45 protein-coding genes (1 of these 45 running past the window's edge) are annotated in these 57,671 nt (G+C 45.1%); 26 read left to right on the top strand and 19 right to left on the bottom strand.

The genetic code is table 11. The annotated features are described in order from the left end of the window. The 3 genes from AB6E52_RS11735 to AB6E52_RS11745 all read left to right on the top strand — a co-directional run. The coding region (locus AB6E52_RS11735; RefSeq protein ID WP_372189955.1) for a transposase at window positions 1-470 on the top strand (470 nt) is incomplete at its 5' end. Between the two features lie 561 nt (window positions 471-1,031). Further along, the gene (locus AB6E52_RS11740) at window positions 1,032-1,280 is read left to right on the top strand and encodes a type II toxin-antitoxin system Phd/YefM family antitoxin (protein ID WP_004730320.1); all 249 of its coding nucleotides are present in this window, start codon (window positions 1,032-1,034) and stop codon (window positions 1,278-1,280) included. Then, a complete protein-coding gene (locus tag AB6E52_RS11745; RefSeq protein ID WP_005377002.1) occupies window positions 1,270-1,560 on the top strand; it encodes a type II toxin-antitoxin system RelE/ParE family toxin in 291 nt (96 codons plus the stop codon). The genes AB6E52_RS11740 and AB6E52_RS11745 overlap by 11 nt, the downstream gene beginning before the upstream one ends. Before the next feature lie 135 nt (window positions 1,561-1,695). Here the strand turns inward: AB6E52_RS11745 and AB6E52_RS11750 are convergent, their stop codons facing one another. The 3 genes from AB6E52_RS11750 to AB6E52_RS11760 form a co-directional block, all read right to left on the bottom strand. Beyond that, a complete protein-coding gene (locus tag AB6E52_RS11750; RefSeq protein WP_038141683.1) occupies window positions 1,696-2,142 on the bottom strand; it encodes a hypothetical protein in 447 nt (148 codons plus the stop codon). A 149-nt stretch (window positions 2,143-2,291) separates the two neighbouring features. Further along, window positions 2,292-3,137 carry an SH3 domain-containing protein gene (locus AB6E52_RS11755; RefSeq protein WP_102319853.1) on the bottom strand — a complete coding sequence of 282 codons (846 nt, stop codon included), beginning with the start codon at window positions 3,135-3,137 and terminating at the stop codon, window positions 2,292-2,294. A gap of 340 nt (window positions 3,138-3,477) precedes the next feature. Then, the gene (locus AB6E52_RS11760; RefSeq protein ID WP_102319852.1) at window positions 3,478-6,075 is read right to left on the bottom strand and encodes a molybdopterin oxidoreductase family protein; all 2,598 of its coding nucleotides are present in this window, start codon (window positions 6,073-6,075) and stop codon (window positions 3,478-3,480) included. Window positions 6,076-6,547: 472 nt separating this feature from the next. Here AB6E52_RS11760 and nirB point away from each other — a divergent pair, with 472 nt between their 5' ends. The 4 genes from nirB to AB6E52_RS11780 all read left to right on the top strand — a co-directional run bounded on the left by nirB (window position 6,548) and on the right by AB6E52_RS11780 (window position 13,123). Next, window positions 6,548-9,130 carry a nitrite reductase large subunit NirB gene (gene nirB, locus AB6E52_RS11765; protein WP_102319850.1) on the top strand — a complete coding sequence of 861 codons (2,583 nt, stop codon included), beginning with the start codon at window positions 6,548-6,550 and terminating at the stop codon, window positions 9,128-9,130. Window positions 9,131-9,206: 76 nt separating this feature from the next. Continuing rightward, complete coding sequence (gene nirD / locus AB6E52_RS11770) at window positions 9,207-9,551, top strand: nitrite reductase small subunit NirD (protein WP_012600889.1); 345 nt, start codon at window positions 9,207-9,209, stop codon at window positions 9,549-9,551. A 143-nt stretch (window positions 9,552-9,694) separates the two neighbouring features. Beyond that, the gene (locus tag AB6E52_RS11775; RefSeq protein WP_017060867.1) at window positions 9,695-11,164 is read left to right on the top strand and encodes a NarK family nitrate/nitrite MFS transporter; all 1,470 of its coding nucleotides are present in this window, start codon (window positions 9,695-9,697) and stop codon (window positions 11,162-11,164) included. Window positions 11,165-11,332: 168 nt separating this feature from the next. Next, window positions 11,333-13,123: a bifunctional protein-serine/threonine kinase/phosphatase gene (locus AB6E52_RS11780; RefSeq protein ID WP_017067038.1), complete on the top strand. Its 1,791-nt coding sequence runs from the start codon at window positions 11,333-11,335 to the stop codon at window positions 13,121-13,123. 33 nt (window positions 13,124-13,156) lie between these two features. Here the strand turns inward: AB6E52_RS11780 and cra are convergent, their stop codons facing one another. Next, window positions 13,157-14,161: a catabolite repressor/activator gene (cra, locus tag AB6E52_RS11785; RefSeq protein WP_029222703.1), complete on the bottom strand. Its 1,005-nt coding sequence runs from the start codon at window positions 14,159-14,161 to the stop codon at window positions 13,157-13,159. Between the two features lie 385 nt (window positions 14,162-14,546). On the opposite strand from cra, the gene fruB reads away from it, so the two are divergent. From fruB to fruA, 3 genes are read left to right on the top strand one after another with little or no spacing between them, the layout of a single operon-like run. Then, a complete protein-coding gene (fruB, locus tag AB6E52_RS11790) occupies window positions 14,547-15,680 on the top strand; it encodes a fused PTS fructose transporter subunit IIA/HPr protein (RefSeq protein ID WP_102319849.1) in 1,134 nt (377 codons plus the stop codon). Between the two features lie 9 nt (window positions 15,681-15,689). Next, window positions 15,690-16,667, top strand: a complete 978-nt coding sequence (pfkB, locus tag AB6E52_RS11795) for a 1-phosphofructokinase (protein ID WP_017090852.1) — start codon at window positions 15,690-15,692, stop codon at window positions 16,665-16,667. A gap of 15 nt (window positions 16,668-16,682) precedes the next feature. After that, on the top strand, window positions 16,683-18,443 hold the full coding sequence (fruA, locus tag AB6E52_RS11800; protein ID WP_102319848.1) for a PTS fructose transporter subunit IIBC: 1,761 nt from the start codon (window positions 16,683-16,685) through the stop codon (window positions 18,441-18,443). A gap of 165 nt (window positions 18,444-18,608) precedes the next feature. Here fruA and AB6E52_RS11805 read toward each other — a convergent pair whose 3' ends face one another. The 3 genes from AB6E52_RS11805 to yghU form a co-directional block, all read right to left on the bottom strand. Beyond that, window positions 18,609-18,932, bottom strand: coding sequence for a DOPA 4,5-dioxygenase family protein (locus AB6E52_RS11805; protein ID WP_102319847.1), 324 nt, complete (start codon window positions 18,930-18,932; stop codon window positions 18,609-18,611). Window positions 18,933-19,137: 205 nt separating this feature from the next. Further along, window positions 19,138-23,571, bottom strand: a complete 4,434-nt coding sequence (locus AB6E52_RS11810) for an SslE/AcfD family lipoprotein zinc metalloprotease (protein WP_102319846.1) — start codon at window positions 23,569-23,571, stop codon at window positions 19,138-19,140. A 276-nt stretch (window positions 23,572-23,847) separates the two neighbouring features. Beyond that, window positions 23,848-24,705 (bottom strand): glutathione-dependent disulfide-bond oxidoreductase, encoded by an 858-nt coding sequence (yghU, locus tag AB6E52_RS11815; RefSeq protein WP_102319845.1) that lies wholly within the window; start codon window positions 24,703-24,705, stop codon window positions 23,848-23,850. A gap of 284 nt (window positions 24,706-24,989) precedes the next feature. On the opposite strand from yghU, the gene AB6E52_RS11820 reads away from it, so the two are divergent. After that, a complete protein-coding gene (locus tag AB6E52_RS11820) occupies window positions 24,990-25,334 on the top strand; it encodes a YajD family HNH nuclease (RefSeq protein WP_017060876.1) in 345 nt (114 codons plus the stop codon). Window positions 25,335-25,514: 180 nt separating this feature from the next. Here AB6E52_RS11820 and AB6E52_RS11825 read toward each other — a convergent pair whose 3' ends face one another. Then, a complete protein-coding gene (locus AB6E52_RS11825; RefSeq protein ID WP_017064770.1) occupies window positions 25,515-25,895 on the bottom strand; it encodes a hypothetical protein in 381 nt (126 codons plus the stop codon). Window positions 25,896-26,489: 594 nt separating this feature from the next. On the opposite strand from AB6E52_RS11825, the gene AB6E52_RS11830 reads away from it, so the two are divergent. From AB6E52_RS11830 to AB6E52_RS11840, 3 genes are all read left to right on the top strand, one after another. Beyond that, entirely contained in the window at window positions 26,490-27,728 is a 1,239-nt protein-coding gene (locus tag AB6E52_RS11830) for an OFA family MFS transporter (protein ID WP_102319844.1), read from the top strand. Window positions 27,729-27,785: 57 nt separating this feature from the next. Then, entirely contained in the window at window positions 27,786-29,450 is a 1,665-nt protein-coding gene (locus AB6E52_RS11835; RefSeq protein WP_102319843.1) for a VRR-NUC domain-containing protein, read from the top strand. Window positions 29,451-29,665: 215 nt separating this feature from the next. Further along, entirely contained in the window at window positions 29,666-32,020 is a 2,355-nt protein-coding gene (locus AB6E52_RS11840) for a fatty acid cis/trans isomerase (protein ID WP_102319842.1), read from the top strand. A gap of 121 nt (window positions 32,021-32,141) precedes the next feature. On the opposite strand, the gene AB6E52_RS11845 is transcribed toward AB6E52_RS11840, so the two are convergent. Then, the gene (locus AB6E52_RS11845; protein ID WP_102319841.1) at window positions 32,142-33,080 is read right to left on the bottom strand and encodes a LysR family transcriptional regulator; all 939 of its coding nucleotides are present in this window, start codon (window positions 33,078-33,080) and stop codon (window positions 32,142-32,144) included. 93 nt (window positions 33,081-33,173) lie between these two features. On the opposite strand from AB6E52_RS11845, the gene AB6E52_RS11850 reads away from it, so the two are divergent. Genes AB6E52_RS11850 through AB6E52_RS11860 form a run of 3 tightly spaced genes read left to right on the top strand, consistent with a single transcriptional unit; the run spans window position 33,174 to window position 37,214 of the window. Next, on the top strand, window positions 33,174-34,499 hold the full coding sequence (locus AB6E52_RS11850) for a cytosine permease (protein ID WP_017064775.1): 1,326 nt from the start codon (window positions 33,174-33,176) through the stop codon (window positions 34,497-34,499). A gap of 5 nt (window positions 34,500-34,504) precedes the next feature. After that, entirely contained in the window at window positions 34,505-35,629 is a 1,125-nt protein-coding gene (locus tag AB6E52_RS11855; protein ID WP_102319840.1) for a DUF917 domain-containing protein, read from the top strand. Between the two features lie 4 nt (window positions 35,630-35,633). Continuing rightward, window positions 35,634-37,214, top strand: a complete 1,581-nt coding sequence (locus tag AB6E52_RS11860; protein WP_017064777.1) for a hydantoinase/oxoprolinase N-terminal domain-containing protein — start codon at window positions 35,634-35,636, stop codon at window positions 37,212-37,214. Window positions 37,215-37,349: 135 nt separating this feature from the next. On the opposite strand, the gene torS is transcribed toward AB6E52_RS11860, so the two are convergent. Beyond that, window positions 37,350-40,355, bottom strand: coding sequence for a TMAO reductase system sensor histidine kinase/response regulator TorS (gene torS / locus AB6E52_RS11865; RefSeq protein WP_017060885.1), 3,006 nt, complete (start codon window positions 40,353-40,355; stop codon window positions 37,350-37,352). Window positions 40,356-40,419: 64 nt separating this feature from the next. Next, complete coding sequence (locus AB6E52_RS11870; RefSeq protein WP_240698147.1) at window positions 40,420-40,584, bottom strand: hypothetical protein; 165 nt, start codon at window positions 40,582-40,584, stop codon at window positions 40,420-40,422. Between AB6E52_RS11870 and torT the strand changes: the two genes are divergently transcribed. Both torT and AB6E52_RS11880 read left to right on the top strand, forming a co-directional pair. Next, window positions 40,529-41,476, top strand: coding sequence for a TMAO reductase system periplasmic protein TorT (gene torT, locus AB6E52_RS11875; protein WP_240698146.1), 948 nt, complete (start codon window positions 40,529-40,531; stop codon window positions 41,474-41,476). The two genes, AB6E52_RS11870 and torT, sit on opposite strands and share 56 nt — an antisense overlap. A gap of 60 nt (window positions 41,477-41,536) precedes the next feature. Next, window positions 41,537-41,992, top strand: coding sequence for a methylglyoxal synthase (locus AB6E52_RS11880; protein ID WP_017064778.1), 456 nt, complete (start codon window positions 41,537-41,539; stop codon window positions 41,990-41,992). 117 nt (window positions 41,993-42,109) lie between these two features. Here AB6E52_RS11880 and AB6E52_RS11885 read toward each other — a convergent pair whose 3' ends face one another. Continuing rightward, window positions 42,110-42,460: a VOC family protein gene (locus AB6E52_RS11885; protein ID WP_017060889.1), complete on the bottom strand. Its 351-nt coding sequence runs from the start codon at window positions 42,458-42,460 to the stop codon at window positions 42,110-42,112. Between the two features lie 87 nt (window positions 42,461-42,547). Beyond that, window positions 42,548-44,623 (bottom strand): DNA helicase IV, encoded by a 2,076-nt coding sequence (gene helD / locus AB6E52_RS11890; protein ID WP_102319838.1) that lies wholly within the window; start codon window positions 44,621-44,623, stop codon window positions 42,548-42,550. Window positions 44,624-44,800: 177 nt separating this feature from the next. On the opposite strand from helD, the gene yccS reads away from it, so the two are divergent. The 5 genes from yccS to AB6E52_RS11915 all read left to right on the top strand — a co-directional run bounded on the left by yccS (window position 44,801) and on the right by AB6E52_RS11915 (window position 50,355). Next, window positions 44,801-46,984: a YccS family putative transporter gene (gene yccS / locus AB6E52_RS11895; protein ID WP_102319837.1), complete on the top strand. Its 2,184-nt coding sequence runs from the start codon at window positions 44,801-44,803 to the stop codon at window positions 46,982-46,984. A gap of 332 nt (window positions 46,985-47,316) precedes the next feature. Further along, on the top strand, window positions 47,317-47,502 hold the full coding sequence (locus tag AB6E52_RS11900) for a hypothetical protein (protein WP_029235859.1): 186 nt from the start codon (window positions 47,317-47,319) through the stop codon (window positions 47,500-47,502). A 121-nt stretch (window positions 47,503-47,623) separates the two neighbouring features. Then, window positions 47,624-47,944, top strand: a complete 321-nt coding sequence (locus AB6E52_RS11905) for a hypothetical protein (RefSeq protein WP_017060893.1) — start codon at window positions 47,624-47,626, stop codon at window positions 47,942-47,944. Between the two features lie 161 nt (window positions 47,945-48,105). Continuing rightward, entirely contained in the window at window positions 48,106-49,368 is a 1,263-nt protein-coding gene (locus AB6E52_RS11910) for a hydroxymethylglutaryl-CoA reductase (protein ID WP_102319854.1), read from the top strand. A 75-nt stretch (window positions 49,369-49,443) separates the two neighbouring features. Next, window positions 49,444-50,355, top strand: coding sequence for a LysR family transcriptional regulator (locus AB6E52_RS11915; protein WP_102319836.1), 912 nt, complete (start codon window positions 49,444-49,446; stop codon window positions 50,353-50,355). 75 nt (window positions 50,356-50,430) lie between these two features. Here the strand turns inward: AB6E52_RS11915 and AB6E52_RS11920 are convergent, their stop codons facing one another. From AB6E52_RS11920 to AB6E52_RS11930, 3 genes are all read right to left on the bottom strand, one after another. Then, window positions 50,431-51,345 carry a YjjW family glycine radical enzyme activase gene (locus AB6E52_RS11920; RefSeq protein WP_102319835.1) on the bottom strand — a complete coding sequence of 305 codons (915 nt, stop codon included), beginning with the start codon at window positions 51,343-51,345 and terminating at the stop codon, window positions 50,431-50,433. 56 nt (window positions 51,346-51,401) lie between these two features. After that, window positions 51,402-52,967: a YjjI family glycine radical enzyme gene (locus AB6E52_RS11925; RefSeq protein ID WP_102319834.1), complete on the bottom strand. Its 1,566-nt coding sequence runs from the start codon at window positions 52,965-52,967 to the stop codon at window positions 51,402-51,404. A 322-nt stretch (window positions 52,968-53,289) separates the two neighbouring features. Further along, window positions 53,290-53,889: a class I SAM-dependent methyltransferase gene (locus AB6E52_RS11930; RefSeq protein ID WP_017064785.1), complete on the bottom strand. Its 600-nt coding sequence runs from the start codon at window positions 53,887-53,889 to the stop codon at window positions 53,290-53,292. Window positions 53,890-54,050: 161 nt separating this feature from the next. Here AB6E52_RS11930 and AB6E52_RS11935 point away from each other — a divergent pair, with 161 nt between their 5' ends. Beyond that, on the top strand, window positions 54,051-54,929 hold the full coding sequence (locus AB6E52_RS11935) for a LysR family transcriptional regulator (RefSeq protein ID WP_016797108.1): 879 nt from the start codon (window positions 54,051-54,053) through the stop codon (window positions 54,927-54,929). 34 nt (window positions 54,930-54,963) lie between these two features. Here AB6E52_RS11935 and AB6E52_RS11940 read toward each other — a convergent pair whose 3' ends face one another. Next, window positions 54,964-55,314: a hypothetical protein gene (locus AB6E52_RS11940; RefSeq protein ID WP_052880051.1), complete on the bottom strand. Its 351-nt coding sequence runs from the start codon at window positions 55,312-55,314 to the stop codon at window positions 54,964-54,966. Between the two features lie 288 nt (window positions 55,315-55,602). Between AB6E52_RS11940 and AB6E52_RS11945 the strand changes: the two genes are divergently transcribed. After that, window positions 55,603-56,499, top strand: a complete 897-nt coding sequence (locus AB6E52_RS11945; RefSeq protein ID WP_017064786.1) for a cation diffusion facilitator family transporter — start codon at window positions 55,603-55,605, stop codon at window positions 56,497-56,499. Window positions 56,500-56,546: 47 nt separating this feature from the next. On the opposite strand, the gene yddG is transcribed toward AB6E52_RS11945, so the two are convergent. Both yddG and yjjG read right to left on the bottom strand, forming a co-directional pair. Next, window positions 56,547-57,479, bottom strand: a complete 933-nt coding sequence (gene yddG / locus AB6E52_RS11950) for an aromatic amino acid DMT transporter YddG (protein WP_102319833.1) — start codon at window positions 57,477-57,479, stop codon at window positions 56,547-56,549. Between the two features lie 159 nt (window positions 57,480-57,638). After that, a protein-coding gene (gene yjjG, locus AB6E52_RS11955) for a pyrimidine 5'-nucleotidase (protein ID WP_065584585.1) crosses the window boundary here: on the bottom strand, window positions 57,639-57,671 show its 3' portion. 642 nt of this gene lie beyond the right edge of the window; the window shows 33 of its 675 coding nt (coding positions 643-675); the start codon falls outside the window, past its right edge; it ends in the stop codon at window positions 57,639-57,641.

Consider the following 57,671-nt stretch of genomic DNA (forward strand, 5'->3'; position numbering starts at 1 on the left):
TGCAACGAACGTTGATGCGAGAGCAGTGCTTCAATCAAGCTCTGGTTCTTCACTCAGATAATGGTGCGCCGATGAAGTCGTTGACGTTCAAAGAAAAAATGGAAGAGTTAGGTATTACTTCATCGTATAGTCGCCCAAGAGTCAGTGATGATAACCCGTATGTTGAGTCATTGTTCCGCACGGTAAAGTACATGCCAAGCTGGCCAACAAAGGGCTTTGAAACAATCGACAGTAGTCGAAGTTGGGTTGAAGCCTTCGTACGCTGGTACAACACCGAGCACAAGCACAGTAAGCTGAATTATGTCACGCCTTCAGAGCGTCACAATGGAAAAGATAAAGAGATCTTGAAGCGTCGTGTAGAGGTATTGCTCGCTGCAAAACAGCGAAAGCCTGAGCGGTGGTCTGGTGATATCAGGAACTGTGCGCCTGTTGGTGACGTTCACCTAAATCCAGAAAGAGAAGCTGCTTAATAAGTAAGCAAATGATGACAACTACCTTGAAAAACACCGATAACGATCTAGAACCAAATCCAAGAGCAAGAGCATGTGCATAACAAACAAAACATTTAGTACTGGAAGTACCCAGTAAAACCAACTATCTACAGGAAAGCTAAATAGTTGAACAAAGGTAAGGTGAGCCAATATAGAAAACAAAATACTTTTCCAACCATTCGAACTACTTTGTACTCTAATGCGGTATGTTCGTCGGGCGACAGAAGCAAGTGGCTTGACTGAAGAAACCCAAATAGCCAACCAAACTATAAGTAATACCATGGTTCAAGAGCCTCTAAATTAAGGTTTACGCAGCTATTCTGAATTAGGTATCTAGAACTATTATCCCAAGATATCGACACTTTACGCCTTGCTAAGGTGTGAGCAAACCAATACCTTAGCCTCCGCATAATACCTTAAACACATAAACCAACGCATAGTAAAAATGCCACGTGTTGAGAATCACTCTTAAGCAACTTGTTATACCGCTTGATTGAGGCTAAAATGACCAAAATAAAGACCACTTAAGAGACCTATTAAATGACCACTAGAATTTTAGCCGATGTTGCTGCAAGCATTACTGAGTTGAAAGCTAACCCTATGAAAGTTGCAACTAGTGCTTACGGTGAACCTGTTGCTGTACTGAACCGAAATGAGCCAGCATTTTATTGCGTACCAGCCGAAGCGTACGAAATGATGATGGACAGACTCGAAGATCTTGAACTACTAACTATTGCGAAAGAGCGTGAATCTGAAGAGAGTATTTCGGTAAATATTGATGACCTATAAACTCGACTTTAAAAAGAGTGCACTCAAAGAGTGGAAAAAGCTTGGCTCAACGCTTCAACAACAATTTAAGAAAAAGCTAATCGAGCGTTTAGATAACCCGCATGTTCCGGCTTCAAAACTCTCTGGAGCTGACAACATGTATAAGATTAAGCTGCGCCAATCGGGCTACCGTCTCGTCTACAAAGTTGAAGACGATGTCATCATTGTAACCGTCTTAGCAGTCGGAAAACGCGAACGTAGCGATGTTTACCGTAAAGCTATGAAAAGGTTAGATGATTGATTGCGGTATCAACGCCGCATTAAGTGGTGAACAACGCGACCACCCAACCTAAAACCTTGCCACATTTAGCACTAAAGCTGACCTAAACTGAAATTGCCAAGCGTACAGAATCCGTCTTAAATGCTTGTTATACATTTATATCAACGCATTAAGTAACCTAATTGTGCTGTTGAGTAAATCTGCACTCTTCAGAAAAGTAGAAACTCGACTATCTTCATTTTCTTTCGACTCTTCAGTTGAATTAACCGGAAGTTGAACGACATTGTTGGTTGAGTTTTCAAGCTCTAACTTGATTTCCGGACTATGGCTTGCTGTTGAGATTAACTTGCTCTTCAGTTGCTCTGCTTCTTTCTGAAGAACTTCAAAACGTTGCTCAACTATAGACTCAAACTGTGTGAAAGAATCTCTTTGTTGAGATAGTTGAAGCTCAAGAATGCGAACTTCCTTTTTGTGCAATAGCCCCAATATGAGCCAACAAAGCGCAGCAACCGAACACAACAAACCGACAAAACCACTTAATAGGTACTTCCAATTCTCGATGACGAATGTGCCTACAACTAATACTATCTCTTGATTATCCATATGTTCCGTAAGCCAAAATAAATGTAGCCCAATTAAGGGGTGAACAACGCCTCCACCCAAACCTGAAGCATTGTGCCATAAACACTAAAACTGAAGTAGAAGCAAAAGCGCCAAGCGTTGTGAATCCCTCTTAAATTGCTTGTTCGATTTTAGAGTTCGAACTTAGCTAAATACCTAGCGAAGACCCAACCAACCCTTTCATCGCCGGTGTCTGGGCACAAATACTCAACTTTGACCCATCGTTTAGATTTACTAATGAACCTTATAACTCTGCCGTTTGATAAACTATCTAAAACCTCTGAATTAATGCTTGCAGATGCACGAACATGAAGAGATGTAGCTATTACAAAGCGATAGTCTTCCAAATACTGCAAGTCAAATTCTTTGTTTGCCTCTCTTACGACTGATTTAACAGCAGTTCTTGAGTTTTCTTGCTGAAAGATATATCCCCAATCTTCGTATAGAGGCATTGATAAATTTACAAGTACGCTAAGCCAATAGTTAAGGACTAGCGTGATCAAAAGCTGAATTGACGGTTTTTTAGAATCGTACCATGCAAGAAATGAAGCCTCATCGGAGGTTGAAGACACTTGCTTCAACTCAACAAGTGACTCTTCAACTTCAACATCATTTAATTCAATCGTAACATCTGCTGAAGTTAGCTCAGATTCTTGGCCGGTTAAAACATGACATAAGGCATCATCTGAATACTGCTGAATTAAACGCGATTGCAGCAGATTCGATATTTCACTGTACTTCGAAATGACATTTTGCTGTTGACGCATAAACTCAACGTTGCGAGAGTTCATTTTAAGGATGGTTTGAAGACGCTTTTGATTAGCTATGACCTTTTCCATCTTACGCAGGGGGGCCATTTGTCTTTCAAATACTTTGGTAACTCGATTAATTTTATTCAACTGTTCAGAGAGTTGCCTCTGTTTTTGAAGCATCCGATTCATGCGGGCATTCACTTCCATCACTTTTTGTATACTCATTTTACCTCTGAAGTCGGATTAAAATCTAACAGCTATATTAGACAGAATAATTCTGCATTTTGTCCCTGAAACAATTCTGTCTAGTTTCCAAGACTCGCTGCACTTAGTCTAATAACTCATTTAATAACATCATCTTACCTACTTATCTTTGTATCAAACATGACGAAAAGCAGAAATTTTCCATATAGTTCCGGCAAAATGCAGAAAACTCCCCAATATGTGAGTAAACCGCAGTTCAGGCTATGAAGGTTGTATCTTGGAAGTTGTATTCTCAAACAAAAAAAGCGCCGACATGATTGTCGGCGTTTTTGCTATAGGTATGATGAGCGGGAGGTAGTAACTACTTCGCCATGGTGCTCAAAAACTCGGCTTCGAACTCTTCATCGGCTTCTCTTGTTAGGCACTCCACCAGCCAGTCGATGCTTTGATGGTCTAGCTTACTGTTCACCACGAAGGCTTGCTTTACACCAGATTGACCCAGCTTGGCAGAGCCGTAGTTCTTGAATGATTTATTGCCGTGGTAATGGAGTGATTTAATCGCTTCTGCGTCAGGTTCTGGCAAGGCATCGAGGGTATTAGCAAGCTGAATAACCAGCTCCATAGGGTTCTTAGATGATGAGATGCGATACAGAAAACCGCCCTCCACTCTTTGGCGAACCCAGTAATCAAAGCCACTGCAGTCCATCACTTTGTCGCTGACTAGTGCGGCTTCACTGCGATAACCACATGGTTCAACCACTACTGGGGTATGCTTGAATTCAGGTTGACCAGAAGCTGCATCGGTATGAGGCAAGATCAAGTCACATGGTTTGCTGTCTTTGGCGGTCGGTGCGTTCCAATGGATAGGCATGAAGACTTGTTCACGGCGCATCTCTTTGGTCACCACTAAGCGGGCTTGGCACTCCCCTTGTGCGCTGCGCACTTTCACCACTGGGTTAATAGTGGCGTGGTTGAAAGCATCTAGCCCAAACTCATCCAAGTTCAGTTCTGAAACGGTATCTGGGTGCATCGCAACAAAAGGCTCAGGGGTATGCTCACCTAAACCTGCCGCCAAACCTGTGCGGCTCATGGTGTGCCATTGGTCTCTGATTCGACCTGTGTTCATGATAAGCGGGAATTCAAGGCTGGTATCGGCAATCGGTTTGTCGTGCTCAACTGCAATAAACTGCGCTTTGCCTGATTCAGTAAAGAACTCGCCATTGGTGAACATGCGTTGCTCAATGATCTCTGGTTGATACTCTAACACTGGCCATTGCTGTGGAGTGAGTTCGCCATAGCCTTTTTCATCCAGTTTGGTTAATCCAATTAAGCACAAATCACGCGCTTTGCCCGTTTCATTGCCGAGCGCTGTCATCTCGCAATACTCTTTGAAGATCTCACCTTCGTGACGGAACTCAAATTGCTCTTTGAATCCCATTTTTTGTGCGACTTCTTTTAATATCCACCAATCGGGTTTGGCTTCCCCTGGGCTTGGTAACACGCGGCGTTGACGTGAGATTCGGCGTTCAGAGTTGGTCACAGTGCCCGATTTCTCACTCCACCCTTGTGCGGGTAGCACTACATCGGCCAAGCGTGTGGTTTCTGTATCAGCAATGCAGTCCGACACCACCACAAACGGGCACTTCTCTAATGCCGCTTTGATCTTTTCGCTATCAGGCAGGCTCACAACAGGGTTGGTTGCCATGATCCACACCGCTTTGATTTTGCCTTCATTCATGGCATCAAACAGGTCAATCGCTTTTAAACCCGCATGTGTTGCTAGGTTGTCGGTCTGCCAAAATTCACTCACGGTTTGGTGTGATTGCGGGTCACCAAATTCAAAGTGCGCCGCTAAGGTATTGGCTAAACCGCCCACCTCACGTCCGCCCATCGCGTTCGGCTGGCCCGTTACAGAGAATGGCCCCATGCCCGGCTTGCCAATTTTCCCGGTGGCTAAATGGCAGTTAATAATGGCGTTTACCTTATCGCACCCTTGTGTCGATTGGTTCACGCCTTGGGAGTAAATGGTCAGCACCTTCTCGTTCGATGCAAACAAACTGTAGAACTGTTTTAGCTGCTGCTCTGTTAACCCTGTAAGTTCAGGAACACTTTTGTCGCCCCAGCCTGATTCGGTATAACCTGACTCTGTATAACGGTAGTGAGTCGCAGATCGAATCGATTCAGTAAAGCCTTGAGTGTGGTTTTCTATGTAATCTGTATCTAGCTTGTCGTTATCATCGAGGTAACCCAATAAACCATTGAACAACGCGACGTCTGAGCCTGATTCCAATGCCAAGTGAATGTCTGCAATTTCACAAGTGTCGGTATAACGCGGGTCGATGACGATGACTTTCAATGCGGGGTTGGCTTGTTTCGCGGCTCTTAATCTTTGGAAAAGTACCGGGTGACACCATGCTAGGTTAGAGCCTGTAATCACGACTAGATCGGCTTGCTCGAGATCTTCATAGCACACCGGCACTGTGTCTGCGCCAAATGCTCGCTTATGCCCGACCACGGTTGAAGCCATACATAGCCTAGAATTACTGTCAATGTTGCCACTGCCGATGAAGCCTTTCATCAGTTTATTGGCAACGTAATAGTCTTCGGTAAGCAGCTGACCAGACACATAGAACGCAACCGAATCGGCCCCAAATTCTTCGATGGTTTGATTAAATTTGTCTGCGACCAACTGAGTGGCACTGTTCCAATCCAGCTGTTGTTTTTGCTCATTCTGAATATAAGCAGGCTGTGTAAGACGACCTAAAGGCGTGACGGTGTCGCCAAGCGCGATCCCTTTAGTACAAAGCTTTCCATAGTTTGATGGATGATCTTTATCACCACGCACTTCTAGTTTTCCTAGCGATGTCGGTCTCGCTTCTATTCCACACCCTACACCACAATAAGCACAGGTCGATTTTATCCAGCCGCTGTTTGAATCGGTCATCCGTTTCTCGCTCAATTATCCATAATTGTAATAAGTGAAAACAAGCAAATAACACGCCACTTAATAACAGCTGATGCATAGCAAATAATTTCATTTAAAAACAACAACTTAATAAAAACACAAATATCAGCAATGAACCAATTAGAACTTAACCAAGATAGAAACTTAATTTTTGCACCATCTTGCTGAAAGTTGCACCACAAACGCTCATTTATATAAATCTAACAAAAATTTTACATACCACTTTAGGGGTAATTGCGTGCTACCTCTATTTTTTAAACCACTGAAAATTATAAGTTAATTTTTATTTAAATGAACGAACCGTAATCTGGCATCCTCCTTGCTCCACTAAAAACCAAGACTTAGAAAAAACATTTTTGTTTTTCTTGATGATTATGAATTGAGTGGAATCTCAACCCGGTATTCATCTGCTAACGACTAGAAATTAGATGCTAGTGATGGTGACGCCGAGAATAAGGAATGGATTATGAGCAAGAAGAAAATCGTCGTTGTTGGTAACGGCATGGTTGGACACAAATTTATCGACAACATCCTGCAATCAGACAGTGATGAGTTTGATGTGATTACTTTCAGTGAAGAACCAAGGCTGGCCTACGACCGTGTTCAGCTAACGGCTTACTTTAATGGTAAAAGCGCTGATGACCTGTCATTGACCAGTGAAGAGTATTACCAAAGCAACGGCGTGAACTACTTGTTGAACCAGAAGGTTGCCAAGCTAGACACCGCCAATCAACAAGTCATCACTGAAAGTGGTCACGTTGAAAGTTACGACAAGCTAATCTTGGCGACCGGCTCATTCCCTTTTGTTCCCCCTATTCCCGGTAACGACCAAGAACACTGCCACGTTTATCGCACCATCGAAGATTTAGACGCCATTGAGCTCTCAAGTAAAGGCAGCAAATCGGGCGTGGTGATTGGTGGTGGACTGCTGGGCTTAGAAGCCGCAAACGCAGTCAAAAACCTTGGCTTAGAAACCCATGTGGTTGAATTTGCGCCTCGCCTGATGGCGGTTCAATTAGATGAGGGTGGCGGTGCCCTATTACGCAGAAAAATTGAAGACCTTGGTGTGCAAGTTCATACCGAGAAAGCGACCTCTGAAATAGTCGATGGCGAAAACGCTCGCTACCGCATGAACTTCGCCGATGGCACCCATTTAGAAACCGACATGATCGTATTCTCTGCGGGTATTCGCCCTCAAGATGAGCTAGCAAGAAGCTCTGATGTCGAAATTGGCGAGCGCGGCGGTATTGTGATCAACAACCACTGTCAAACCAATATAGAAAACGTCTACGCCATTGGTGAATGTGCCCTTTGGGATAACAAGATCTTCGGCTTAGTGGCACCCGGTTATTCGATGGCAAAAATCGCGGCTTCGCATATTGTCTCTGACGGTACTGACGACGCTGCATTCACCGGCGCTGACATGAGCACCAAGCTCAAACTGCTTGGCGTCGATGTGGCCAGTATTGGCGAAGTACACGGCAAGACAGAAGGTGCTCAATCGTATACTTATAACGATGAAATTGAACAAGTTTATAAGCGCCTGATCATCTCGGCTGACGGCACAAAGATTGTCGGTGCCGTCTTGGTCGGTGATGCAGAAGCCTACGGTTCGCTACTGCAAATCAAGCAAAACGATATGCCCCTTCCTGAAAACCCATCAGTACTGATTCTACCTAATGTCGCAGATGATTCAGGTTCGGCAATGGGTGTTGAAGCTCTGCCTGATAGCGCTGTGATCTGTTCATGTTTTGATGTGACCAAAGGCGACATTAAAGACGCGGTCTCTGCTGGCTGCACCACGATGGCGGCTTTGAAAGAAACCACCAATGCTTCGACAGGTTGTGGCGGTTGTTCTGCCCTTGCGAAACAGGTTCTCGATAGTGAACTGAGTAACCTAGGTGTGGAAGTCTCTAACGATATCTGTGAGCACTTTGCTTATTCTCGCCAAGAGCTTACCGACATCATTCGCGTCAACAAAATCAAGACCTTCGACGAGCTGTTAGATTCTCACGGCAACGGATTGGGCTGTACTGTGTGTAAACCGGCTGTCGGTTCGATTCTGGCTTCGTACTGGAACGATTACATCCTTGAAGATCAACATATCGAGCTGCAAGACACCAATGACATCTACCTTGGCAACATGCAAAAAGACGGCACTTACTCGGTAGTTCCGCGTATTGCTGGCGGTGAAATCACTCCAGATAAATTGATTGTTTTAGGCGAAGTCGCTAAAGAGTTCGACCTGTACACCAAAATCACGGGCGGTCAGCGTGTCGACTTGTTTGGCGCACAGCTTAACGAACTGCCTATCATCTGGAAAAAGCTGATTGATGCAGGTTTTGAAACGGGCCACGCCTACGGTAAATCGGTTCGTACCGTGAAATCTTGTGTCGGTAGCACTTGGTGTCGATACGGTGTCGACGACAGTGTTGGCTTAGCGATTCGACTTGAGAACCGCTACAAAGGCCTGCGTTCACCACACAAGATCAAGTTTGCGGTTTCAGGCTGTACTCGTGAATGTGCAGAAGCCCAATCGAAAGACATTGGTGTTATCGCCACTGACAAAGGTTGGAACCTCTACATCTGTGGTAACGGCGGTATGCGTCCTCGTCATGCAGACCTATTCGCCACTGATTTAGACGAAACCACACTCCTTAAATACATCGACCGCGTTTTGATGTTCTACACACGTACCGCAGACCGCTTACAGCGTACATCGGTATGGATGGAGAACCTCGAAGGCGGCATTGAATACCTCAAGCAAGTCGTGATTGAAGACAAGCTCAACGTGGCTGAAGAACTCGAAGCGGACATCGCACTCAACATCGAGAAGTACCAGTGTGAATGGAAAACCACCATTGAAAACCCTGAGAAGATGAAGCGCTTCCAGCACTACATCAACAGTGAAGAAATGGACACTAGCCTCTCTTTCATCAAAGAGCGAGAGCAGCGTTTTCCTAAGCCGAGCTTGAGTGATGCTTCGAATTCAAAACGCGATGAAAAGCTCGCAAAAGCAGACCAAATCGAAGTGACTGAGGTTTCATAAATTTCATCAGGTTCATCAGGTTCATCAGGTTCATCAATAAAAAAATAAAAACTCAATTTTAGACTAGGAGAAAGTCATGGAAAATTGGACAACCGTATGCAGCACCAGCGATCTAACCCCAAACGGGGGAATTTGCGCCAAAGTAGACGATAACCAAGTGGCTATTTTTTACTGCAAGCGCAGCGACACGCTTTATGGGCTCTCTAATTACGACCCTATCGGCAAGGCGAATGTGATGTCACGTGGTATAATTGGTTCATTAAGCGGAGAACCTTACGTGGCCTCACCCTTATACAAGCAGCATTACCACTTAGAAACTGGCGAATGTCTTGAACAGCCTGAGCTCAAGCTCGTGAAATTTGAAGTTCGCAAGCAAGGAGAACAAGTTCAAGTTCTCGCACCACTTGCTATCGCCAGTTAACTAAACCGCCGACACCATCATGCAAACGCTTATTAGCGTGCGCAATTTCGGCACATGGTTTATGCACATTAAAAGCGTTCTAAGTTCGGAAGTAACGCAGGTGCACAAACCGGGTAATTTTCCAGATTTAAAGGATTTAAACCATGGATAACACTAAATTTTCGCTGCTTTCATTTACGGGTAAGATGAAGGTATTACACCTAAGCTGGATGGCCTTTTTCATTACCTTTGTTGTGTGGTTCAACTTTGCCCCACTACTGCAAATGGTAAAAACTACGCTTGGTCTTTCTACTGAAGAGATCAAAACCCTCCTGATCCTCAACGTTGCATTGACCATTCCGGCACGTGTCGCAATAGGCATGCTAACCGATAGATACGGCCCAAGGTTGGTTTACTCTTCGCTACTCGCGGTCTGTTCTATCCCTTGTTTCATGTTTGCTCTGGCAGACTCTTTCATTCAAGCAGCAATCGCTCGTTTCCTACTGGGCTTCATTGGTGCAGGTTTCGTTGTCGGTATTCGTCTTGTGTCTGAATGGTTCCCACACAACGAACTGGGTACTGCAGAAGGTATTTACGGCGGCTGGGGTAACTTCGGTTCAGCAGCAGCAGCGTTCACACTTCCAACTCTCGCTCTAGCGTTTGGTGGTGAAGACGGCTGGCGTTATGCGGTTGGTATTACTGGCGTAATGAGCTTAGCGTTCTCGTTTATCTTCTACAAAAACGTGTCAGATACACCAAAAGGTTCAACTTACTTCAAGCCTGCTCAAGTAACAGCGATGGAAGTGACATCAAAGGGTGACTTTTTCTTCCTACTTATTATGAAGATCCCTATGTATGCCGCTTTAGCGCTACTGACTTGGAAGCTATCACCAAGCAACATCAACATGTTGTCAGACATGGCGGTTTACTCAGTGTATGCCGGTTTAGCTGCGCTTTACGTGTACGAAGTGTCGCAAGTTTGGAAAGTAAACAAGAACGTATTTAAAGAAGAAGTGCCAGAGATTCACCAGTACAAATTCAAGCAAGTTGCGGTACTTAACGTATTGTACTTCGCGACATTTGGTTCTGAACTGGCTGTGGTTTCTATGCTGCCACTGTTCTTCTCTGAAACCTTTGAATTAACACCGGTTCTTGCAGGTATGGTTGCATCGGCTTATGCCTTTATGAACCTAATGTCTCGCCCAGGTGGTGGTTGGATTTCAGATAAATTCGGTCGTAAACCAACACTGCTTATTCTAACGATTGGCCTTGCGGTGGGTTACTTCGCAATGGGTCAAGTCGACAGCACATGGCCTGTATGGCTAGCAGTTGTCGCGGCGATGGCGTGTTCTTTCTTCGTGCAAGCGGGTGAAGGTGCGGTATTCGCAACGGTTCCTCTAATCAAGCGTCGTATGACAGGTCAAATTGCTGGTATGACGGGTGCTTACGGCAACGTGGGTGCGGTAGTTTACCTAACTGTGTTGTCATTCGTGAGCTACCAAACATTCTTCTTAGTGATTGCTGCAACAGCGGTACTTGGCTTTGTGACTCTGCTGTTCATGGAAGAGCCTAACGGTCAAATCGCCGAAGTAAACGACGACGGCAGTGTCACGCTGATTAATGTTTCAAGCTAGGGTCTGTACTAAGAAGCATTGATATTATTGAATCGGGAGAGGCACCTTAGCGGATACATCAATGCTAGGTGCTTCGTTCAAAGGCTCTAAGTTCACTAGGGCTTTTGTTCTTCCTAGGATGTTCTGTCAAGGAAGCGGGAAGAAGAGCAGTTAAGAAGAAGACAAGTTATGACAATTTCATTCAGCCAAGGGCAAGTCATCACGCCAGAATCCAACAACCAGTTAACGCTTAAGTTTGGTGGTTATTCGAATCAAGGCGTACGTGATGAAAACCAAGATGCCATCATTGTAAAACACCCTAAAACTCGCGCAGAGCAAGAGTTGAAAGGCAGTGTTGCCTGCATTGCAGACGGAGCAAGTTGTAGTGAACACGGCCAGAAAGCCAGTCACACTAGCGTGATGCAGTTTATCGACGACTATTACGCAACCCCCCAAAGCTGGAGCATTCAACGTTCGGCGCAAAAGGTCTTAACGTCCCTCAATTCTTGGCTCTTCAACACGTCTGTTTCTAATATTCATCCCGCACAACAAGTGAACCACAATGCCCTCGTTTCGACGTTCAGCAGCGTGATATTAAAATCAAACACCGCACATATATTCCACGTTGGCGACAGCCGCATTTACTTACTCAGAGATGGAGAATTACGCCAACTGACCCGCGACCACACCCGTAAAAATATGGGACAGAAGCATTATCTTACACGCGCCTTAGGCATGGACAACCAACTCAACGTTGACTATCAAACCCTGCCTATCAAGAAAAACGACTGCTTTATCCTGACATCTGATGGCGTGCACGAGTTTGTATCTCCCAACACCTTCAAAGAACACATCGATAAACCCGGAGCGGATTTCGAATACGCAGCGCAAACCATCTGTAACACCGCTTTAAGCCACAATAGCTCAGACAACGTGAGCTGCTTGATTGTGCAAGTCAGCCATCTGCCTAAACCTTCGCTGATTGAATTCCATGAGAAGCTGGCTAAACGGGCAATCCCACCCGCTTTAAAGCTCGGGCAAAGTATCGACAACTTCATGGTACTTGAGGTGTTGTATGCAGGGTCAAGAAGCCATGTGTATCGTGTGATGCAGAAAGAGACACAAACCGAGTTCGTGCTGAAAGTCCCTTCCGTTCAATATCACGATAGCCCTTCGCAACTCAGAGCTTTCTTTAATGAACAATGGGCGGGGATCTTGTTAAAAAACAAGAGAGTAATGAAGGTTTACCCGACGCCAGAGAACTCGCAATTCTTATACCAAATCTGCGAATGGGTAGAAGGTATCACCCTAAGACAATGGATGTACGACAACCCAAAACCGTCACTCAATGAAGTGCGCGACATATTAGAAAAGATCACTCAAGGCATTCGAGTATTACAACGTGCAGACATGGTGCACCGAGACTTAAAGCCCGAGAACATCATGATTCAACGTGATGGTGAGGTAAAAATCATCGACCTTGGTGCGGTGTTAGTGAGAGGTCTTGAAGAGGGAGAGCTCACTGACAAGGACGACACACCATTAGGCGCGGTCAATTACATTGCACCCGAGACCATCAAGCACAACAGCGCGACCACCAGCTCTGATCTGTTCTCTATCGCTGTAATCGGCTATGAGATGCTAACCGGTGAATTACCCTACTCTGAAATGACCGCACAATCGCTTAAGCAATCTCGTCACCATCAATGGGAATACCAACCCATCACACAGAAACGAGCTGACTTACCAAGCTGGGTGGATTTGGTATTACAAAAAGCCTGCGCGGAATCACCAAGCGAACGTCATCAAGTGTTGGGGGATTTTGTCGCTGACCTTTACACACCAAACCAAAGCTTGGTGAAAAGCAAAGCCAAGCAACCTTTGATAAACCGAAACCCGATCCAGTTTTGGAAAGTGTTGGCTTTGTTGCTCGGCATTGTTGCGGTCGTAGAACTGGGGTTATTGTTAAACCCAAGCTAGATACGTTTACGAATTAGCCTAATATAACCGCGTTTAGCCTCGTTTCACTAAGCTTCTTGGCACGAGTTCAATGCCAGCTTGGTAACGCTTAGCCGATGCATTCAGCGCCAAAGCAAAAGCGCTGTCGGCAATTACTTCAAACTGCTGAGGCAGTGAATGGACTTTAAAAGGCAAGAAGTCGAGCAGTCGGTTATCACCAAAGGTTGCCAGTTTTACTTGATTAATCAGCTCTGGCTTTTCAACCATCACATCCAACACACCCTCTAACAAAGTGTAAGACATAGTCACAATCGCATCAGGCACCGTGCCTTTGGCAATCCAACCCTCAAAAATCTCGCGCCCTGATTCTCTATCAAAGTGTTCTCCATAACCCACTACCATCGGCTTGTTTTCTGCTAGCCTTGTTTGTTGAGTATGTGCTTTATTCGCCGCTTCAAAACCCAGCTGACGTTCACGTGAAATGTTCAGGTCAGGTAACGCACCGATCAAGCCAACACTATGAATGCTGTCATCGAGAATCGAGTGGGTCAGTTCAAATGCAGCCTCGAAATCTTCACTGATCACGCAAGCAAAGTGCTCATCGTCTAACGGACGGTCAATCGCAATTACTGGGGTACCTGAGTTTTGCAGTTTCAAGTAGAACTCGTTGGCGTCTGGCATTGAGCTCGCCACCAGCAAAGCATCAATACGACGACTGACCAAAGCTTCAGCGACCTTTCGCTCGGTTTCAGCGTCATCATCTGAACAGCCAATCAAAATCTGATAGCCCACTTTACGTGAGTTCTGCTCTATCAGTTTTGCTAAACGCGCATAACTGCTGTTTTCCAGATCAGGAATAATCAAACCAAATGAACGGCTATTACCAGCACGCAGCGACGAAGCAGCATGGTCTGGTCGGTAGTTATACTCTTCCACAACCGCCATGACTTTCTGCTGAGTCTTTTCACTGATTCTATATTTCTGCGCCTTGCCGTTGATGACATAACTGGCCGTGGTTTTCGATACTCCAGCCAATTTAGCAATTTCATCAAGTGTCATATGGGTGACCTGTATTTTGTGCGTAGGATCATATAACCAATGATCTGATCCTCGGATTAGTTGAATTATATGCTGAATCGATTCAGTATGAAAGCTGAAAGGATTCAGCAAAATCTGAAAAGTGACTTCAATCATCCTTTTGAATGGATTGAGCGTCATTTGTTGTGATTCAACTTCTCGTTATTAAAGAAACTGAAATTACGACACGCAGCAAAACTATTTTGAAAACCAAAATCGGCTTTGCTGAATTTTTTTACACCGAATGCTGAACCGATTCAGCTAAAGTAAAACAAAGAGCAAAGCAAAGAGTAAAGTTCACTAATTCTTGCTCTAGACTGAATCGTAGCGATACACAAATTCTCAAGCGATACGCTAAAGAGGCACCATGCTTAAATTATCAAAATCTGACATCACTCTAGGCCAAACTGCCGAAGACAAATTCAAAGCTATCCAAAACATTGCTGGCGACCTGACCGCGAAAGGCTTAGTTGACTCTGGCTACGTTGAAGGAATGCTGAACCGTGAAAACCAGAACTCTACGTTCCTAGGTAACGGCATCGCGATTCCTCACGGAACCACTGACACTCGTGGCCTAGTGAAAGAGACAGGCGTTGCGGTACACCACTTCCCTGAAGGTATTGATTGGGCAGACGGCAACCGTGTTTACGTAGCAATTGGTATTGCAGCTAAATCTGACGAGCACTTAGGCATCCTTAAGCAGCTAACGAAGGTTCTAGCGGCAGACGGTGTTGAAGAGAAATTAAAGCAAGCGAAATCAGAAGATGAAATCATCGCCCTACTTAACGGCGAAGTTCAACTAGAAGCCGACCTAGACGCTTCTTTAGTTCAGCTACTATTCCCAGCAAGCGACATGGTTCAAATGTCGGCAGTGGCAGGCGGCCTACTTAAGAACACAGGTTGCACAGACAACACATTCGTTGCCGACCTAGTGACAAAAACACCAACTCACCTAGGCCAAGGCCTGTGGTTGTTGGGTAGTGATAAAGGTGTAACTCGCACTGGCGTGTCTTTCGTTTCAACAGCGAACCATTGTGAATTCGAAGGCACACCGGTTAAAGCATTGGTGGCATTTGCTGCTTGTAACAGCGCGCACCAATCGATCCTAGCAAACCTAAGCAAGATGGTTTTCGAAGGTAAACAGCAACAACTGCTAACCGCTGACGCAGCGCAAGTGATTGGTTTTCTGAAAGGTGAAGCGGTTTCTACAGCTTCTCAAGACGATGACAACTGCGCAGTATTCAAAATCAAAAACGCACACGGCCTGCACGCTCGTCCGGGTGCAATGCTAGTCGCTGAAGCGAAGAAGTTTGAATCAACTATCCGCGTTTCAAACCTAGATGGCGACGGAAAAGAAGTGAACGCGAAGAGCTTGATGAAAGTAATCGCACTTGGCGTTAAACACGGCCACCAGCTTCAGTTTGTTGCTGAAGGTGAAGATGCAGCACAAGCACTTGAATCGATTGGTAAAGCTATCGCTTCAGGCCTTGGCGAAGGTTAAGGAATAGATATGTCTGATAAACAAATCAAAGCCGTTACCGTTACGCTAAACCCTGCTCTCGACCTAACTGGCGCTATCGACGCACTTAACGTGGGTTCAGTGAGCCTAGTGAACAAAGGCTCTCTACATGCGGCAGGCAAAGGCGTAAACGTAGCAAAAGTACTTTCAGAGCTTGGCGCGAAAGTGACCGTAACAGGTTTCCTTGGTCGCAATAACGAAGAAGCCTTCTGCCAACTGTTCGAACAGATGGGCGCAACTGACCGCTTTATCCGTGTAGATGGCGCGACTCGTATCAACGTGAAGTTGGTAGAGAACTCAGGCCAAGTAAGCGACATCAACTTCCCAGGTGTTCCTGTTGATGCTGACGCGATTAAAGCGTTCGAAGAAACCCTATTAGAACTTGCTGAAACGCACGATTACTTCGTGATTGCAGGCAGCTTGCCACAAGGTATCTCTCCTGAGCTTTGCGCTTCTTGGGTTCAACGCTTACACGATTTAGGTAAGAAGGTTCTATTTGATAGCAGCCGTGACGCACTTAAAGCCGGTATCAATGCACAACCATGGTTGATCAAACCAAACGATGAAGAGCTGTCTCAGCTGTTCAATGCAGAGCTGACAACTCGTGACCAATGCCAACACGCGGGCCAAGCCCTAAGTGAAAAAGGCATCGAGAACATCGTGGTATCACTTGGCGCTGAAGGCGTGATGTGGCTTAACCAAGGTGAATGGTTACATGCTCAACCACCGCGCATGCAAGTAGTAAGCACGGTAGGCGCAGGCGACACCTTAGTTGCTGGTCTATGTTGGGGTCACATGCAACAGATGCCAAAACCAGAACTTATTAAATTCGCAACCGCCCTATCTGCTCTAGCAGTTTCACAGGTAGGCGTGGGCATCACCAGCCAACAAGAGCTGGATTCAGTACTACAAAATATCCAATTACAGTCGCTTAGTGCTCCAACTAGCCAGTTAGACACAAGCAAATAGGACAAAAGGTTTATTATGAATATTACCATTATCACAGCTTGCCCTAGTGGCGTAGCAAACAGCATCATCGCAGCAGGCTTGTTAGAGCAAGCGACAAAAGCACTGGGTTGGAACGCCGCTATTGAATGTCAATCAAGCGTGTTACCTGATTCAACTGTATCGCAAGACGCTATCGACAGCAGCGACGTTGTAGTTATCGCAGCTAACAAAAATGTTGATAAAGCTCGTTTTGTTGGTAAGAAAGTGTACCAAGCAGCTATCTCTGAATGCACAGCTGATGCAAAAGCATTCCTAGAGAAAGCGGTAGCAGAAGCAACGGTATTAGACGCTTCTCAAGCTGAAAGCACTGTTGAAGTGACCGGTACCTCTCCAAACTCTTCTACAACAGCAAGCACAGGCAGCAAGAAGATCGTAGCGATTACCGCTTGCCCAACTGGTGTTGCACACACCTTTATGGCAGCTGAAGCGCTTGAAGCAGAAGGCAAACGCCTAGGTCACCAAATCAAAGTGGAAACTCGCGGCTCTGTAGGTGCGAAAAACCAACTGACAGACCAAGAAATCGCAGACGCTGATCTAGTTATCATCGCAGCAGACATCGACGTTCCTCTGGATCGTTTTAACGGCAAAGCGCTATACAAAACAACGACAAGCCCTGCTTTGAAGAAAACAAAGCAAGAGATGGAAAAAGCATTCGCAGAAGCTAAACCATACCAACACACAGCATCTTCAAATTCAGCGCCTGCTGACGAGAAGAAAGGCGTATACAAGCACCTAATGACAGGTGTATCGCACATGCTTCCAGTAGTGGTTGCGGGTGGTTTGATCATCGCACTCTCTTTCGTATTCGGTATCGAAGCGTTTAAAGAAGAAGGCACACTGGCTGCAGCACTGATGACTATCGGTGGTGGCTCCGCATTCGCACTGATGATTCCTGTTCTTGCTGGTTTCATTGCATTCTCAATTGCTGACCGTCCGGGTCTGGCTCCAGGTCTAATCGGCGGTATGCTGGCTAGCTCAACGGGCGCAGGTTTCCTAGGTGGTATCGCAGCAGGTTTCATTGCAGGTTACGCAGCGAAATTCATTGCCGACAAGGTTCAACTTCCACAATCCATGGAAGCCCTCAAGCCAATCCTGATCATTCCGTTTATCGCGAGTTTGTTCACTGGTCTTGTGATGGTTTACATCGTGGGTGGCCCTGTTTCTGGCGTGATGAGCGCAATGACAACTTTCCTAAACAACATGGGAACGTCTAATGCGATTCTTCTGGGTGTGATTCTAGGCGCAATGATGTGTTTCGACCTTGGTGGTCCAGTAAACAAAGCAGCTTACACATTCGGTGTTGGTCTATTGGCTTCGCAAACTTACGCACCAATGGCAGCAATCATGGCAGCAGGTATGGTTCCAGCTCTAGGTATGGGCCTTGCGACTTTCCTAGTGAAAGACAAGTTTGAAGCAGGCGAGCGTGAAGCAGGTAAAGCATCATTCGTTCTTGGCCTATGTTTCATCTCTGAAGGTGCAATCCCATTCGCAGCGAAAGACCCAATGCGTGTTATCCCAGCTTGTATGGCAGGTGGTGCACTAACTGGCGCTCTTTCAATGATGTTTGGTGCTCAGCTAATGGCTCCACACGGCGGCTTGTTCGTACTACTGATTCCTGGTGCTATCTCTCCAGTTCTAATGTACCTATTGGCGATTGCAGCAGGTACAGCGGTAACAGGCTTTGGTTACGCGGCTCTTAAAAAGATGAGTGACTCTAAGGTAACTGCAGAGGCTTAATCCCCCTACTCTGGTTAACGGTTCAGCCCGATAACCAGAGGCTCTTGATAACCGGTTTCTTGGTAAAACGGCTCCTTAAAACAAAGGCTCCTCATTTGAGGAGCCTTTTTATTGTTCATGTATTTTCCGGTCGGAATGAGTTAAGTGCAATATTGGTATATTTGATTAGCTAGTAAGCGTTTCTTCAAAGACACCCAATTCACGACCAAGCCAGGTCGCTCGTACTGTGTGGTCCAAAGTTTCTTCACCGCCAGTTACAGGGTGAATAAGCACCGACATATCACCGCGTTCTTGCTCAAGCCATTCAACAATGCCCGACTCTTTGTTCGCAAAGTGAATCTCAAACATTGGCATCTTATGTGGACCAACCAAACGCTGTATTAATGGGAAAACCTCTAATACATCTTTACGTTCCGCTAAAATTTTCTGACGCAGTGTTTCTGCTTGCTCTGCAAATCGCAGAGGGAAATAGATATGACCGTGGTACATGGCACCATCCTTTAGAATTATGATGCGAACAGTTTAACCTGCTTTCTCTAGCAAGGACAGTCAACCAATGGCAGCCGAAGTACTAAACATCATGTAGAAGGCTGATCTAGCTGAAAGTTTCTAGAACATTGCAACAAAAACGCCACACGTAATTTAAGTGTGGCGCCTATATTTTAGCTGTAAAATGCCTTAGCAAGAATTAGCGTTAGTAAATTGAATCAACATTCAAAGGGCTGTTCTTTGGTTTCTCTAGTTTTAACTGTTCAACCGCACTAAGACCTTTAGAGCTAATTCCGCCACTATAAGACTTCGAGCCATCAGCATTAGTCATCGAGGTTTCTCCCACGTTCCAAGCAACAAAGAAATCACTTAAGTCATAGTTCGAAGCGTAGGAGCTACATACCATCATTAAGTCGCCACCGGTTAGCCCAGTATCTTTGGCACTACAATAGTTTTCAACCGCATCACCCTCTGTATCACCTCGAGCTTTACGGTGCATAAGTTTGAACATGTTCCAGCCTTCATCTTCACCATACACATCAGATTGGCTTGCGCCGCGTGTATACCAATCATCAATTGCAAAATTCGATTTTGCCCAGATTTTTAGCTGACCAAACATAACTAATCGTAAACCTGCATCACCATGTGACCACGCATGTTCATTATTAAGCTCTAGCCATTTAGGTGCTTTCTTAATATCCGATTTAATACGATCCATTTCAGGGTTTGCATTGCGCCCCTCTAACTCCTGCATATACAACGCAAGAAGGTTATTGGTCACTTCTGTACTACCAGCCGCTAGGAAAGGAGCTGATGCTAAGTTATGACCAACTTCATGCCACAACAACCAGTCGTTCACAGGGTTGGTTGGAATGTATGTCCGATTTGCGTTAAAGCTTGAATTCATCACTGGGTAACCAGAGTGAGCAGCACCAATCGAAATCTGCACGTCATTCACAAAACGATGGCGGAACGCCTTCAGTTCTGGATAAGTGAACCTACGGTGTAAACCAGTGCTTTGTTTCTCATCACGCCCGTAGAAGTCACTAGCAGCGTCAGCGAATCGATTCATATCTGTTGCGAATTGGTTCAAATCAGCGGATTCTAGATTCCTTATTGGTGTAGTGTAAATAAATGAACCCGTATCGATTTCTGCAATTGGTGCGTCTGCCGATTGAATAGTGTTAATCCACTGTCCCTCTTTCCACCAAGCAGCTTTTAACGCGCCATCAATGCTAAACGAGACTTCACCAAGCTCTTTTACTTTCGGTTGAATGTAAAAAAGGCCACCATATGGAACCTTGAAAGTTAAGCTCGATCCATTGTAGTCAAAGCTGGTTTGCATACGTGGAGGGCGTTTCAAACTCGTTTCGTGATTCGGCTTACCTGTAAGATCATCCGCCATCATTACAGTAATCGTTGCAGCGACACCATGACTAATCGTCACATCTTGTAGCTGAGGAGCCCATAAACCTGTCGATTGATTGTTCCCAGCCGAATACGTGACGCCCTTGCCATCTGTTTGGATAAGAACCGAACTTGACGAAGATGCACCTGAAGTTCGACCCGGATACATTGTGGTATCAACAACGATTTCATGATCCCAGAATGAGCGCCCCAACATAATGCGAGTCAGAGGTTTCTCCATGTAATTTAATGGATAGCTCGGATTCAACTGTCCCGATAACTCACCTTCGCCGTGTATCATTCCATTAGCGACTAACGACGCTTTTAGGTCAACAGGACACTGTGCTTCTAGTGTATCTGTTTGATGTAAGTCTTCGGTATAACAGTTAAGGAACTGAACAGCTTGCTTGAACCCCAACTCATCTTGTATGTCTGTTTCAAATCGGTATGCGTTGTCATTCCACATCCAAACAGACAGGTTATCAAACGCTTGAGTCAATTCGCTGTTAGACAGACGCTTACCTTGAGTACCTTTCGTGCGATAGTAAATCTCGTGCTCGTAGAGCGCTGTAAAGTTAGAACCCAAGTTCGCTGCTTTCACCATACTGTCGACAATGGTTTTACTCACTTCATAGCGATCGAAATCGGCTCTATGATAAGCACCGCGAACAGTCACACCGTCTCCAGAACGAGTCTCTATACAGTTAAATTCGTATTCATACTCGTTCTTACAAAGCTCAGTGCCAACGAATGCCGACTGCAGTTCTTTGATCGCCGCTTCACGCTCTGCTACAGATTCAACAAAGATACGTGCGGATTTTGCCTCCATTACCGTTACACCAGACGCATCAAGCACTGGCTTCCCTTCAGCGTCTAACTTAGCAACCTCATAAGTCGGGATTTCAAACTTGATTTTGGATTCATCTTCAATCCACTCAACCGTACCATCTTGATTTACCGTGAACGGAGGCTCTCCTTGGTTATCTTGAAAACGCTCAAGAACCACCATTTCCTTTTCACTCTTCACGTGAAAATTTGGATACGGCGCTTGGCAGTAATAAGAGCTACCGCAGAAAGCTTGGTTTGTTGGCGTAACGTTTTCACCACCTAGAGATACACCCGCGGCGTCCGCTAAGCGTCCAATAGGTTCAGGGTTAGTCGTTTGAATCGCATCCATAAACAAGATATTGCCACCGTCATTAACATAGTTAATAAGAGCCGTAATATCGTCTTGGTTTAAGTTAGGGTTATCCAAGTCAGCAACAAACTGGTTAGTCATGCCATCTTGAACCAACTTAGGTGGGTATGCCTGAAGGATCAAAATAGGCGTGGTGCTCGCATCCAAACCATCAAAGTCACCTGAACCGCGCTTTTCTACTGATGCAAAACCATACTGAGGACTAACAAAAAACGTGTACTGCTTACCCATTGTGGAGTGGTGATAAGCCGAATAAGCTTGGTCAATATTGGTGACTGCATTCATCCCAGCAATAGGCAGACCATTATTGAACCACTCAAACAAGTTCGAGAAAAACGACCTCATGCTGCCTTGGTCATCATGCAGTAGGTTTTCGAACGTCGAAACAGTGCACTGTTGTTTGTTGCTATCGATATGCAATGTTCGATTGGCCCAATAATTTTCAGGGCATGACAGAATACTTGGATATAAGCCATTACCTATGAACACGACCTTACCTTTGCCTATCTCGCCTGCTGTAACGAATGGAAAACCATAAGTCGCGTTGTCTTCAGAGACTAAAGGAATCGGCGGCATCGAGATGCTTGGGTGTTGTGCGATGTAAGGCTTGCCTTCACGAGTCCAGGCCTGTTGCTCACCAAAGTAAAGCTCACGGTTGTTATCAGTTCTTGGCATCACCACAGGGAATGCTCTGTTCGATATGTTCAGAGCTCGCATACCACGGGTATACCCCGTCGCACCGTAAAAGCTACCATTGTCATTGAAGACATGGAATTTGGTGACGTTGTGGAAGATTTGCTGCAGAGACTCTGTTACATACTGACCAGAATTCATAGATAAAACGGCAGGTTGACGAACATAATCCATAAACTGAGGCGTTTGGCGCAGCTGCTCATCAATGACTGCCGTTAACCCTTGGCTAAACTGACCAACAAACTCATTAGGAAGTTCAAAGTCTGTACCCTCTATTAATCCCCCATTTGGCAGAGTTAGGTTGATCAGTTCATTTATAACGTTAGGGTACTTTGAAAAGGTACCTTGGACTTCTTCAGATATCTCATAATGACTTACATGATCAAGCGCGTAGCGCTCTAGTAATGACTGGATATTCGCTTTCTCAACCACATTATTGGTCACATCAGACAATTTATAAGCAACCTGATTACCCGTAATGGAGCCAAACTCAAACGTATCAATACCAAAAACGATTCTGTCGCCCCACAGGTACTCAAAGACTCCCTCTTCATCCGTCACGCCCGTCGCGTTAGCCGAAAAGAAACTGATCCCAGAAATCGGCGTACCATTAGCGTCTGTAAGCTTACTGCGAGTTAACACCTTACCTTCAACACTTGGCTTATAAGCATAGGTAGACTCTGCGTCTGCAGAAACAAAACCAGCGTTAAGGTTATTGTCCGCATTAGGGTCAACCGCAGGAACAACTGTTGTGTCTACGTGTGAACTAGGAGCCTTACCTACTTCATCTGTAGACTCCTCTTCTTTCGATGAAAAGTACGCATCGACAGCATCTTGATCATCAAGCTGCGAGAACACATCCTCAATATCAAAAGCATCCAGCTCTTTTAGACAGATAGCACTTTCAGTCTCACAAACATCAATTGATTCGAGTACCTTGGTAACGTTGTCTCCATGTAATTCTGTCAACTCAAATGCCGCATGAAGCGCATCATTTGAAATCGTGCTTTCTGTGACTTCGGGGAAAGGAGCCGTGAAATCACCTAAAGTAAGGTGACCCAAGGTACAACTAAAACTCACGCCTTGTTTTACACTGAACGTTCCGTTTTCAAGATGAATGCCGTCACAGTACACATCTCCAGAAACAAACGCCCCGCTCGACAACAGTGAACCGATGTAAGTTGTTGGGGGAATAATGTCAGTCGGCGGAAGAATGTCCGTTGGTGGTACAATATCTGTTGGAGGAGCCGTATCAGGGCCACCACTATAGCTTAGTGAGTCGTGATTACACCCTAAAAGAGCCGTGGATATGATAGCCAACGCAATTAAGTTTTTTTTCATTGAGCGAAGTTAGTCGTAATTTAAAGTGGACCGTTATCTTATAGATTTACTCCACCTCGATGACTATTGTTTTTTGTCTTAACCACAAAAACCATTACTCATAAGCGATTGAATAAGAAAAATAAAATGATAATTGAGACTCTCATTCCAATTACAAAACCTCTCCCTACCTTAAAACGGAAAAACGCCATATCTCGATTGAGATATGGCGTTTCAATTAGCCATTAACATTAAGACCGATAGGGTATATCTGCCAAAAACACGTTCAAAAAAGAACTAAGGCTTAAGCTTTAAAACTCGGTCAATGTCTTCTTCAGAGTGGCGCTCTGGTACTTGCTCCCACTCTTCGCCAAATGAACGGTTAACCACTCGGCCGCGTTGGAAGCCTTCGCGCGCTTCTAGTTGCTTCGCCCAGCGCACAACGTTGGTGTATGACTCAACTTGTAGAAACTCGGCCGCATCGTAAATTTTGCCTAGCACAAGGTTGCCATACCAAGGCCAAATCGCGATATCAGCGATGCTTAACTCGTCACCCGCCACAAATGTGTTATTTGCGAGCTGTTTGTCTAACACATCTAGTTGACGCTTAGCTTCCATTGCGAAGCGGTTAATTGGGTACTCTTGCTTTTCATCCGCGTAAGCGTAGAAGTGGCCGAAACCACCGCCTAGGAATGGTGCCGAGCCTTGTGCCCAGAACAACCAGTTAATGGTTTGCGTTCTTGCTGCCCCTTCTTTTGGTAAGAAGTGACCAAATTTTTCTGCTAGATGCATCAAGATAGATGCCGATTCGAATACATTCACGTCTTCGTCACCAGACTTGTCGACAAGTGCTGGTATTTTGGAGTTTGGATTCACGCCAACAAAGCCAGAAGAGAACTGATCAGCCTCACCGATGTTGATCAAGTACGCATCATATTCAGCTTCTTTAACACCCGCCGCTAACAACTCTTCCAGCAAGATAGTGACTTTTTGACCGTTAGGTGTGCCAAGAGAATACAATTGAAAAGCATGGTCACCAACAGGAAGCTCTTTATCAAAGCGAGCTCCAGATTCAGGACTATTGATGTTTGCCCACTTGTTACCACCAGCAGTATCGTTAACCCAAACTTTTGGCGGAGTGTATTGTTCTGACATGATATTTCCTTATTAATATAGGGTCTCACAAACTGATATTAGGTCACATGCCTGCGGTTAAAACCCCTGAATACGATTTATTTTCAAACTGTTAAGCATGGCTTATTCCAGAAAGACATAACCCGCTTAAGCGTTAATGTGTAGAAGGTAAGTCTGTATTCAAACTTCAATCTAATATCGATAAGTCCACTGCATCATTTAGCAATGATTTTACGAACGACATACCGACAGCTTCAAGAAAGCTGTGATAAAATCGGGATATTACAATTGATAAGGATTTGGCAATGTCTTCTGATTTCACAGGTTCGAGTGCAGCGTATGCTCGCCAAGAGAAAGGCTACCGCGAAAAAGCACTAAAACTGTACCCTTGGGTTTGTGGTAAATGTGCGCGCGAATTTGTTTACTCAAACCTCCGAGAGCTTACCGTTCACCACGTGGATCACGACCATACAAACAACCCTGAAGATGGCAGCAACTGGGAGCTACTGTGCCTGTACTGTCACGATCATGAGCATTCAAAATACACTGACCATGAGCGTTATGGTGTGGATGCAAAAGCGAGTTTAGATGATCATCAGTCAGCGACACACAACCCGTTCGCCGATCTCGCTAAGATGATGAAGAAATAACACACCTTCAGAGTAGTCTTTGGTAGATGGTAACTGCTAGATAATAGATACATAACAAGTAACCCCAGTATGTCACCATACTGGGGTTTCTTTTATCTGCCGTCATAACCAAATAATAGAGTTCAGGTAGGCAGGATCAAAAAAGCCTTCCGAAGAAGGCTTTTTAAGAATCAAATCGAATTATGCTGCCGCTTGCTTGCGAGACTCTTCTACCTTCTTAGCGCGTTGTTTTAGCGTCAATTTATCGCGGTATGCAAACCAAACGTAAGACACAACCACTAAGAAGAACAGGTATGACAATGAGAAAATGAACGGCGATTGAATGATATCGTTCGAGATACCCCAAGAAACACCGATAACAGTCACTGCAATTTTCGCAAAAAAGCCACACATCAATAGCACTAATGCCAACTGTGGGAAACGCGTACTGCGGAATGCAAGCCAGTAGCAACTACCAACTGCTAGAGCCGCAACATAGAAGCCGAATAGGAAAGAGTGAATATGGTCAGCTGCCGCTACACCACCAGAAATTGACATCAATAAAATTAAAAACAGTTTCATAATACTCGCCTCACCATAAGTTGGAAACGCATCCTTTCAAATTTGGAATCTCAGTTTGCATACTATTTTCCCACTTTTTACGGACAACACAACCCCTCCAATCGAACAAAATGTAAGCAAAAGTACTAACAAAAATCACCCTTAACAATTGCTTAACATTCTGTTTTTAATAAAACTCCGTTACTCCTTGTCTCATATGAACAAAGCGCTGTTACGATTTATTTTGTTACACAAATTTAACCTTGGAAATTAATTAAAATTATTTGTAACTCTGTGATATCCGCACGCAATACGCGTCTATTCAAAAACCATCACCTCAAAATCCCTGAAATAATAAGAAGACAGAGCGAAAAAGAACAAAATAGAGAGGTGTTAAAAACATTTCAAAAACCAATGAAAAACAACTTATTAACAAATTGAATTTAATTTACCAAAAATGGAAAAAGAGATTCCAATCACTTTTTAATTGGTTATAATCCGCGCTCTTTTGCGCTATCTGTTGATAAACGCAAACTAATTTTGAAGAAACAATCACAATAACCCGTCTTTAGTTAAGTGGCTCTCCACTAACCGATGACAAAACTGAGAATAAAAATGAGCAAGATTGATAAAGCAACACGTATCCTGCTAGCAGGCTTCTGTATCAACCTTTGTCTTGGCATCCTGTATGCTTGGAGTGTATTTAACAAAGCGCTAGTAACTGAAGCTGGTTGGAGTGCTGCTGAAGCATCTTCACCTTACGCTATTGCAACTATCACATTCTCTGTTTCTCTTCTTGTTGCGGGCATCCTACAAGACCGTATGGGGCCACGTAAGATCCTTATCTTAGGTACAGCGCTTACAGGCCTAGGTATGATTGCTTCTGGTTTCGCTACAACGCCTATGATGCTGAACATCACGTTCGGTATTATAACAGGTGCAGGTATCGGCTTCGGTTACGCATGTCTGTCTCCATCAGCAATGAAGTGGTTCCACTCTTCTAAGAAAGGTATGGTTAACGGTCTTATCGCAGCAGGCTTCGGTCTTGCGGCTATTTACCTAGCACCAGTAACTTCTGCGCTAATCGACAGCATGGGTATCCAAACTAGCTTTATGATTCTTGGTGTTGGTGTACTTGCAATCGCAGTACCTCTAGCAGCAACAATCAACAACCCACCAGCGGATTACACGCCAGCTGAGCCTAAAGTAAAAGCAGGCCAAGCTCCTAAAGCGGTTAAGAAGACTGAAGACCTAACTTGGAAAGTAATGCTGAAGACTCCTCAGTTCTACTCTCTATGGATCATGTACGCATTCGCTGCATCTGTTGGTCTAATGATCATCGGTAACATCACTACAATTGCTAGCGTTCAAGCTAACCTGCCAAACGCAGTTTACCTAGCGTCTATCCTTGCAGTATTCAACTCAGGCGGCCGTGTTGCTGCGGGTATGCTTGCAGATAAAATCGGTGGCGTACGTACTCTACTTCTAGCGTTCATCCTTCAAGGCGCGAACATGGCTCTATTCGCTACGTTCAACTCTGAATTCACGCTAATCATTGGTACGGCTATCGCAGCGGTTGGTTACGGTACGCTTCTAGCAGTATTCCCAACACTAACTGCTGAGTTCTACGGCCTGAAAAACTACGGTACTAACTACGGCGTACTTTACACGGCATGGGGTATCGGCGGCGCTATCGGTGCAGCAGTTGTTGGCTTCTCAATGTCAAACGGCGAAGGTTACGGCCTAGCTTACACAATCTCTGCAGTTATGATGGCAGTGTGTATTGTTCTAGCAATCATCACTAAACCAATCTCTGAAGCTAAAGTTGCTGAACTAAAAGCATCACAAGCTTAATCAACAGAAAAGATTGAATTTGTTACTGAAGAGCTTAACCTTAGGGTTAGGCTCTTTTTGTATCAAGCGACTTCTCCATTGACGACCGAAACCACTCTTCAGCTCTCCCCCACTTATTATCTCGACAACTTCAATCGACTGGTTGAACACGCTCAAACGCTCTACCCCGATCTTCTGAGTGATGATGAATGTCGTTGGTTGTCCGCATACAAACATCTTTCTGTTTCAAGCCAATGCCTAATGGTTCGTTTGCTTTCTCGTAAAGGCCGTTGGTTTCGCAGCGATAAACTCAACTATGTTGAGATCCCAGATCTAAAGACCGTACTGCAAGAGCTAAACAGCTCAGGCTTCATTGGGTTGAGTCATCCCGAAGAACAGCATGACCTCGCCATTAGTGAGGTCGAGATCGGGTTTCACTTGCTCACCAAACCAGAGCTGTTGAGTGTATTCCCCGCCCTTAAGAGCCATAGAAATGCCAAGAAAGACGAGCTGTTGTTACGGCTTGATCAGCAACCTTTTGATCAATTTCAAAACCTCTCTTTCGACTGTATTTACGTCATCGAATCTCAAGTGATTGATGTATTACTGTTGCTGTTCTTTGCCAACACCTATCAAGACTTAAGTCAGTTCGTGTTAAGCGACCTTGGGCTAAACACCTTTGAGAACTACCCATTAAGCAAGCAACGCCGCTTCTTCACCTCTAGGGATCAGCTCAATCAATTAATCCAGATGCGCGATATTCAACGCTTGTATTCAGAAGGTGACCGCAAAGATGGCGAGTTTCTGGAACTGCTTTTAAATGCGATTCCTGAAGAATCAGAACACAGAAGTATTGCCAGAAAACGATCGCGTTTGATCAATGATATTGCTCGCGATCTTGAAAGGCTTAATCTAAACGACCAAGCAATCTTTTGGTTCAGACAATCTACACTTCCTCCGAGCAGAGAACGACTTGCACGCATCTATGATAAGCAAGGTACGCTAGACTTAATGTGTGACATTGTCACGCAAATGAAAGCTACTCCATCGGATGTGTCAGAGTTGGAAATCGCTATTAAGCTTGAAGACCGGCTGCTACGGAAACAGGGGCACAAAGTTTCACGAACCATAAAGCCGAGCTGCAAAGAGTTAAAACTGGAATTAGACCTCAGCCAAACTCGAGTCGAGCTTGCGGTAAAGCAGCATTTTGAGAACCAAGGTTGGGACGTCTACTTTTCAGAAAACAGTTTCCTGTGTGGCTTGTTTGGTTTGGCTTTCTGGGATGTCATTTTCGCAGACGTTGAAGGCGCCTTTATCAATCGTTACCAACATCGACCCTTGGATCTGTACCATTCAGATTTCGTAGACAAGCGAGCCGAACAGATTGAAGCCGTGTTTCAGACGATATCCAAACATGGGCTGAACCATTTTCTTGATACTTACGATGAAAAGCAAGGTATCGCGAACCCCTTTGTTCATTGGAATTATTTTCCTAAGGCACTCATCGAACACGGCATGGCTTCAATTCCAAATGCCTTGGTTGTAGACCTCTTCAAAGTGATATTGAGTGACTTAAAGCTATTTAGAACTGGGATGCCGGATTTGATTGCGTTCAAGGGCGATGAGTTTCATTGGATTGAAGTCAAAGGCCCTGGCGATAAACTGCAAGACAACCAGTGGCGCTGGATCAAAGAGTTTGAGCGATTGTCTGTCCCCTTCTCTGTTTGTTACGTCAATCAATGAGTCTTAGCTCTTAACTCTTAACTCTTAACTGCTAGCTTTTAGCTCTTGGGACTTAAATCTAGCTAAGTCTAAACTCCAATTTCTGATCACAAGCGAGTAACGCGCATCGACAAGTCACTCGCCCCATCAAGATCTTGTCTACAAAATTGTTAGAACATGAGCATTTTCAATCATTTTCGATATAATTATAGAAAATGCCTAATATTTAAATACGTATGAATTTAAAAAAACTCTTCATTTTAGCTTTTGTTAGCGCCTTCTCAGGTTGTGCCGTCTACGCGGGTTTAAACTTCGACGAACTGTTTGGTGAACAACAAGTACGCGATCGCCAAGCACCTATTCTTTCAGCTCAAGCGCAGCACTTCATTGACGAAGTAAAGCCCATCATTGATAACCGATGCGTGGTTTGTCACGCTTGTTATGACGCCCCTTGCCAACTCAAAATGTCTTCAGTGGAAGGTATAGACCGAGGCGCGAGCAAGGCACTCGTTTATCAAGGCACCCGCTTAACGGCATCAGCCCCTACTCGCTTGTTTGAAGATGCTTTAACCACGCAAGAGTGGCGCGATGCGGATTTTCATCCTGTCCTCAATGAGCGTATGCAGAACTCAACGGCTAACCTCGATGCTGGTCTTGTTTCTCGTATGTTGATCCAGAAAGAGAATCACCCTCTGCCCGATCAAACCCAGCTTGAAGGTTTCGACTTTTCAATCGATCGCGACCAACAGTGCCCAACCATTGAAGAATACGCTCAATACGAGAGAGATTACCCAACTTGGGGAATGCCTTATGGGATGCCAAACTTAGACAAAACCGAATACGCGACTTTAATGAGTTGGTTGGAAAATGGCGCGTTAATGAACGACCACATTCCATTGACTGATGCAGAACAAGAGCTCGTTAATGTCTACGAAAGCTTTTTAAACAAGAGCGACAATAAGAGTCAACTTTCAGCACGTTATATCTACGAGCACCTGTTTTTATCTCATGTCTATTTTTCTGATTTAGCTCAACCAACGCGTTTCTTTACTGTTGTTCGCTCTGCAACACCACCAGGTGAAGCGGTACAACGCATCACGACTCGTCGCCCTTATGACGATCCAAAAGTAGACAGTGTTTACTACCGTCTGATTCCAGAACAAGGCACTATCGTCGACAAAACGCACATGCCTTTCGCGCTTAATAAAGAGCGTCTACAAAAGTGGAACACCTGGTTTGTCGACGTAAATTACGAAGTAAAACAACTACCTAGTTACGACATCGATGTTTCAGCTAACCCAATGACTTCGTTTGAAGCACTGCCAGTAAACTCGCGCTTCAACTTCATGTTAGATAACGCGCAAAACACCATCATGGCATATATCAAAGGACCTGTGTGTCGTGGTCAACTTGCCTTGAACGTAATTAACGACCGTTTTTGGGTTTTCTTCATCGACCCAGAGAAAGCCGATGTTCCGGAAATCAACGCCTTCTACGCAAGTCAAAAGAAAAATTTAAAGCTACCTAGCGAACTAAAAAGTAACACCGTACCTGTGACCAACTGGGTAAGATACGCAAAGCAACAAGCGCAATACCTAAACGCGAAATCAGACTTCACTAACCAATGGTTCGAGAGTGGCGTCCACCTAGACACTGGCATCATTTGGGATGGCGATGGCATCAACCCGAATGCTGCTCTCACCGTCTTTAGGCACTTCGATAGCGCCTCTGTTGTACAAGGGTTAGTTGGCACGCAACCTAAGACTGCGTGGATTCTTGATTATGCTCTTCTAGAGCGTATTCATTATCTTCTCGTTGCAGGCTTCGATGTTTACGGCAACTTTGGCCACCAGCTGATTACACGCATGTTCATGGACTTCTTGCGTCTTGAAGGTGAGAGTAACTTCTTAAGCCTTCTTCCTAAAGACGTTCGTCACATTGAACACTCTAGTTGGTACCAGAACCAAAGCGCACAACTGAGTGACTATTTACAGCGAAACATTGCACCTTTTGATCAGCCGACCAGCGTGGTTTACAAAACGGCGGATCCGAAACACGAACTGCTTGATATGATCAAAGATAAGCTCGCACCTGTTCTCGATAATCGCTTTGAGATTGTTGAAACAGGTTTTGGTAGGAAGAATGAAGCACTGCTTAACCAAGTGAATTTGATAAAGGGCGAAGGCCTGCGTCATGTGCCTCAATTAGTGATGATCATGATTGAAGGCGAAAACGGCGAAGAGCAACTGTTCACCATGATTCACAATAACGCGCACAGCAACATTTCTAGCTTGTTTAATGAAGAAGGTAACCGTGATTACGCCAATGATGACCTTACCCTCGTACGAGGCGTTGTCGGTAGCTACCCTGCGGCTTACCTATCATTAACCGAGAGCGAGATTCCTACTCTGGTTAAAACGCTGCAAAACTTAAGCACAGAAGAAGACTACGTGGCGCTGCTGGATAAGTTTGCGGTACGACGCAGTTCTAGCGAGTTCTGGCCATTCAGTGATCGCGTGCATCGTTGGTATCAACAAGACCAACCGATCGAGTTCGGATTGTTGGATTACAACCGCTTCGAGAACCGTTAGTTTTCACTCATAAAGCATAAAAGCAAAAATCCTCTGTCTTGGCAGAGGATTTTTTGTATATGAGAAAGTATCTTAAGTGCTATTGAGAAGCGAGAAGTGCTCTTGAGAAGCGAAAAGCTCTCTATATTGAATCCGATGCTTCCGGTTGGTGTAGCTCATCAAAAAACGCACGCGCGGCGGGGGAAAGGGAATCTACAGGTTGCTTCAACACCACATAAAACTGACTCTTAAGGCTCCACTTCTCGGGCTGAAGCGGAATCAAGGCTTGGTCATAATGGCCACGGTCGATTAAATGAGACGGTAAAAAACTCAGGTGTGTGCCCGCCAAGGTTAAAATTACACCCGACTCGACATGCCAGCCATCAAAAGGCTTTACGGAATCGTACTGCTCAATATTCAGTAATCGGAACATCTCATCTTTGGCATAGCCGCCCATGTTGATACGACAGCCATCCAATGAGAAATCCTTGTCCATGATCTTCTCAGCCAGATCCTTACGCGCATACAGATAACTGTGCTCTTCAAACAGTGGGTATTTATGTTGAAACGCTGATTTTTGATGTGACCCTAGAACCACTATCATCATATCAATCTGGTTCTTTGCTAACTTCTCATTCAACTGGGTGAAATCCCCGACATCAACACTCACCTCAACACTGTTACTGCGTTTGTAAAACGTCTCGATCGCTTTGGGAAGTGGGTTATAAGGCAAAGTGACGGTGTTATCCAAACATCCAATTCGCACATGCCCAGAGAGTTCCGTCTGTACACCTCGTAACTTATAAGCGAAGTCGGTTAAGGTCGATTTTAGTTGGTTCGCATATTTATACACTTGCTCACCTTCATGAGTCAGCTTAAAACCACGTCGACCACGTTGGCATAATGTTAATTCTAAGCTTTTTTCCAAGGCAATAAGCTGATTACTCAGCACTGGTTGACTAATCCCAGTGCTTGCGACCGCCTGATTGATGCCTCCTTGTTCAACAATTTCACAAAAAAGCTCTAATCTACGTAGGTCTCTTTTATCTAACTTATTGTTTGGATTCACTTTGCCACTCACATTTATTTTTTGTTATGTTTACATCTGATTATATTCATTTATTAACAATAAATACATCAGTATGCTTTATTCACACTTATGGAATAACAATGCATGGATGGCACTATGGCGGCAGAAGCTTACGTGAATAAACCCGAAGCAACACACAGCCACAAAAAGATAGATGACTTCGAGTTGGAACCCGTTCCCGAGAAGGCCAAACGATCTTGGTGGGTCATCAGCCTTATTTGGTTGGCAATCGGCATCGACATTTCGGGACTGTTTCTCGGCTCGATTCTAAGCAGCGGTATTGGTTTTGAAGACGCACTGCTTGCCACGTTTATTGGTTCAGGCTTATTGGCGATCATCGCGATGCTGTGTGCCAACATTGGCTTTCAAGCTGGCGTCTCTACCCCGCTGGTGAGCAGCGCGGTATTTGGCCGTAACGGCGGTAAAATTCTTGGCTTCATCAACGGCATCTCATTAGTCGGCTGGTTCGCATTCCAGGCTGATTTCTTCGCTTTCATCATGGTCGATGCACTGGCGAAATACGACATCATAATTTCACACCTCACCGCTCTTATTGGCGGCAGTGTGTTAATGATGATGACGGCTATCTATGGCGTTCGTGCTTTAGGCAAACTCAGTACCTATTCTGTTCCATTGATGGTGACGTTGATTACCATCGGTTTGTTTATGGCTGCTGATTATCAAGGTGGCGCAGCGCCATCGATTGAAGATCCTTTGACGCTTGGCCAAGCCATCTCTTTTGTTATGTCTATCTGGATTCTAGCTGCGGTTGCTGCACCTGATATTGCTCGCTACGCCAAAACACGCCGTGATGCGATTTTAGGAGCGGGTATCGGTTTCCTCGTCGGCAACAGCGCCATCATTCTTATCGCATTGATCTTGACCAAAATGACCGGCACCGACGACCTAGTCGAAGTCTTCTTCACCCTAGGTTTAGGCATGGCGGCTATCATCGTGCTGGTGTTCGCACAATGGACGACCAACAGTAGCAACCTGACCTCTGGCGGCTTATGCATGTCGATGGTTCTACCTAAGATTCCGCGCCCTGTTCTGGTTGTGATCATGACCATCGTCGGCATTGGCATTGCTCAACTCGGCATGGTGAACAAGTTTACCGACTTCTTAATGCTACTCAGCGTAACCATTGCGCCTGCTGCGGGTGTCTACATCGTTCAATATTATGTTTTAGATTCGACAAAAATGAGCTTTGAGAACATCCAACAAGTTCCAGCTTGGATGTTTAAAGGCTTGGCTTCTTGGGCATTTGGTACTGCATTCAGCGCTTGTACTGCACCAGAGTTTTTCAACCTGTTTTCGTTCACCAGCATCTCGGCGTTAGACGGCATTCTTGCCGCTGGTGTGATTTACCTCGCCCTAATGAAGCTTTCTCCTTCAAGTGATAAGGAATAGTAGTTGTGATTATTACTGAACAAATGATTGATGATATCGCGCTGGGTGCGACGGTATTAGGTACTGGCGGCGGCGGTGACCCATACAGCGGTGCCTTGATGGCGAAAGTAGCCATTGCAACGGCAAAGCACCCTGTACGCATGATTCCTTTAGAAGACGTGCAAGACAATTGGATGACAGTGCCCTCTTCAATGATTGGCGCACCAACCGTCGCAGTAGAGAAACTCAATTCGAAAGATCAAATGTTGATTGCTTTCGAAGCGATGGAAAAAGCGCTCGGCACTGAGGTGGCGGCAACGTTTCCTATCGAAGTGGGCGGTTTTAATTCATTGATTCCAATTCTCGTTGCAGCACAAAAGAACATTCCTGTGATCGATTGTGATGCGATGGGACGTGCGTTCCCAGAAGCTCAGATGGTGACCTTCTTTCTTGATGGTCTCCCTTCTGCACCAAACACATTGGCCGATGAGCGTGGCAATGTCGTCACGCTTTATCCGATTGACGGTATTTGGTCTGAAAAGTTTGCGAGACCAATTACCGAACAGATGGGTGGCTCTGCAGCAATGTGCGATTACCCAATGAACGGTAAGAACCTAAAACGCAGCGCACTGCCTGCAACACTGACCCAAGCAATGAAGATTGGTGAAGCGATTAGACTGGCGAACGACAACAATAAAAGTGGCACACAGGCCGTATTAGACATTGTCGGCGGCCATACCATCATCAGTGGCAAGATTGTTGATATTCAACGTGAAACCGATGGTGGTTTTGCAACAGGTGGTGTCGTGATTGAAAAGCTGGCTCAGTTTGAAGATACCGGCGTCGATAACGTGTTTGTGCAGTTCCAAAACGAATTACTTCTCGCGCACAAAGGTACAAGCCGCGCAGACATGAGCCAAGATAACCTGCTGGCATCAACACCGGATCTTATTTCGATCTTGGATCATGAAACGGGTAAGCCAATCACAACCGAACAACTTCGTTACGGGCAGCGCATCGACCTGATCGCTTACCCTTGCGACCCCAAATGGCGCACTGACAAAGGTATTGAAGTCGCGGGCCCGGGTTACTTTGGCTACACCGTCGAGTATCAAACCATTGAACAACTAAAGTCTGCATTGAAGAGGTAGTCGCATGACAAACATTACGCTTGATTACTGCCGTTTGGGCATTGACGTAGGTGGCACCAATACCGACGGTGTGCTGCTCGACGCAGACTTAAATGTGATTGCCAAAGTAAAAACCGCAACCACACATGATGTTTCAACAGGGATCGACAACGCGATTTCTGCGCTATTAAACCAAGCAAACATTGATGGTCAGCAAGTGAAACACGCGATGCTTGGCACGACTCAATGCACCAACGCAATCGTTGAACGAAAAGGCTTAGACAGAGTCGGCATGATTCGCTTAGCGCTTCCCAGTGGTGATAGCGTCCCGCCCCTTTGTGGTTGGAGTGAAGCGTGGCAAAACCTGCTTGGTCAGCACTTCTACCAAGCGCACGGCGGCTATGAATACGACGGCCAGTTAATTGCCGATATTCAAGAGTCTGAGATCCGCGAGCTTTGCCAGAAAATGAAAGGCCAAGTGGATTCCATTGCTATCTGCGGAGTGTTCTCTCCCGTCAATGGCGACCAGGAGCTTCAAGCAGCAGAGTGGATTCAACAAGAACTTCCGGGAGTGAACCTTTCGTTATCCCATAAAGTGGGCAGTTTAGGGCTTTTAGAGCGTGAGAACGCCACTATCCTCAATGCGGCTCTACAAGGTACAGCAAAACGATTCGTTGACGGCTTTTGCAGTGCACTCATCAATCATGAAATCCACACCACGCCTTATTTCGGTCAGAACGACGGAACACTGATGTCACAGCAGTTCGCATTGATGTACCCGATTCTTACCGTGGCTTGTGGGCCAACAAACTCGATTCGTGGAGCGAGTCACTTAACTAAGTTAAAAGACGCGATTGTGGTCGATGTGGGCGGCACTACGTCTGATATCGGCGTACTGACTCACGGCTACCCAAGAGAATCGAGCTTAGCAGTAGAAATCGGTGAAGTGAGAACCAACTTCCGTATGCCTGATATTTTGGCGTTAGCCATTGGTGGTGGTACCAAGGTTCGCTTTGAACAGCAGCGTATAGAGCTAGGCCCAGAAAGTGTTGGCCATACCTTGACGCAAACGGCGCGTAGCTTTGGTGGTGATGAACTTACGCTCACCGATATTGCACTCAAAACAGGACAAATGCAGTGGCAGGCAGAACATCAACTGAGTGATGAGATTGGTGTTTCAGCCGAACAAGCAAGCAAGATTTATCAACAAATGGTCACGGATGTTGAAGAAGGCATCGATAAGATGAAGACCTCTGCGGCGAGTGTACCCGTAATCATGGTTGGTGGTGGTAGTGCCCTATTCCCAGATCATTTTGAAGGTGTGAGCCAAGTGGTTCGTCCTGAGCACTTTGAAGTGGCTAATGCGATTGGTGTTGCGTTGGGTGAAATATCAGGTCAATTCGATAAGATCGTACCGATTGACCCAGCATCACGTGAAGAGACCTTAAAGGGCTTGGAAGCGCAATCAAAGCAACTGGCGATTGAAGCTGGCGCATGCAGCGATAATGTCGCGATCATTGAACGCAGCGAGATTCCATTAAGCTACCTACAAGGCAATATGGTTCACGTTAAGATCAAAGCTGCTGGACATATCAAGATGGCTTAGAGCCGTTCCTTGAAAGCCTTACTTAGATTCTTATTCGACAATAAAAAAGCAGGTCACTTCTTCATATTAAAACGGAGAAATAGCCTGCTTTTTGTTTTCTGTTCTTATTTTGGGGCTTTCCGCCCAATAGCCACTCTATAGTTGCTCTCGGAGCGCTGCTAACGAGTCTTTCACCAATTCAGGTAATGAGTCTGCATTATCGCGATATTGAAGTAATGGATCCTCGCTCGCTTCAATGCTCTGGCATAAAGCAAACAGTGCAGATAATCCTAGGCTGCCGGCAGACCCTTTCAGTTTATGAGCTAAAGACTTAATTTCACGAGCGTTGTCAGCGGCACTTGCCACAATCAGTTCATCGAGAGTGACTTGGCTGCTTTGGTCAAACAACCCAACAATCTGCACTATTTTTTCTCGACCGAGAATGGCCAAGTCGTCTTTGATAATCTTAGGGTTAATCATCTGCACAATCGGTTCTCCTTGATTATGTTCCGCGTCTTGGTTTGCTCGTTGTGTCGAGCTTGCAAATGCCAATGCTGATAAGTCTAGCTCGGTTTCCTGAGGTTTAGAGTTTAGCTGACAGCAAACAGCATCTGACGGATCCGGCTGAGGCAGCAACAGCGTGTGACCGTCCAACTGCTCAACAATCAATTCCGATAATGCTTCCTTCTCTAACGGCTTAGGTAAGAATCCATCAAAGCCAGACGACAAATAGCTTTCCACTTCTTCGTTAAACACATGAGCCGATACTGCGATCATTGGGGGTACTTTTCGAATTACGTCTTCTTCACTTTTATGCTGAAGCGCATCGTCTTTGAGTTGTTGAATTAACTCGACGCCATCGCAGTCGGGTAAGTTAATGTCCACCAGCGCAATATCGAACTCTTGCTCACTGAATATGGCTCTCGCTTCTTGTCCGGTTGTCGCAATCACAACCTCGTGCCCCAAGTTATGCAAGAAGCCTTCAGCAACGATGCAGTTTACGGGGTTATCTTCAATCAGAAGTACTTTAGCTCGAATACACGCTTCAATGACCGGTACTTTCGTTTCTATCTTCTCACCGGCTTCAAGTGGCAGTGAGAACCAAAACTGGCTACCCTCGCCTTCTTCAGAATGAACGCCAATATCCCCGTTCATTGCCAACATGATGCTTTTACTGATCGCTAATCCAAGCCCTGTGCCGCCGGTTTTGTTGCGACCGCTATCGGTTTGGGTAAAGGCATCAAACAGACAAGCTTGTTCGCTAGCATCAATACCGACACCTGTATCTGACACTTCAAACATCACTCGATTTTCATCTTCGATATCTAAGCTGATAAAGATATCGACCGAGCCACTTTCCGTAAACTTAATCGCGTTACCGACCAAATTATTCAAGATTTGGCTGATTCGCGTTACGTCACCACGCCAATAGCGTTGCACATCACTTTCAATATGGAAATCAAAGTTCAGCTTCTTCTCAGCGGCACGCCCTTCCATCAATTGGTAGGTATCTTGAACCATCTGATGAAGATCAAACGAAGCAGTGCGGATTTCTAAATGCCCTGCTTCAATCTTTGAGTAATCCAACACGTCATTCAAAATCGCGAGTAGGTTCTTACCGCTGCGGTTAATGATGTCTGCATAGCCGGATTGCAGCGGGTCTAACCCGGTATCTTTGAGCAATCTTGCAGTACCTAATACACCGTTCATCGGCGTTCGTATTTCATGACTCATCGTCGCAAGGAAAGCGGATTTTGCGCGGCTTGCTTGTTCTGCGGCGTTACGAGCCTTAGCGTGGTTCCCTACCTCGATGTTCAGCTTCTCATTGGTCTTTTGCAGCTGGTAGGTTCGGTCTGTGACCAACTCTTCTAAGTGTTCTTTGTGCTCTTCAAGTTCGCGTTTCGCCTTTGCTTCACCCACCGCAACCACTTGTAGCGCCTGCGCGGTGTTTCTGGCAGTGATGATCGCCTCGCCCATATGAGCCAGCTCATCATTACCCTTTACCGAGATATCAATATTCAGGCGACCTTGTGCGATAGACATCAAGGCCGATGAGTATTCAGTAAGACGTTTAACAACCGAGATATACACCACTCGCCACACGATAAATGCAACGATAACCAAACCAATAACCGAAATCACAGACAGTGACCATTGAGCCAAATTCAACGTGCTGGTCAGCTCATCAACCGCTTTTTTGGTACTGCGGTTTGAATCATCAACCAGTTGGTTAACCGTTGTATTCAGCTGAGAGAACAGCTCCAACGTATTTTGCATCAGAAACTCTGACTTTTTGGTGTTCTCATATTGTTCTAATGAAATATCGAACACGACTTGGCGTTTTCTGAGCTCTTCTAGAAGCTGAGACATCTGCGCTGAACGAGTAGGATCTTCGACCGCTTTAACGCGGCGCGCCATGATTCTTAGGTTGGATTCAAATTCTGATTGGATTTGATGAATACGCTCTACGTTGGTAACGGTTTGCGTTTCTTCAATTTGGTTAAGCATTTTGAACGCCAGCAAATGCAATTCGTGTAGGCGCTCAGACAAATCAAGGTCAACCTCTACAAGCGCATCTAAGGCTTGGTAGGCTTTATCCGTTTCTTTGGTTTCTAGCAGGTCATAGATATGCGTGACGTTAGCAACCGCAATGGTAGCCGTGTTCAAAACTTGGGTTCGCGTCAACTGCTCTAGCTCTTCGGCCAATAGGCGCATCTCTTCGACACGAGACGACAACTCTTTGCTTAACCAAAGCTTACGCTCAACCGACACACCCAACTCAGCCAGTGTGTTAATAACGCTTTGAACATTGTTTTCGAGTTTATTGAGGAGCTGAGAATCGAAACTGTCGACACCAAGCTCTTTGATATGTTGAAGAAGCGACTCAAGTTGGTCAAACAGTACGGTGCCAGCCTCTTTTCTTTCGGCCTCGTTTCTCGCATTAGAAAGTGTTTGTACTGACGAAATAATACGGTTACTCAACTCAGAAACCTGACGAGCTTCGATCATGGCAGGAAGCGCCGAATCAACGACGTTTCTTTCCGTTTTTGCTACAAAGCTAAAACCAGAAACACCGATCAATGCAGACAATAGAACCAACAGTGCCATCACTAAGAATGAGGCCAGCAGCTTGCGTCCAATACTCGCTGAAGCTAACAACATAAACTCTAAACCTTAAAACGTTCTTCTTTACCCATGCAGAATACGCTATATTTTGCAGTGTTTCTTATCTAAAACCAATAAAACGGCAATTCATGCTATCTAGACCTTTCGCTTCAATAATTCTTCTCTCACTACTGGCCTCAGTGACCACTGTCGCAGGGGCTAGCGAGCCTTTGAGCCCAATAAAACCAGCCGAAGCCACATCACACAAAGAGAAAATTTGTGCCATTTATCCGCACCTCAAAGACTCTTATTGGTTGTCGGTAAACTATGGAATGATCTCTGAAGCAGAAAAGCAGCAAGTTGAGCTAAGAGTATTGGAAGCTGGCGGTTACCCCAACGTGGCCAAACAAGCCTCGCAACTGGTGCTTTGCACACAATGGGGAGCCGATGCGATTATTTTAGGCACAGTTTCACCCGATGCATACCATGACAACCTTACTGATTGGGTTGGCTCGACGCCTGTATTTGCTACGGTAAATGAGTTAACCGTCAATGAAGAACAACAGAAGGTATTAAAAGGTACGGTCGGTGTCGATTGGTACCAAATGGGATACCAAGTCGGAGATTTTTTGTCGAAACGACACCCGAAAGGATCAGGCGAAACACCTATCGCCCTGTTACTTGGCCCACAAGCGAGTGGCGGCACTAAGCCTGTAGCACTGGGGTTTTATGATGCGATCAAGTCGAGTGATATCAAAATTGCGATCAGCTATTGGGCAGATAACGATAAAGAACTTCAAAGAAATCTAGTACAGCAGGTGATAGAAGAACCTGATATCCAATATATAGTCGGAAGTGCCGTCGCGATTGAAGCAGCGATCAGTGAGCTACGAGCGGCCGATAAAACCGAAGATATTGGGTTAATCTCAAGTTACCTAAGTCACGGAACCTACCGTGGTTTACTCCGTAACAAGGTACTTTTTGCGCCAACAGATAAAATGGTTGAGCAAGGTCGCTTGTCGGTAAAACAAGCCACGAGTTACTTACGCGGTCAACCTTACGAGCAACACAGCGCACCGATTATCGAAGCGCTGACACCTGCAACTCTCAAAGATCAAATTATCGCCGACTCATTGTCACCTTCTGAGTTTCGTCCGGTATTCAGTGTGAATCCTTAGTGCTATATTGGCTGAAGAACTCAAAACAATAAAAACGAAACAACAATTTAGGGAACATTCATGCAAAAAACGACGCGCACTATGCCAACACATAAGCATATCGCTTTGGTCGCTCATGACCACTTCAAACCTGAGCTACTAAGATGGGTCAAAGAGAACAAAGAAAAACTACAAAAGCACTTCCTTTACGCAACGGGCACGACTGGTTCTCTACTCAGTAAAGAGACAGGCTTAGCAATCAAGAGCATGATCAGCGGCCCAATGGGCGGCGACCAACAACTTGGCGCGCTTATCTCTGAAGGCAAAATCGATATGCTGATTTTCTTCTGGGATCCGCTTAATGCTGTACCACACGACCCAGACGTAAAAGCACTGCTTCGTATCGCAAGTGTTTGGAACATTCCTGTGGCAACTAACCGCGCTACCGCTAACTTCCTGTTTAACTCTTCATTGCTTGAAGAAGAAGTAATCATCGAAATCCCAGACTACGAAGCGTATCTAGCAGAGCGCACGTAATCGCACGTTAAATGTGATCTCTACTGAACAGACTAAAAAGCCTGCATTTTATCGCAGGCTTTTTTATGTCTCGTTTCAGACATTAAACAGTTCAATCATAAACAGTGTAGTGAGTCTCTACTTATCACTCCACACTGCCATCTCGTTGCCACTTGGCTCTCTGAAATGGAAACGTCTGCCACCGGGAAAGCTAAAGATCTCACGGTTTATCTGACCACCAGCATCAATCACATCGCGCTCAGTTTGCTCAAGATCTTGGCTATAGAAAACCATCAGTGCCGCGCCATTATCCGTATTCGACGCCAGATCCGCCAAATAGAAGCCGCCCATTAAGCCTTTGCCTTCAAAAGCAGAATACTCAGGGCCATAGTCTTCAAAGCTCCAACCAAACACTTGGCTGAAAAACGCCTTAGTTGCTGAGATGTCTTTCGCAGCAAATTCAATGTAGTTAATAGAGCCGTGTTCCATAGCAAATTCCTTATGCTTTATGCGTCTGACTTGTGATATTAGGGCAGGGATTGAAGATCTAATCTTAGACAATCAAGTCAAGTAACATCACTTTTTACGAACAACTGGGTAATCAGAACCATGCAGCTCCTGCACAAAGCCAGAGCCGTCGCCACTGTGCGTGATCCATACTTTCTCTTTTGCCCGCGTCATTGCTACATAGAATAAACGACGCTCTTCAGCATAAGGGAACGCGTCTGATGATTCAGTCAATGCGCCATCAATATGCAGCTGTTTCTTCTTGGTCGGGAACTGTCCTTCGTCAACACAAAGAATAATGACAAAGTCCGCCTCTTTACCTTTACTGCCGTGGCAAGTCATGAACTTGATATCAATGGAAGTGAAGATCTTCTTCCAGTCTTCCAACAACTCTGGCTTGTGGTAATGATTACGTCCAAGTAGCAGCACCGATTTATTGGTTTTGCCTTTGGATTGACGGTTCAGTTGATCAAGAATCTTCTCAACTTCTTTACTTGGCGCACTGTACACCGCCTTCTGCTTCTGTTGCTTGAAGCTGTTCAGTTCTTTCGGAATCTGAATTGGGTTTTCTTGTACAAAGCGATTAGCCACCGCACCTAACTGATTGTTAAAGCGGTAAGTCGTATCTAGGTGATGAATGGTCGAGCTTTCAAAACGATCCTTAAAGCCCGTGGTCAAATCCACATCCGCACCTGCAAACTGGTAAATCGACTGCCAGTCATCGCCTACTGCAAAAATAGAGGCTTGATGCTCGGCTTTAGACTGATTACACAGTGCTTCAACCAAGGCAAGACGATCAGGTGAGATATCTTGGTATTCATCGATCATGATGAACTTCCAAGGTGAGATAAACTTGCCCTTCTCGACATACTGAGTCGCTCGGCTGATCATGATTGAGAAGTCGATATGATTCTGTTCTTTCAGCTCCTTTTGCCACGCGGTTACACATGGCCAACACAGTGAAAGCTCGCTGTTGAGGCGCGTATAGTCTCGGTGATCAATCAGCTGTTGCTGTACTTCTTTTTTGGTTAAACCCGACGCATTCAACTGTTCTAGCTGCTTTTCAAGCCAACCGATCAATTTGAGGTTTGAAACGTGGCTACCAAGCTCATCGTCACCGGTTAAATAAGCGATTGGCCATTTAGACAAATGCTTTTGCCAACGTTTAAAGTTGGTCGGTGTCATCCAGTGCTTCTTCAACCAATCAATGCACCATGCTTGGCGTTGGTTGTCATCGAGCGCTAAAGGAGAAATAACCACACGTTCGGGTTCAACTTGATTCAGTATCTTTAAACCCAACTGGTGGAAAGTGCTGACTTGCACCTTCTCTGCTGATAAACCAATTTTGCTGTCGAGACGTTGCTTCATCTCTTCTGCCGCTTCACGACCAAAAGCGAGCAATAGCAACTCTTCAGCTTGAGCTTGATGGCTTTGCAGTAAATACGCGACGCGAGCCGTTAGAACACTGGTTTTACCCGAGCCTGCACCCGCTAAAATAAGGTTGTGATCATCATTCATCAACACCGCATATTGCTGCGATAAGTTCAGTGGTGACGACTCACATTGCGCAAACAACACTTCCCAGTTTTTTCGCTCGGTCTCTAGCCATTGCTGGTTTCTTTCAGCTTGCTTGATTTCCGTTTCAGATAACCATGGCTGCATTCTTGCGATGCGGTTTGGCATGCGTTGTGCGGCCTCTTCTAGCGTCATTGTCATACTCTCTAAGCCTGAGTTGACCATATCAACCCAAGTGTTGACCTTAGAATGCGGTAGAAAGGCTGGTAATTGCTCAAGACGTGTTAATTCAGCTTCCCACTGAGGTACGTGTTCAGCCAATTGTTCACATTGAGTGTCGTGCCACTTCTGATAAGCACTAACTGACGCGCGTGCAAATTGACGGCATTGATCCCAAGGTAAGCCTTGTACTAACCAACTGCACTGTGTTCCATCTTGTTGATTAGCAAAAAATTGTAGCGATCCCCAGAACAATCCGCGCTTTATCGCGATCTTGCCACTCCAAATAGTAAATGGGATACGCTCTTCACTGCCTACTGAAGATAACAGCAAGCGTGGACCATCAAGTTCAACCTGATGATATTCATTTTGAATAAAAAACTGTGCAGTCTTGTTAGCGCTTAGCTGCATTGGAGTGTGCTCTTAATTGGGAATATTGAATTTATATCATGATGCAATGAGAATTAATAATATCTCATATCTTATCGACGCTTTCATGACCACCTACGGGCAATTATGGATAAGTATCAAATTCTTGTGCTTGATTTCTGTTAGGATTATGGTTTTTAGTGTGTCAAGTGAGCGACTGTGGACTTTTCAGCCAAATTACGCCTCTATTGGGCGAATAAAACCATAAATTACAGCGTATTAATTCTCATCACTCTGCTCGGCGTGGTGGTGCCTGCTTGGTATTATGGACAAAACACACTGATCACGCCTTTGATCTTAGGCGTTATTGCTGCGGCTCTTGCGGAAAGTGATGACAGCTTTACCGGGCGCTTGAAAGCACTCACGCTGACCTTTATCTGTTTCGCCGTTGCGGCTTTCTCTATTGAGCTTCTCTTCGATACGCCTTGGCTGTTCGCGATCGGGCTTTTTGTTTCAACCTTCTCTTTTATCATTCTCGGGGCAATTGGCCCTAAATACGCGAGTATCGCGTTTGGTTCTCTCTTGGTTGCCATCTATACCATGCTTGGTGCACACGAGAGCACCAACCTTTGGTTTCAACCGCTTCTACTGTTAACTGGCGCCGCTTGGTACTACTTCATGTCGATGATTTGGCAGATAGTGTGGCCAATGCAACCCGTGCAGCAAAACTTAGCCACGGTATTCGATCAAATCGGTAACTACATCGATTCAAAAGCGGAACTCTTCTACCCCGTTTCTGACTTGATTCCCCAGCCACACCGAATCATTGAAGCCAAACTCAACGCGAGTACCGTTAACGCACTCAACATGTGTAAAGCGACGCTGCTTAATCGCTCTAAGCGCGGACACATTGACGGCCCTAGTGACCGATTTCTTAACACCTATTTCATCGCACAAGACATTCATGAACGCGTGAGCTCTACCCACTACCGCTATCAAGAGCTGGCAAAACACTTTGAACGCTCTGACGTGTTGTTTCGATTTAAGTATCTACTGGAAGCGCAGGCAACAGCGTGTAAAGAAGTGGCGAGCTCGTTGAAAGTTGGCGCTGAATACCAGCATGGTGACAAGTCTGTATTAGCACTCGATGAGTTGATGTCTTCGCTTAATCATCTGCACCAACAGAACAACCCAGAGTGGAAATCACTGCTGAACCAGTTGGATTACTTATTCAATAACCTAGCAACCGTTGAAAAACAGCTCTCAAATATCAGCAACCCAGATGCAGAGAAGATTGAAGAAGGTGTATTGAACGATACCAACCCTCATACTTTGACGGCAATGTGGCACAAGATCAAAGCTAACTTGCACACCGATTCTATGCTATTCCGCCACGCGATTCGCATGGCGATCACTTTGACGCTGGGCTACGGGATTATCCAGGGTTTTGATATCGAACGAGGTTATTGGATTCTACTGACGACACTGTTTGTGTGTCAGCCAAACTACAGTGCAACCCGTCAAAAACTGACGGCGCGTGTCATTGGCACGGTCGCAGGCTTATTGATCGGAGTACCGTTACTGACTTTCTTCCCGTCGCAAGAGAGCCAATTAGTGTTCATTGTGATCAGTGGCGTGATGTTCTTTGCGTTTCGAATCAATAACTACGGGTTTGCGACCGGCTTTATCACACTGCTTGTGCTCTTCTGCTTTAACCAATTAGGTGAAGGCTACGCGGTAGTATTGCCAAGGTTAGCGGATACCTTTATTGGTTGTGCTCTCGCCGTGCTTGCTGTCATTTATGTGTTACCTGATTGGCAGTCGAAGCGACTGCACAAAGTGATGGCGAATGCGCTCGATTCCAATAAGAACTATCTCGCTCAGATCATCGGCCAATACCGTGTCGGTAAGAAAGATAGCCTAAACTATCGTATCGCTCGACGTAGTGCGCATAATAATGATGCAAACCTGACTGCCGCGATCAGTAGCATGTTGGTTGAACCGGGTAAGTACCGCACCTCTGAAGATGAGAGCTTCCGATTCTTAACACTCAATCATGCTCTACTTAGCTATATCTCGGCTCTGGGTGCTCACAGAACGCGTATTGATGATGAAGCGACACACAAACTGGTGCTAGATGCGCACAGAGTAATCCACCAGCATCTCGACGCTCTAAATGATCAACTCTATTCTCATAAAGAGCATTGTGAAGTGAAAAACGCTTATGACCCGGAGCTGGATAAACGTTTGAGTGAATGGCGAGAAGAAGATGAGAATTCTGTCAAAATGGTTCTACAACAGCTCCATTTGATCTATCGAATGCTTCCAGAACTGCATACCTTAGCGACCAAGTTTGCAGTTAAGGTTAAGATCGACAAGTCGTTTGAAACAGAAGCTTCTTGAGCAACAAACAAAATACCGTAAAAACAAAAAGATAACGCCAATTGCTTATCTTTTGATCATCACAAATATTTATACATTGCTTTACCCATACCCCTAATTGGGTAGAGAAATTACTTACCTACCCTTGTGCCACAAGGGTTGAAGGCGTTTTTACATTGTAGGAATTTTCTGACTTTGATTGACCAAGCCTTAACTTTTCCTAACATTTCTCGGACAAAAAACGACCACAGGAATTTATAGTTGTCTTAGTTTCAAGAAACTTCAAACATCATTTAAAATTCACTTAATCTTGTTTGATTTCCTGAATCAGTAGACTATGCTCTAAAGAGCATATTGATTTGAACAAAGGTCACACTATGAATACACAGCAATTTGAAGCATTTAAGCAGCAAATACAGCTTCTTAGCCCACAACAATTAAAAGCACTTCAGGGTGAGATCGACGGCAACCTTGAAACAGAGAAGCCTTCTTTGCTTACTGATGAAGAATTAAACGCGCTAAATGACCTGTTCAGTTAATAGACAGACATCACTATTTTAGCTTAAGTTCACATTTTCACCGTAAATTTCATCTGTTCACCATTGCGCTCAAAATATCGTCCGCCTAGACTCATTTCATACGTCAATAAAAGGTTCTGATATGTCGATATCTGGTATTCAATCTGGTTACGCCATTATTCAGCAATCCACCAACATGGCTGAAGAAGCCGCAATCGAGCTCAACCAAGCCTCCAAACACGCTCTAGAATCCGACGACACTTTCGAAGCTAGCGATCTCAGCTTTAATCAAATAGAGCCTGAACAAGCCATTTCCTTTAAAGACAAAGAACCTGAACCTGCTTCATCTTCAACCGATTCCTTGATTAAACTGACACAAAGCGCAAGTTATAACCGCGTTGGTGCAAGTGTGGTTGATCGTCAAAACGAAGCCATCGGTAGCCTTCTCGACATTCATATCTAAATTTCGCTCAAATACAGCCTATATTTCGCGAAACTTCGCTGCTTTTTGCTTCAACAACCACACAAACTGTAACTCATTATATCAGGCGCTTGTTTCTGGTTTATTACTCGGTAGAATCAGCGCAAACCAATTTGCTGCACAAACTTTACTTCATACTATTTATGCCAAAACTAAATCTGCATCGCCGTGACTATGTTTCTATTTTAGGAGGCGACATCTCCGCAGACGCATTAGAAAAAAAGCTTCAGCCTCATTTTGAAAAGCCAGTAAATAAGCTGACTCCTAGCCCCTATCTGACAGAAAAAAATCTAGCACGTCGCTGGACAGCTCTCGACAATTCAGATTCTCAACAAGAGCTCCTCGACCCTCATACACAAAATCAGATCCAAGCTTATGAGAAAAACATTGAGCACTTTATTGGCACCGTTAAAGTCCCTGTGGGAATATCTGGCCCTTTAAGAGTCAATGGCCTATTTGCTACGGGCGATTACCTCGTACCACTCGCGACCACAGAAGCTGCGCTTGTCGCGTCTTATAACCGTGGTTCTAAGCTGATTACGGCTTGTGGTGGCGCAAGTGCTATGTTGCTCAATGAAGGCGTAACACGTACTCCTGGCTTTGCATTTCAAGGATTAGTTGAAGCCGGACAGTTTGTGGCTTGGGCTGTGACTCAGTATGACCAGTTCAAGATCTTGGCAGAATCAACAACATCACACGGCAAGCTGACCGACATTAATATCAACATCGAAGGTAACCATGTTTACTTGGTGTTCGAATTTCTAACCGGAGACGCTTCTGGTCAGAATATGGTGACCATCGCAACCAATGCCGTGTTTGAGTACATCATCGAAAATACGCCAGTTAAGCCTGACCATGCTTTCCTTGATGGCAACTTGTCAGGCGATAAGAAAGCCAATACCCAAACCTTGCGCAGCGTTCGTGGCAAAAAGGTAACTGCTGAGGTTAATATCCCTGCAGAGCTTGTCGCGAAGTACCTACACACGACACCAGAGAAGATGGTCCAGTTTGGCCAAATGACCACAGTCGGTGGCGCTTTGAGCGGCACTATCGGTATCAACGCCCATTATGCGAATGCACTGGCGGCACTTTACATCGCTTGTGGCCAAGACGCGGCCTGTGTCGCCGAGTCAGCGATTGGTATGACGCGTATGGAACTCAACAAAGAAGGCGGTTTATACGCTAGCGTGACACTGCCTAACCTAATGGTGGGGACTGTCGGCGGTGGTACTGGCTTGCCAAGTCAAAAAGCCTGTTTAGATTTACTTGGGCTGCATGGTAACGGTAAATCACAAGCCCTAGCTGAAGTTTGTGCTGCACTGTGTTTAGCGGGTGAACTATCGATTGTGGGCGCATTTTGCGCAGGCCACTTTTCACGAGCGCACCATAAGCTAGCTCGTAAATAACCTTTATCCAATTTGGCTTGTTCGATTTTGTCGTTCATGCAAAATCACAAGCCAATCTGAATGCGTGAGTCATAAATGGATTACTTACACTTATCTAGGGTGAGCCTTAAGCACCTCACTGCGCTTCATATTATGCTGAACACCCACAGCGTCACTCAGACCTCAGAGCAACTCTGTGTCAGCCCTTCGAGTGTAAGCAAAACCCTGTCTCAGTTGCGTGACATCCTGAATGATGAGCTTTTCTATCGAGATGGTACCAAGCTTATCCCGACTCCCTTTGCTCTGAAGATAGCGCCCACTGTTCACGCAATTCTTTCAAGCATGAATGGACTGCTTCATCAAAAGAGTTTTACCCCTCAAGAGTACCAAGGCAGTTTTTCACTTTCGATGCGTGAAAGTACTTTCGAAGTATTTGCCTCAAAGATCAGTAAAATTACCACTGAACTGGCGCCAAGCGCGAAGCTCAACATCTATTCGAAACAACAGCTCGGCTTCGATGCTTTACTCAGTGGCAAGGTCAATTTGATCTTGTTGCCTCATGATATATCTCAGCCGCCGACCGATAACAAAGAGCTGGTTTGGGAAACAATTCTTCCAGATGAAATGGTTTGTTTGATGGGTGCTCACCACCCGCTCGCACAGCAAGAGCTGACGGTAGAGGGTTACCTAAACTACAAGCACATTGGCATCTTAGATAATGAACTGTCACAGCCTTACTTTGAACAAAGCTTAGTGCAACGCCATAAGCCAAGAGAGATGGCTATTTCGGTCGCGGACTTCGGCGCTGCGGCTGTGTTGTGTCACCACACACCTTTCCTGTTCACTTGCTCTAAACAGTGGGCTGAGCATGCTAAACAAGCTCAGGGCTTAGTGAGCAAGCCCTTGCCTTTTGATTACGGTAAGGTGGCGTACAGCTTGGTGTGGAATAAACCCAACATGAATGATCAAGCGATCAAATGGTTGTGTGACCTGTTTTTAGAAGCTTAATATTTTTAGAGACTTAATATCTTTAGAAAGTTAACGTTCTTAGAAGCCTGATTGACCGCCTAAGAAATCTAAAGACTAGGTATAAACCTCAGGAGTTTGCATCGGTCTTTGAACTATGGTGTAGAGCTTATCGTGAAAGCTCTGCATCTGTTTTTCGGTGCATTTCGGCCAATCTAACGCGTCGCCAATGACACCATGATGCTGAAACGCATTGAGTCGAATTCGAACATCACTTGGTAGAGTCTTTAAGTAACGCCCCACTTGTTCAATTTCGTCCTCAAGATCGCTTTTATTTGGGATATGTAGCAACCTAACTTCGTGCAGTTTTCCTTTATCTGCTAAGTAGTTAATGGTTTCAAACACCCTATGATTACCTCTACCCACTAACCATTGATGTGTTTCCGATTGCCATGATTTTAGGTCAATCATCGCGCCATCAAGATAAGGCAACACCTTGTCCCACCCTTGAAGTGACAGCGAACCATTACTATCAATAAAACACGTGAGATGCGCTAACTGTGGATCACGTTTAATCGCTTGAAACAGCTCTATGATAAACGGCAACTGCATGGTCGCTTCACCGCCAGAAACGGTAATGCCACTCAAGAAAAACTGATTATGCCTGACAAGCTCCAGAACCTCTGAGACCGTCATTGTGGTAATTTTCGGGCTCGACTTATGGTCGCAGATATCAATGCACTTATCGCAGTTGGTGCAAGCTGCTGGGTCCCACTTCACTTTGCCATCAACCATGCTTAAAGCACGGCTTGGACAGCCGCTAATGCATTCTCCGCAATGGTTACAGTGATTAATAGTGTGTGGGTTATGGCAGGTTATACAATCGAAATTGCACCCTTGTAGAAACAGCACTAGGCGATTTCCCGGTCCATCAACACAAGAAAAGGTCAGCACACGGCTGACCTTCGCTTGTTTTTCTGTCTTATTATTTTTAACCCTAGCCATTTGAGTTGTTAGATCAGAAATTTTCATAATTCACATTGTTCGTATTCGAAACGCACCATACACATAACGCACGCACGTTAAAGCTATTCGTATGTCGGCGACATCTCTAAACTCGCCACGCGTGGTTTACGCTCTAATATGCCCGTGTTCTTCGCAGCTTCGGCACCTAAAAAGGTGGTATTGGTGCGTGAGCCTTGCTCGTCATATTTGGCAATGTCAGATAACTTAATCATGTAACCCGTGACACGAACCAAATCATTTGATGCAACGTTAGCCGTGAACTCTCGGTAACCCGCTTGAATCGCGCCTTTACACAGGTTAAACATCGCTTCAGGGTTAGATTTCACTGTTTCGTCGATGGTCAGAATGTCACTGATGCCCGAGGTGTAGAACTTATGGTGACCCGCGGTTGCACGAACGTAAGAGACAGGATCCGGTTCGGTACCATAAGGAATACGGACACCCGGCGTCACATCTTCATCTAAGCTAATACCGCCTTGAGCATGCAGCAGAGCTTTACCTTCTAATCCATATTTCACTTCAGAGCGTTCAACGATCTCAGCCAGTTTTTCGGAGATACGGTGACCAAGCTGATTCGCCAGTTCATCGTGACCATAACGCCCTGCTTGACCTTCTTTCTCCAACAAGATGTTGACTGCTTCCGCCATGCCGTAAATACCAAACATTGGCGCAAAGCGATCCTCTTCGATCAAACCTTCTTTGGTTAAGAAGCCTTCGAAGAAGTTAGACTCTTCATGCAAGAAGCGGCTTCGAACGTTCATCAACTCAACCATGATGCCACTGTAGTTCGGCAATACTTGTTGTAAGAAATCAGCACTGTCCTCAGACTTCAACGCCACTTGCTTAAGGTTCATACGCACCAAGGTGTTTGAACCACCCGCTAACGGCAGAGAGTTGTAGCAGCTCACAATACCAAAACGCTTATCGCCGTAAGCCTCGGCATGCGCTGGATAGTTTGCAATATGTGGTTTACTGCATTCACAGATGTTGCTCGCCGCATGACGAAGTAGATCATCAGGTGTCACGGCTGGGTCGTACATAAAGGTTAAGTTTGGCGCGATCTGCTTCAATTCAGCGTCTACACGTAAAATCGTACGGCAGATAATGTTGTCTGTCGGGCCGATATTCACATGCATAAAGGCGTCTGGCAGTGTGCGATCCAACATGATCCAGAACAGCTTAATCTTTTGGTATACCTGCTCTTCTGTTAAGTCGCCCACGAAAGGCATCAACACATCATCCAACTGACCTAGGTAAACCGGAATTGAAGTCACAGAAGGAACATGGTGGTAAAGGATGGTAAGCATGTTCAATGCTTCATCGAAGTTGGTTGCCGCGCTAAGCTCTAAATACTCTGAGCCTTGATGTAAGTATTTAGAATAATCTGGAAGTACATAGCGCGGCTTAAATGGGGCGTGTCCTTCAAACATGTCACACAGCACACCTTGTTGTAAGGCTTGCTCTACTTCTTTGCTTACCGGCATATACGGCAGGCTGGCTTCAGCTTCTAAGGCAAGATAGCTCGACTTCTGTTTTGCTGACAGGTTGGCATCTGAAATGATATTGCTAAAGCGTTGTTGTTGCTCTGAAAGTGGTGAAGAAGTAGATGACGCAGATTGGTGGCTCATGATTAAACCCTTAATGTTATTATGGGCTTATTTTATATCTCACCGTTATATTTCCACTAATGAAATGTATGCAAGACTACATTTCCAAAATGGAAATAAATAATTTGTAAATTAGCGGTGTTGAGTTTTCTATGAGCGAGATGAGAAACAGAGAAATAGAGAAACCAGAGTTAGTAGTGAAGAAATGAGAAAGCGCTAATTCGTTCTGTTTAAAACGATAGCGCCAAAAAGAGAAAACCCACATAACTGACGTTAGAGTCGTTAATGTGGGTTTAGTAGTTTAAATGAGCATTCTGAATGCTAGCTCAAGGCATACACACGATTACAGATCTGGAAGCGCTTGTTTACGTCCAACACCCATTAATACCTTTAACTCTCCTTGTGGAGTGTCAATCGAGAACGGTGTAGAGACTTCAACGACTGCAAAGCCCGCTGCACTCAATACATTTTCTGAGCGCTGTTGGCTTACACCGTAGTCTTCACTGTCGCTTTCCAAGTACCAATCCCAGTGTACAAACGTACCGTCGTTTTCAAGCAGCGTGTAAATCAGACTGACTGTGTCTTGTAGGTTCGGGATAAAACCACACACCGAAGAGGCTACCACTAGGTCAAACTGGTTTCTGAATGCTGGATGCTGCGCTGCAAGTCCGCGCGATAAAATATCAACTACCGGTTCAACGTTAGGTAACTCTTTCTTATCTAACTCTTCAATCATCCCTTCAGAGATATCAAGTGCGATGATCTCTTTTGCTAAAGGAGATATTTTCTGGCTGAGTAGTCCTGTACCACAACCAAAATCAAGGACACGGGTTCCGTTTAAATCAACGAGCTGTGTTAACTGGTCAAATACGGATTGTGCGAATACTGCAGTTGCGGGATCTTTATCCCAATCAACGGCGTATTCGTCCCATTGTTTCGCCATCATGGCCTCCATCTTTACTTCTTGTAGGTTCGGAACTTCCCCAGAGTAAACCAAATTAGTCAATTCGTCATAGAGTTATCATGCAAAGATGGACTATTTCTAAGATAGTCAGCACAATATTCAGATAATATGCACCGACCCCCGCTCAATATGGAAATGAAATGAACCTTTCTCAAGTCCAAGCCTTTTGTTCCGTTGCTGATTTAGGATCAGTTTCTGAAGCTGCACGCCAGTTAGAATGCAACCGAACCAAACTCAGCATGTCGATTAAAGCCTTGGAAAAAGAGTTAGATGTCGAGCTGTTCGTCCGCAGCGGAAACCACGTTGAGCTTTCAGAAGCGGGTAAAGCGATTTACAAAGATTGCGAAGGCATGTTGGTGACAGCCGCGCGTATTAAACAAACCTGCTTGCATGTTTCGGGCGAATTCAACGCAGAAATTTGGATAGCACGAGATGACTCCCTACCCGATGAAATGTGGCAGGACTTATCTCACGCCTTAAATAACAAGTACCCTTCTACCTCATTCAACTTCGTTCTCGCATCGAGCGGTGACTTAGCTAACCTAGTTGAAACTCAGCAAGTCGACTTCGCATTTGGTGTCGATTACGAACGCGTCGATGACCCAAGAATTATCTACAACCCGCTTGGTAAGATTCGAATGATGTCTGTATGTAAGAAAGGACATGATTTGAGTGCGATGCGACGAGTGTCTGATGAAGTACTGAGAAATTCGATGCAAGCAACCATGGTTTATCTTAATGAAAAGGATAATCCTGAGCTTGAGCCCTTCTCGCGTCGTTACATTGGCTTCTCTAGCTTCGACTTTATGTTGGATACGATTCTACGTGAAGAAGCATGGGGCGTAATGCCTGAGCCATTGATTCGCCATTTACTGCGTGAACAAGAGCTTGCCGTGATCAAACACACCTACGGTTTAACACAAGAAGACTACTGTATGTTTACCGCGGCTGGCATGGCAGAGCACCCAGGAATGAATTGGTTGGCCGACCAGCTTAGTGATTATTTGTTTGATTTCTAGACGGACGACTTTTACTCCATACTTAAGTCTTGCTCTAGAAAACCATCACGTGATCCACTAAGTAGCGTCCGTCTTCTTCAACCAATACCATTTCGGCGACAAACTCGCCTTTGGCGATGGTGTAAGCTTGTTTCCACACAAAAGCGATGGAGTCTGAACGTCTAAACAGCGCGACTTGCTCTCGCTCAGCAAAAAAGCCATTACTGTGCTGATAATGGTGACACACCTTTTCTAAATATTCCGGCGTAACAATGTCTTTCATCCTTTGAGTAAAGTCTCGACAGTGCTGTTCATGATCGACCTTGGTTGAACCGTCCATCAGATTATCCATAATCGGGTTAGCAATCACCCACAACTCGTTATCACTGATATCGTCAAACTTCATATTGATTCACTCCTTGTCCATCGCAGTCGCAGTCAAATCTAGAAGACCAATAAGACCTTAGCGACTAATGTGTTTTATTAATCATAAACGATCCTATTTCAGTTGCACACCATCACCAAAAAACACTCAACGTCAACTTTATTGACACCACACCCTGATCTTAAGTCACTGAATTTTATTGATTTATATGTTCGAATTAAATAAGACATATAAACATCATCAGATAAAGTTTGTAAAGTTAGCTCATTATTAGAACAATGAAGTTATCAAAAACATCTGGAAAATATTATGTGTGACAGGAAAAGCCAAAACGAAAATCGAGTACTATTGTTCTCAGCCCTTTTAGCATCAGGCTTCGCAATTGGCGGATTGGTGTTGGGTCTTCTCGTTGGCTCTCTGGTCATAGTATTTGACGGTGTCTATTCTCTTATCAGCTTACTGTTAACTTTATTGTCACTAGCAGCCTCGAAATACATCAATCGCCCTTCGGACACTGAGTTCCCGTTTGGTCGAGCTATCATCGAGCCGATTGTGATTGCGATTAAAGCCGTTGTGATTCTTCTTGTGGTTGGTTATTCACTTTACTCTGCGATTGGTGCCCTAATGACGGGTGGCCGTGAAGTTGATGCTTCTATCGCAACTCTGTTTGGTATTTTCAACGTGTTGGGTTGTGGTTACGCTTGGTGGTACATCGCGAATAAGAGCAAACGTATTTCTTCAGGTCTGATTCAGGCTGAATCTAAGCAGTGGCAGATGGATACGCTACTGAGTGTAGCGGTAACAGCGGGTTTCGTAGCGGCTTGGTTAATTACTTTTTCTCCGCTTGCAGAATACGCAGTGTATGCCGACCCAATGATGATGTTGCTAATGTCTTTCTACTTCATCAAAGTTCCTTTCGACATGTTACGTGAAGCCATGCGCGAACTGCTTATGATGTCGGCAAACAAAGATATTTGTGATGCGGTAGATAAGAACGTTGTCGCGGTAGACAAAGAAGCGGAGCAAGATTTGGAGCTGATGGGTGTGACTAAGGTTGGTCCAGAATTACGAATCAATGTTGATATTCATACCAACGACCAACAAGCGATTGCGGTCGATGATATTGAACGTACGCGCCGCCAACTTAAGCGACGCTTATCGAAGATGCCTTATGAGCTTCAATTGAATCTCAATATCGCGAGTTAAGAGTCGAGAGTTAAGAACCAAGAGCTAACCAATCAATCTCTCGCTGACTAAGACTCTGATTGAACCTTTTTAGAAGCCGACGCCGTAACCGTCGGCTTTTTGTCTCTGGTTACCCACCAGCAAGCTAAAGAGCCAATCGTTACCATACAAACGCCCTGCCAAAACGTCATGCTCAATGACAAACCCAAAATAATAGAAGACAGTAAGGTCGCAAAAATAGGCGTGAAATACGACATGGTCGCCAAGAAGACCATATTGCCGCCAAGTATCGCTGTATTCCAAAGCGCGTAACCTGCGCCCATACACACGCCTGCCAACACTAAGTCAATCGCAGCACTGGTTGTCATCACCATGCCGGTTTCGTTACTCAATGCGTATTTGATCCACAAGGTGATTGCCGTTGCGATAAAGAACAACACAATCGCATTCTGCCCTTTCGCCACTTTCTGAGTGTAATTACAGTAAACCGCCCAAATAATCGCGCCGAAAAACGCCATTGAATAAGTTTTTGGGTTAGTAGCAACATTGGCAGCGATTTGTTCAACAGAAAGCCCCTGATCGCCGCTGATGCTCCAAGCGACGCCAAAGAAGGCCAAGAAGATACTTGGGTAAACCAACCAGTTAATTTTCTTGTCGCTCAGCAGCACCGCAAATAACACCGTCAGTGCTGGCCATAAGTAGTTGATGACAGCCATTTCCAAGGCTTGATGTCTATTGTTTGCCATTCCCAACGCCAAAGCCAAGAAGATCTCATAACAAACGAACAAGGCGCCGCCAATCAGCAAGTAAGACTTAGAAAAGCGTGACAGCTTTGGTAGACCCATAACACAGATCAACAACAGCGCACTTACCGTGTAAAGGCTGGCCGCACCACCGATTGGGCCCAGTTGTTCAGATACGCTTCGAGACAGCGCGATTAAGCAGCTCCAAAGTAGAATGGCAGCAATGCCGTAGCAGCTATGGCGATGAGATTTAAACACACCTCTTCCTTTTCTTTATTGTCATTGGGTAATCAAAGCGAGCTTAAAGCAAAGATAGACTTAAGCACCACTATCGATAACTTACAGTAGGTAAAAATAAGTAGCCGAGCACATAACTGCACTCGGCTATCAATCATTCACTCAAAAATCTAAAAGCAATTATGCCAATAACAGAGCTTGCAGGTCAGCTAA

It is taken from the genome of Vibrio sp. 10N.247.311.13 (assembly GCF_041467595.1).
In the GTDB taxonomy this organism is placed as follows: domain Bacteria; phylum Pseudomonadota; class Gammaproteobacteria; order Enterobacterales; family Vibrionaceae; genus Vibrio; species Vibrio crassostreae_C.

What these genes read in the sequence shown, in the direction of transcription:
- AB6E52_RS11740 (WP_004730320.1), top strand. Translation starts at nt 1,032, where the DNA reads ATGACCACTAGAATTTTAGCCGATGTTGCTGCAAGCATTACTGAGTTG.
- AB6E52_RS11745 (WP_005377002.1), top strand. Translation starts at nt 1,270, where the DNA reads ATGACCTATAAACTCGACTTTAAAAAGAGTGCACTCAAAGAGTGGAAA.
- AB6E52_RS11750 (WP_038141683.1), bottom strand. Translation starts at nt 2,142, where the DNA reads ATGGATAATCAAGAGATAGTATTAGTTGTAGGCACATTCGTCATCGAG.
- AB6E52_RS11755 (WP_102319853.1), bottom strand. Translation starts at nt 3,137, where the DNA reads ATGAGTATACAAAAAGTGATGGAAGTGAATGCCCGCATGAATCGGATG.
- nirB (WP_102319850.1), top strand. Translation starts at nt 6,548, where the DNA reads ATGAGCAAGAAGAAAATCGTCGTTGTTGGTAACGGCATGGTTGGACAC.
- nirD (WP_012600889.1), top strand. Translation starts at nt 9,207, where the DNA reads ATGGAAAATTGGACAACCGTATGCAGCACCAGCGATCTAACCCCAAAC.
- AB6E52_RS11775 (WP_017060867.1), top strand. Translation starts at nt 9,695, where the DNA reads ATGGATAACACTAAATTTTCGCTGCTTTCATTTACGGGTAAGATGAAG.
- AB6E52_RS11780 (WP_017067038.1), top strand. Translation starts at nt 11,333, where the DNA reads ATGACAATTTCATTCAGCCAAGGGCAAGTCATCACGCCAGAATCCAAC.
- cra (WP_029222703.1), bottom strand. Translation starts at nt 14,161, where the DNA reads ATGACACTTGATGAAATTGCTAAATTGGCTGGAGTATCGAAAACCACG.
- fruB (WP_102319849.1), top strand. Translation starts at nt 14,547, where the DNA reads ATGCTTAAATTATCAAAATCTGACATCACTCTAGGCCAAACTGCCGAA.
- pfkB (WP_017090852.1), top strand. Translation starts at nt 15,690, where the DNA reads ATGTCTGATAAACAAATCAAAGCCGTTACCGTTACGCTAAACCCTGCT.
- fruA (WP_102319848.1), top strand. Translation starts at nt 16,683, where the DNA reads ATGAATATTACCATTATCACAGCTTGCCCTAGTGGCGTAGCAAACAGC.
- AB6E52_RS11805 (WP_102319847.1), bottom strand. Translation starts at nt 18,932, where the DNA reads ATGTACCACGGTCATATCTATTTCCCTCTGCGATTTGCAGAGCAAGCA.
- AB6E52_RS11810 (WP_102319846.1), bottom strand. Translation starts at nt 23,571, where the DNA reads ATGAAAAAAAACTTAATTGCGTTGGCTATCATATCCACGGCTCTTTTA.
- yghU (WP_102319845.1), bottom strand. Translation starts at nt 24,705, where the DNA reads ATGTCAGAACAATACACTCCGCCAAAAGTTTGGGTTAACGATACTGCT.
- AB6E52_RS11820 (WP_017060876.1), top strand. Translation starts at nt 24,990, where the DNA reads ATGTCTTCTGATTTCACAGGTTCGAGTGCAGCGTATGCTCGCCAAGAG.
- AB6E52_RS11825 (WP_017064770.1), bottom strand. Translation starts at nt 25,895, where the DNA reads ATGAAACTGTTTTTAATTTTATTGATGTCAATTTCTGGTGGTGTAGCG.
- AB6E52_RS11830 (WP_102319844.1), top strand. Translation starts at nt 26,490, where the DNA reads ATGAGCAAGATTGATAAAGCAACACGTATCCTGCTAGCAGGCTTCTGT.
- AB6E52_RS11840 (WP_102319842.1), top strand. Translation starts at nt 29,666, where the DNA reads ATGAATTTAAAAAAACTCTTCATTTTAGCTTTTGTTAGCGCCTTCTCA.
- AB6E52_RS11850 (WP_017064775.1), top strand. Translation starts at nt 33,174, where the DNA reads ATGGATGGCACTATGGCGGCAGAAGCTTACGTGAATAAACCCGAAGCA.
- AB6E52_RS11860 (WP_017064777.1), top strand. Translation starts at nt 35,634, where the DNA reads ATGACAAACATTACGCTTGATTACTGCCGTTTGGGCATTGACGTAGGT.
- torS (WP_017060885.1), bottom strand. Translation starts at nt 40,355, where the DNA reads ATGTTGTTAGCTTCAGCGAGTATTGGACGCAAGCTGCTGGCCTCATTC.
- AB6E52_RS11870 (WP_240698147.1), bottom strand. Translation starts at nt 40,584, where the DNA reads ATGGCACAAATTTTCTCTTTGTGTGATGTGGCTTCGGCTGGTTTTATT.
- AB6E52_RS11880 (WP_017064778.1), top strand. Translation starts at nt 41,537, where the DNA reads ATGCAAAAAACGACGCGCACTATGCCAACACATAAGCATATCGCTTTG.
- AB6E52_RS11885 (WP_017060889.1), bottom strand. Translation starts at nt 42,460, where the DNA reads ATGGAACACGGCTCTATTAACTACATTGAATTTGCTGCGAAAGACATC.
- helD (WP_102319838.1), bottom strand. Translation starts at nt 44,623, where the DNA reads ATGCAGCTAAGCGCTAACAAGACTGCACAGTTTTTTATTCAAAATGAA.
- AB6E52_RS11905 (WP_017060893.1), top strand. Translation starts at nt 47,624, where the DNA reads ATGTCGATATCTGGTATTCAATCTGGTTACGCCATTATTCAGCAATCC.
- AB6E52_RS11910 (WP_102319854.1), top strand. Translation starts at nt 48,106, where the DNA reads ATGCCAAAACTAAATCTGCATCGCCGTGACTATGTTTCTATTTTAGGA.
- AB6E52_RS11915 (WP_102319836.1), top strand. Translation starts at nt 49,444, where the DNA reads ATGGATTACTTACACTTATCTAGGGTGAGCCTTAAGCACCTCACTGCG.
- AB6E52_RS11920 (WP_102319835.1), bottom strand. Translation starts at nt 51,345, where the DNA reads ATGAAAATTTCTGATCTAACAACTCAAATGGCTAGGGTTAAAAATAAT.
- AB6E52_RS11925 (WP_102319834.1), bottom strand. Translation starts at nt 52,967, where the DNA reads ATGAGCCACCAATCTGCGTCATCTACTTCTTCACCACTTTCAGAGCAA.
- AB6E52_RS11930 (WP_017064785.1), bottom strand. Translation starts at nt 53,889, where the DNA reads ATGGCGAAACAATGGGACGAATACGCCGTTGATTGGGATAAAGATCCC.
- AB6E52_RS11935 (WP_016797108.1), top strand. Translation starts at nt 54,051, where the DNA reads ATGAACCTTTCTCAAGTCCAAGCCTTTTGTTCCGTTGCTGATTTAGGA.
- AB6E52_RS11940 (WP_052880051.1), bottom strand. Translation starts at nt 55,314, where the DNA reads ATGAAGTTTGACGATATCAGTGATAACGAGTTGTGGGTGATTGCTAAC.
- AB6E52_RS11945 (WP_017064786.1), top strand. Translation starts at nt 55,603, where the DNA reads ATGTGTGACAGGAAAAGCCAAAACGAAAATCGAGTACTATTGTTCTCA.